Source organism: Aquabacterium sp. (genome assembly GCF_030652515.1).
Lineage (GTDB): Bacteria > Pseudomonadota > Gammaproteobacteria > Burkholderiales > Burkholderiaceae_C > Aquabacterium.
In genome coordinates this window covers 55408-111073 of record NZ_JAUSAR010000100.1, presented here as the reverse complement: position 1 = coordinate 111073, position 55666 = coordinate 55408, and the positions used below count along the sequence as shown (strand labels likewise).

Here is a 55666-nt window from a genome sequence, read left to right as displayed (position 1 = left end):
GGCCACCAGCACGGTGATGCCCAGCCCCAGAGCCACGATGAGCAACTTGGCCACCAGGTTGCCCAGTGCCGCCCGAGGCACGCTCGCCCAGGCATTTTTCAAAGCCCTCAAAACTTGAATCGACATGGGTGACATTGTCGCCCAGCCCACCAACCGGCCAGGGTTTCATACAATCTCCTATTCACCCAAGCCCAGACCCTATGACCACGCCCAACGCCCCCACCACCCCTGATGTCGCCCACGCCCAAGCCACCGAGGCCCCCGTGGACACCAACAAGCTGGTGGCCGAACGCCGCGAAAAACTCGCCGCCATCCGGGCCCAGGGCATCGCATTCCCCAACGATTTCAAGCCCACGCACCACGCCGCGCCCCTGCACGAGCAGCATGGCGCCACCGAAGGCCCGGAGCTGGAAGCGCAAGCGATCACCGTGAAGCTGGCTGGCCGCTTGATGCTCAAGCGCGTCATGGGCAAGGCCTGCTTCGGCACCTTGCAAGATGGCAGCGGCCGCCTGCAGGCCTACATCACGCTCGACGCCGTGGGCGCCGACACGCTGAACGCTTTCAAGCACTGGGACCTGGGCGACATCCTGGGCGTGGAGGGCACGCTGTTCAAGACCAAGACTGGCGAGCTGTCGGTCAAGGCGAGCAGCATCCGTTTGCTGACCAAATCCCTGCGCCCCCTGCCGGACAAGTTCCACGGCATGACCGACCAGGAGATGAAGTACCGCCAGCGCTACGTCGATCTGATCATGGACGAGGCCTCGCGCACGCGCTTCAAGGCGCGCAGCAACGCCATCTCGGCCATCCGGCAGTTCATGGTCGACCAGGGCTTCCTGGAAGTCGAAACGCCCATGCTGCACCCCATCCCCGGTGGTGCCAACGCCAAGCCTTTCACCACCCACCACAACGCGCTCGACCAGGAGATGTTCCTGCGCATCGCGCCTGAGCTTTACCTGAAGCGCCTGGTGGTGGGCGGTTTCGAGCGCGTGTTCGAGATCAACCGCAACTTCCGCAACGAAGGCGTGTCAGTGCGGCACAACCCCGAGTTCACGATGATGGAGTTCTACGCGGCCTACTGGGACCACCGCGACCTGATGGACTTCACCGAGCAGGTGTTGCGCCACGCCGCACGCGCCGCGGCTGGCACCACGCAACTGAGCTACGGCGGCCACCCGGTCGATCTGGAAGCACCCTTCGCCCGCCTGAGCGTGCGCGATTCGCTGGTGGCCCACGCTGGCTTGAGCGCTGCCGAGGCCGATGACGAACAGGTGCTGCGCGCCAAGCTGAAGGCCCACGGCGAGGAAGCCCCGGCCCACCGCAGCCTGGCCGAGTTGCAGTTCGCCATGTTCGAAGCCTTTGTGGAAGAGAAGCTCTGGCAGCCCACTTTCATCATCGACTACCCCGTCGAGGTGTCGCCCCTGGCGCGCGCCTCGGACACCAACCCCGCCATCACCGAACGCTTCGAGCTGTTCATCACCGGCCGCGAGTTCGGCAACGGCTTCAGCGAGCTGAACGACCCCGAAGAGCAGGCCGCCCGCTTCGCCGCGCAAGCCAGCGCCAAGGACGCGGGCGACGAAGAAGCCATGTATTTCGACGCCGACTACATCCGCGCGCTGGAACACGGCCTGCCGCCCACTGGTGGCTGCGGCATCGGCATCGACCGCCTGATCATGCTGCTGACCGACGCGGCCAACATCCGCGACATCATCCTGTTCCCTGCCCTGCGTCGCGAAACCTGACGCACCGCACGGCGTGATCCCCACACGCGCCATGCCCTTCCCGTGGCGCCTGCCCGCGCCACTGCTGAATGGTGCCAGCGTGGGGGTTGGGCTGGCCGTCATCACCGCCGTGGTCGCCAGCATCGGTGGCATGCCCGCCGCCGTCGCGGCCTCCTCGGGTGCCGCGGCGGCCAGCGTGGCCGACACCGTGTCCACCCCGCGAGCCAAGACATCGCAGATGGTGCCCGCCGTCATGGGCAGCGTATTGGTGGCCGCGCTCGTGGCGCTCACCCACGCCAACCTGCTCGCCCTGACGCTGTGCGTGCTGGCCGTCAGTTTCACCTCGGTGATGTGGAACGCCTGGGGCAAGCGCGGCGGCCCGCAAACCTTTGCCATGGTGCTGTCGCTGATCTTCCAGATGGCCGCCTACACCAGCCACCCCATGGACGCGGGCGCCACCTGGCAACACCTGGGCTGGGTCACCACTGGCGCCCTCAGCCTGGCCGTGTGGTCGCACCTCAGTGCCATGATGCTGGCGGGCCGCTACCGCACACTCGCCCTGGTGGACAGCCTGCGCGCCCTGTCGCAACTGATGCGCACGCAAGCCGCGTGGACCACCAGCCTGCTCCCAGAGGCCCAAGCCGCCCAGCCCGCCCCCTCACTGCTGCCGATGGTGCGCCAGCAAGCCGCCATCGCCGACGTCTTCCAAAGCGCGCGTGACCTGCTCTACAGCCAGGCCGCCAAGGCCCCCAAAGGCAGCCGCACCCTGCGCCTGACCTCGGCCCTGTTCCACATCGTCAACCTGCGCGACGTGGTGCTGGCTTGCCAGCTGGATCTGGACAGCCTGCCCTTGGATGCCCACGCGCAACGCGGCCTGCAAACCCTGGCCCAAACGCTCGTTCACCAAGCCGATCAACTGGACGCCATCGCCCTGGCTTTGCGCAACAACACCCGCTTGCCAGAGCCCGTGCCGCTGCCTGCCAGGCCCTGGCCCGAGCACGATGCCCGGCTGATCTCGCTGGGTCGGCGCACCCGGCACATGGTCCAGATTGGCGAGGACATCGCTAACAGCCTCGTCAAGACCAGCCAGCCCTTGCCCATGAACCCCGCCGTGCTGCTGACCCTGGTTTCACCCAACGACTGGACACTGGCGCCTTTGCGTGACCAGCTGAACTGGCAATCACCCGTGCTGCGGCACGCCTTGCGCGCCACCCTCGCCATGGGTTGTGCGGATGCGCTAGCTCACTGGCTGCCCTGGACCAGCCACTCCCACTGGTTGCTGATGACCGTGGCCGTGGTCATGCGCGGCAACCTGGAACAGACCCTGGCCCGCCGCGATGCCCGCATCCTGGGCACCCTGGTGGGCTGCGTGCTGGCCTCGGCGCTGCTGTGGCTGAACCCTGGCGCCGCCTGGCTGTTCGCCGTGCTGGCTTTGTCGCTCAGCCTGGCGCATGGCTATGTGCAGCGCGACTACCGCATCACCGCTGCCTCGGGCGCCCTCCTGGCATTGCTGCAAGCCCACCTGTTCACCCCCAGCCACCACCCCGCACTCTTCGTGGCAGGCGAGCGCCTGGCCGACACCCTGATCGGCGCCGGCCTGGCCTGGGCCTTCAGTTACGTGCTGCCCTCGTGGGAGCAAGGCCGCCTGCCCGCCCTGGTGCGCCGCTTGCTCACTGCCCAGGCGCGCTATGCGCACCATGTGTTGCGCTGGCACCAGACCCACGCTCAATCCACCCAACGCAGCCACGCCCGGCGCGAGGTCTACGACGTGCTGTGGCTGCTGGCCCAGGCCCTGGAGCGCATGAAGAAAGAGCCCAAACGGGTTCGCTCAGGGGGCATCGAGTTGGAAACCGTGCTGATCCGCAGCCACCGTTTGATCAGCCACCTGGCCGGCATCAAGGGGCTGTTGACGATGCGCCAGAGCGATCTGGACCCAGCGTTGATTCAGCCAGCCCTGCAGCATACCGAACAGGCCCTGGTATCCCTGTTGACGCAGCCAGTAGAAGCGGATGCCACCGCATCGCCACCATCGTCCGACACCAACGCGGACATCATCCTCGCATTGCCTGCCGCCAATGCGGCACCCGGCCCGTGGCTGCTCCACCGGCTGGCACAGACAGTGGATGAAGCCCAGGCCCTGGCGCACGCCGCGCAAGCTGTCGCGCAACAACCCAGACCCTGAAGCAGGTCAGAGCCCAGCCTTCAGGACCAGGCAGTTACACCATGGCCCCCTCATTGCGGGGGCCAACTCTAGCGATAATCCTCCATATTCAATGATTGGCAACATGCCGCAGGGAGCCCCATGAAATTCACCCGACAAACCGTCGCCGCAATCGTAGCCACCAGCCTGTGCCTGGGCTTCGTGTCATCTGCCACCGCGCAACGCTACTCGGTTCTGGACCTGGGTTATGTCACTGGCACCTCCTTGAACTCCCTCGGGCAGGTCGCCGGATACCGGTACACCGACTATTCAACGATCGAGGCTTTCTACACAGGCGCCGACGGCACAGGCCTCACTTCCCTCGGCGCGCCTCAAGGCAGCAGCAGCGCCTGGGCCTACGGCATCAACGATCAGGGACAGGTGGTGGGTCAGTACACGACCAGCACGGGCGATGCCCACGGCTTCGTCACTGGCCCTGGTGGTCAGGGCGCGAGTGATGTCAGCTACGGTAGCGCTGGTTCCGTCAGCCTGGTGGCCATCAACGCCAACGGGCAGTACGCTGGCTGGGCCGATCAGGCGGCCATCACTTCCGGGCCCAACGGCACAGGACTGCAGGCCGTGAACCTGCCGGGCAGCCTCGGCAGCGTGGTCACCGCCATCAACGGCAGCGGACAGGTGCTGGGCATCGCCTTTACCAACGACAGCGGCTACACCTTCCGTACCGGCCCCAATGGCCAGGGCATCAGCCAAGTGGGGCCAACCTTCGGCACGGGCCTCGCCCTCAACAACCAGGGCGACGTGGTGGGCCAGGTGTTCACGGACGAGGGCGAGGCACGCGGTTTCCTCACCCTGGCCAATGGCGCCACCACCATGCTGGGCACCCTGGGCGGTAATTTCAGCCGGGGCACGGGCATCAACGACCAGGGTGTGATCGTCGGCACCTCTCTTCAAATCGATGCCTACGACAGCACCCAAACCACAGCCTTCGTCATCCCGGGACAAGGCCAGGACATGGTCAGCCTGGCCAGCCTGGCCAACGTAGCGGCTGACTACGATGGCACCTTCGCCGAAGCCATCGCCGTGAACAATTCGGGTCAGATCCTGGTCACGGGTTATGGCAGAAGCTTCCTGCTCACGCCCACCGCCATCCCCGAGGCACAAACCAGCGCCATGATGCTGCTGGGCCTGGGCGCCATCGCCTGGGGCAGCGTGCGCCAACAGCGCCGCCGCCCAGCGCAGGCCTAAAAGGGATAGCATCATGCCCACCTTGACTTCCAATGGTCGGCATGATGCAAAGCCTTTCGACGCCCGCAGACAGCACCCCTGAAATCCGCCAAGGCGTCTGCAACCTCTGCGAGGCCATTTGCGGCCTGACCTTCCAGGTGCAGGGCGAACGCATCATCTCCATCAAAGGCAACGACGCCGATCCGTTTTCGCGAGGCCACATCTGCCCCAAGGCCGTGGCCCTGAAAGATGTGCAGGAAGACCCTGACCGCCTGCGCCGCCCGGTGCGCCGCGTGGGCACCGAGTGGGTCGAGATCTCGTGGGACCAGGCCTTTGACCTGGTGGCGAGCAAGCTGGTCGAGGTGCGCCAGCAGCATGGCGCCAACGCCGTGGGCATCTACCAGGGCAACCCCACCGTGCACAACTGGGGCAACATCACGCACAGCCCGATGTTCCTGGGGCAGCTCAAAACGCGTAACCGTTTCTCGGCCACCTCGGTCGACCAGTTGCCGCACCACCTCACGTCTTACTGGCTGTATGGGCACCAGTTCCTGCTGCCCATCCCCGACATCGACCGCACGCAGTACATGATCATGCTGGGCGGCAACCCCTTGGCCTCCAACGGCAGCATCATGACCGTTCCCGATGTGCGCAAACGCCTGAAGGCGCTGCAAGCGCGCGGTGGCAAGCTGGTCGTGATCGACCCGCGCCGCACCGAGACCGCCGCCATCGCTGACGAGCACCTGGCGATCAAACCCAGTGGCGATGCGGCCTTCCTGCTGTCCATGGTCCACGTGCTGTTGAACGAATCGCTGGCCAAGCCCGGTCATCTGCAAGGTTTGATCAAGGGCCTGGATGAGTTGAAGCAAGCCGTGGCGGCCTTCACCCCCGAGGCCACGGCCGTCTCGTCGGGCATTGATGCCGACACCACAAGGCGCCTGACGCGCGAACTGGCGCAGGCCGAATCGGGCGTCTGCTATGGCCGCATGGGCGTGTCCACCCAGGTCAATGGCGTGGTCTGCCAATGGGCCATCCAGGTCATCAACATCCTGACCGGCAATCTGGACAAAGAGGGCGGCACCCTGGTCACCCACCCGGCCATTGACCTGGTCAAGACCGGCCTGATCGGCCCAGGCCACGTGGGCGCTTGGCACAGCCGGGTGCGCAAAGCGCCGGAGTTTGGCGGCGAGCTGCCCGTGTCGGTGCTGGCCGAAGAAATCCTCACCCCCGGCCCCGGCCAGATCCGCGCCCTGGTCACCTCGTGCGGCAACCCCGTGCTGTCCACACCCAATGGCCAGCAACTGGACCAAGCCCTGTCGCAGCTCGATTTCATGGTCTCGATCGATTTCTACATCAACGAAACCACGCGCCACGCCGACGTCATCCTGCCGCCCACCTGCTTCGTCGAGCACGACCACTACGATCTGATCTTCATGCACTTCGCCGTGCGCAACGTGGCCCGTTACAGCCCGGCCATCCTGCCCAAACCCGACGGCGCCCTGCACGATTGGGAAATCTACGCCCGCCTGGCGCAGCGCTATGCCCAACACGCCTGGGCCCTGGAGCGTGGCGGCACGGTGCAGCGCCTGAAGGGCATGCTCACGCGCTCAGTCATGAGCCAGTTGCGCCCCGACCAGTTGCTGGCCCTGGGACTGCGCAAAAGCGTCTACCCCCTGCGCATGAAGCAGTTGCGCCAAACGCCGCAAGGCATTGACCTGGGCCCTTTGCGCCCCGGCCTCGCGCAAAGCCTGGCCAAAAAGGGCCGCAACATTGCCTTGCTGCCCAAGGCGATCGCGGACGAATTGCCCCAGCTGGCCAACCGAATGCGCAATGACCGGGCTGACCCGGATGCCCTGACCCTGATCGGTCGGCGCGATGTGCGCAGCAACAACTCCTGGATGCACAACAGCGAGCGCCTGGTGTCCGGCAAAGCCCGTTGCGTGCTGTGGATGCACACCGACGACGCCACCCAGCGCGGTTTGAGCGAAGGCCAGACCGTGCAGATCACCTCCCGCGTGGGCCAGATCGCCGCCCCGGTCTTCATCACGGCAGACATCCGCCCCGGCGTGGTCAGCCTGCCGCACGGCTGGGGCCATGGCCGCCAGGGTGTCAAGCTGGGCGTGGCCTCGCAGCACGCGGGCGTCAGCCTGAACGACCTGACCGACGACCAGTTGACCGACCGCATCAGCGGCAACGCGGCCCTCAACAGCCTGCGCGTGCACGTGAAAGCCGCTTGATGGACCTGGGCCACCACACTCCCGCCGATGCCATCGCCGCCACCGCCGCCCGACTGGTGGTGGAAGAGGGCCTGGACTACGGCCCCGCCAAGCGCCGCGCCGCCAAGCAACTGGGCCTGAGCAACCGCGGCGACCTGCCCGACAACGACCTCCTCGAGGCCGCGGTTTTTGAATACCTGGCCGTGTTCTGCGCCGACACCCAGCCGCAAGAGCTGGCCGCCCTGCGCCGCCTGGCCGCCGTGTGGATGGAGCGCCTGCAAGAGTTTCGACCCCACCTGAGCGGCGCCATCTGGCGCGGCACCGCCACCCGCCTGAACGACGTCCACCTGCAGCTGTACTGCGACGACTCCAAATCCGCCGAGATCGCCTTGCTCAACAAGGGCATGGACTACGATGTCGGCAGCGTGCCCGGCCCCCGGGGCGACCTGGTCGATTGCCTGAGCCTGACCGTGGACTGCCCTGAATTGAACGAACCGATCGGCCTGCACCTGACCATCCTGGATTACGACGACCTGCGCGGCGCCCTCAAAAGCGACGCCAAGGGCAAGACCGAGCGAGGCGACCTGAACGCCCTGCGTGCCCTGCTAGACACCACACCATCACCATGACCGCTGACGCCTCTCGACAAAACACCCGCCGTGCCCTCCTCGTCGGCGCTGGCCTGCTGGCGGCGGCTGGCGGTGGCTGGTGGGCCTTGAAGCGCCAGGCCACCAGCGAGCCAGGTGCCAGCCAGGCGCCCGCTGGCGACCCCCTGCCCGCCGATTTCTGGACCCGTCAGTTCGACACCCTCGACGGCCCCGCCTTGGCCTTGGCCAGCCTGAAAGGCCGCCCCCTGCTGATCAATTTCTGGGCAACGTGGTGCCCCCCTTGTGTCAAGGAGATGCCCGAACTTGATCGTTTTCACCGCGAATTCAGCGGCCAGGGCTGGAACGTGCTGGGCCTGGCGGTGGACAGCCCCACTCCGGTCAAAGGCTTCCTGGCCAAGAAACCGGTGGCCTTCAAAATTGGCCTGGCCGGATTCGGGGGCACGGAGCTGGCCCAGGAACTGGGCAACAGCGCCGGTGGACTGCCCTTTTCCGTGCTCATCGACGCCCAGGGCGGCATCCGCCAGCGCAAGATGGGCGCCACCAGTTTCGAAGAACTCGCCACCTGGGCCAAAGCCTTCGTCGCCTGATGCTTTGGTAGACTCAACCCGCCCCAGCCAAGGGGGATCCGGGGTTTTGACGCCAATTGCGCGTAAAATACGTTTACTTTCATTTTCTTGACTGAAGGCTCACCCCCTAAGTCAACGACGCATGCAGATTCTTGTTCTCCATGGTCCCAATCTGAACCTGCTGGGCACACGTGAGCCGCAGGTCTACGGGGCCACCACACTGGAGCAAATCAACACTGGCCTGACCCAGCACGCCGCCGCTCGCGGCGCGTCGCTGTCGGCCTTTCAAAGCAACCACGAAGGTGCGTTGATCGACCGGGTGCACGCTGCCCGCCTGGACGGCACCCGTTTCATCATCATCAACCCGGGCGCCTACACCCACACCAGCGTGGCCTTGCGCGATGCCTTGGCCGGGGTGAGTCTGCCTTTCATTGAAGTGCACCTGTCGAACGTGCACCGGCGCGAACCCTTTCGCCACCACTCCTATTTTTCCGACATCGCCGAAGGCGTCATTGTCGGATTGGGCGTGCTGGGCTACCAGTTGGCCGTTGACGCGGCCCTGGATCGCCTGAGCACCCCATCACGCGGCTGAGCTGTACCGGCCCTCGCCCACCAACCCATCTTGAGCCTTTGCTCGACCGATCTCCTGGAGAATCCCAGATCATGGACTTGCGCAAACTGAAAACCCTCATCGACCTCGTCTCGGAGTCCAACGTCTCCGAACTGGAAATCACCGAGGCCGATGGCAAAGTGCGCATCGTGAAAGCCGGGGCCGCCCCTGTGGTGATGATGCAGCCCATGCAGGCGCAGCCGCAACAGCAGGCGACCGCAGCACCTGCCGTGGCCGCCGCCCCGGTCGTGGCCGAGATCCCTGAAGAAACCGGGCACGTCGTCAAGTCGCCCATGGTCGGCACCTTCTACCGCTCGTCCAGCCCGGGCGCCAAGGCCTTTGCCGAAGTCGGCGATCAGGTCAAGGAAGGCCAGCCCATCTGCATCATCGAAGCGATGAAGATCATGAACGAGATCGAGACCGACCTGGCCGGGACCGTCACCAAGATTCTGGTCGAGAACGGCCAGCCGGTGGAATACGGCCAACCCTTGTTCGTCATCGAATAAGGCGGCTCCCATGTTCAAGAAAATCCTGATCGCCAACCGAGGCGACAAGGCCGCAGGCCTTGCGGCGAAGCCAAATTGCCCATCGGGCGTAGCCCGATAAGGCAAGGAGCCGAGCACCATGTTCAAAAAAATCCTCATTGCCAATCGAGGCGAAATTGCCTTGCGCATCCAGCGCGCCTGCCGCGAGATGGGCATCAAGTCGGTCGTGGTCTATTCCGAAGCCGACCGTGAAGCCAAGTACGTCAAGCTGGCCGACGAGGCCGTGTGCATCGGCCCGGCCGCTTCGGCGCAAAGCTACCTGCACATGCCCTCGATCATCTCGGCGGCCGAAGTGACCGATGCCGAGGCCATCCACCCCGGCTACGGCTTCCTGTCCGAGAACGCCGACTTCGCCGAACGCGTCGAGCAAAGCGGTTTCGTCTTCATCGGCCCCACGCCTGAATGCATCCGCATCATGGGCGACAAGGTCTCGGCCAAGCAGGCCATGATCAAGTCGGGCGTGCCCTGCGTGCCCGGCTCCGAGGGCGCCCTGCCCGACGACAACAAGGAAATCATCCGCATCGCGCGGGCCATCGGCTACCCCGTCATCATCAAGGCGGCGGGTGGTGGTGGCGGTCGCGGCATGCGCGTGGTCCACACCGAAGCGGCGCTGATCCACGCGGTGCAGACCACCAAGGCCGAAGCAGGGGCTGCCTTTGGCAACCCGGCGGTCTACATGGAAAAATTCCTGGAGCACCCGCGCCACATCGAAATCCAGATCATGGCCGACACCTTCAAGAGTGCGGTCTGGCTGGGTGAGCGCGATTGCTCCATGCAACGCCGCCACCAGAAGATCATCGAAGAAGCACCGGCACCCGGCATCCCCCGCCGCGCCATCGAGCGCATCGGCGACCGCTGCGCCGCCGCCTGCAAGAAGATCGGCTACCGCGGCGCAGGCACCTTCGAGTTCCTGTATGAAAACGGCGAGTTCTATTTCATCGAGATGAACACGCGCGTGCAGGTCGAGCACCCGGTCACCGAATGGGTCACGGGCATCGACATCGTGCAGATGCAGATCCGCGTGGCCGCTGGCGAAAAGCTGCCCTTCACGCAAAAGCAGGTCCAGCTGCGCGGCCACGCCATCGAGTGCCGCATCAACGCGGAAGACCCGGTCAAGTTCGTGCCCTCGCCTGGCCGCATCACCACCTGGCACCCGCCCGGCGGCCCGGGTGTGCGCGTCGATTCGCACATTTATGCGGGCTACTTCGTGCCGCCCAATTACGACTCGATGATCGGCAAGATCATCGTGCACGGCGACACGCGTGATCAGGCTCTGGCCCGCATGCGCACGGCCTTGTCCGAGACCGTGATCGAAGGCATCCAGACCAACATCCCGCTGCACCGCGAACTGATGGTCGATGCCAAGTTCGTTGAAGGCGGCACCGACATCCATTACCTTGAACACTGGATGGCGGCGCGCAAGCAGCGCTGACCTTTTCCGCAGAAGCAAGCAGCACACCATGCATGAACTCACCCTGCTGGCCTTTGAAGCCAAGGTCGACATCCTCAGCGATGCCTTGATGGAGCTCGAAGCCCTGTCGGTGTCGGTGGAAGACGCCGATGCCGACACCGAGCAAGAAGAAGCCTTGTGGGGCGAGCCCGGCATGCCCGTGACCCGCGAAGCCTGGCAGCGTTCCACCATCAAGTCGCTGTTCCCGGATGAAGCGCAAGCGCTGGAAGCCGTGACCCTGATCCTGGCGCAGGACTGGGCCACCGACATCCACGTGCAAGGCATTCAAGTGGTCGAAGACCAGGATTGGGTGCGCCTGACGCAATCGCAGTTCGCGCCCGTACCCGTGACCGACACCTTCTGGATCGTGCCCACCTGGCATGAAGTACCCGCAGCCGCCAAAACGGTGATCCGCCTGGACCCGGGCCTGGCCTTTGGCACCGGCACGCACCCCACCACGCGCATGTGCCTGAAATGGATCGCTCGCAACGAGGCGGCCCTGAAGGGTCAGCGCGTGCTGGACTACGGCTGCGGCTCGGGCATCCTGGCCATTGGCGCGGCCCTGCATGGCGCGGCCACGGTTGATGCGGTGGACATCGACCCCGCCGCCGTGGAGTCGACCCTGGCCAATGCCGAGGTCAACCTCAAGAACGTCGACGTCAAGCTCAACACCGGCCTGCCCGACCTGGTGGGCGAGGCGCAAGCAGCCTATCCCGTGGTGCTGGCCAACATCCTGGCCACGCCGCTCAAGCTGCTGTCGCCTTTGCTGTCGGGCCACGTGGCGCCTGGCGGGCACATCGTCATGGCCGGCATCCTGGCCCGCCAGGAGGACGAATTGAAGGCGGCCTACGGCGCCGTCGGCCTGCAATTGAGCGTGGCCGATGAAGACGATGGCTGGATCCTGATGACGGCCATGCGCGACAAAGACGACCCGGGCCTGCCCCTCAAGGGCTAACCGGGGTCGGAACACCCCTCGGCTCATGGCATCATCCAGCGCCATGAGCCTGGCCACCCGATGCACCCACTGCGGAACGATCTTCAAGGTCGTGCAAGACCAATTGAAGGTCTCCGAGGGCTGGGTGCGTTGCGGCCGCTGCAACGAGGTCTTCAACGCCCTGCCCGGCCTGTTCGACCTGGACCGCGACCCGCCACCCCAACGGCCCGCCTCAGCGCCGCCACGCGCGCCCGAGCCGCCAGTCGCGTTCACGCCGCCGCCCCCGGAACCCGTGGCCGACACCCAGGATTCGACCTGGCCCAGCACCACGCCTGCCCCGCACATCGAGCAGAACGACTTCGCGCTGGACGACCACCGCCCGCACGCCCCCATCGACGACCTGCTGTCGGCCACCGATTTCGAGCTGGACACCTCGGTGGCCATGCCTGGGCAGCCCGAACCACCGCCGCCGTCATTCGAGGCCTACGCACCCACCGCGCCTGAGCCCACCTTCTATGCGCAGCCGCCCGAGGCGCCCAGCCCGCCTGAGTTCCTGCCCAGCAACCTGCCGGTGACCGACGAGTCTGACGCGCTCGACTCGCGTTACCTGATGCCCTCGGAGACCGACCGGCCGCAGCGCCGCCGTCGCCGCCGAGGCCCCGACTTCGCCGACGCGCAATTCCCGACCGACGCGGCAGGCGGGATCCAGGACGAATGGGCCTCTGACTTCGGCCCCTCGTCCACGCCCTACATCGACGAGCCACCGCCTGCCCCCGCGCCAACGCCGGTGGCGGCCAAGCCTTCGGCCATGAGGGCTGCGCTTGAAGCGCCCACCGAGGAAGAGCCGGCACCCTCCCGCCTGAACGAAGACTTCGTGCCCGAGCAAGCGCTCAAGCCGCCCAGCCAACGCAAAGGCCGCCCCGGCACGCGTGGCCGCGACCCTGGTGCCGCCAAGACGCCCGAGTTCCTGCGCCGCGCCCAGCGCCGTGCGTTCTGGCGCCACCCCGCCACCCGCACGGTGCTCTCGCTGATCGCCCTGACCTTGGTGGCCACACTGGCCTTGCAAGCCGCCCACCAGTTCCGCAACACCCTGGCCGCCCACTACCCCGAAACGCGCCCCTACCTGGCGCAATGGTGCGAAGCCATGGACTGCCGGATTGAAGCACCCTTGCGCATCGACAGCCTGCAGGTGGAAAGCGCCACGCTGGTCCGCACCAACTCCGAAGGCGAAGGCACCTACCGCCTGGTCGTGGTCGTGCGCAACCGCGCGCCCATCGGCCTGGCCTGGCCCGATGTCGATCTGACCCTGACCGACACCAATGGCACCATCGTGGCCCGCCGGGCTTTCTCGCCGCGCGATGCCCAATGGCTCGACAGCGCCGACACCAAGGCCGACCCCGATGTGGCCCCCGGCCCCCTGCCCGTGGCCGCCCCGGCCGAGCGCAGCACCACCTTGCAATGGCGCCTGCAGGCGCCTAACCTGAAACTGGCGGGCTACACCGCCGAGCTCTTTTACCCCTGAGGATTTTCAAACATGTCCGTTCTGATTTGCGGCTCGCTGGCCTTTGACACCATCAGCACCTTTGACGGCCGCTTCGCGCAGCAGATCCTGCCCGACCAGCTGCACATCCTGAATGTGTCCTTCCTGGTGCCCACGCTCAAGCGCGAGTTCGGCGGCGTGGCTGGCAACATCGCCTATGGCCTGCATCAGTTGGGTGGCGAACCTTTGGTCATGGCCGCGCTGGGCGTCGATGGCGCCCCCTACCGCGAGCGCATGCAGCAATGGGGCATCAGCCTGGAGCACGTGCTGACCGTGACCGACAGTCACACCGCACAAGCCATCATCATCACCGACAAGGACAACAACCAGATCACGGCCTTCCACCCCGGCGCCATGCAGTACGCCGCGCAGTTGAAGATCACCGCCGACCCCAAGGTGCAACTGGCCATCATCGGCCCCGATGGCCGCGACGCCATGATCCAGCACGCCGAGCAGCTCGCAGCCGCCAAGATCCCCTTCGTGTTCGACCCGGGCCAGGGCCTGCCCATGTTCGATGGCGATGATCTGAAGCGTTTTGTCTCGCAAGCCAGCTGGGTCGCCGTCAACGACTACGAAGGCAAGATGCTGGCCGACCGCACCGGCCAAAGCCTGGCCGAGATCTCCAAATCGCACCTCAAGGGCCTGATCGAGACCTTGGGCGCTGAAGGCTGCAACGTGTACATCCAGGGCGAAAAAACCCACGTGCCGGGCGTCAAGGCCACCGCCGTGGTCGATCCCACCGGCTGTGGCGATGCCTTCCGTGGCGGCCTGCTCTACGGTCTGTCCAACGGCTGGGACCTGGTCAAATCGGTGGCACTGGCCAACCGCATGGGCTCGCTCAAGATCGCCGTGTCGGGCCCACAGAACTACACGGTGGACCGCGCCGCTTTGCTGGCTGGCTGATTCATCCGCCACAACAGCATCGAAGACAGAAAGAGGGCGCTCGTCAGAAGCGCCCCTTCATTCAATTCAGAGGAATCACCATGCCTTGCCTTTCAAGCCGCCACGCGCTCAGCGTGATGGCGGTGCTCGCGTCCGCCTTGAGTTTACTGAGCGCCTGTTCTCAGACCAGCGCCGCCCAAAGCGATGGTCTGCGACTGGCCACCTGGAACCTGGAATGGCTGCTCACCCCCGCCGACCGGGCCGAACTGGGCAGCCGCTGCACCAGCCAACAGCCCCGCAGCTACGAACGTGGCCTGCCCTGTACACCGGGCAAAGCCCAGCCGCCCACGCGCACGTCGGCCGACTTTGATGCCCTGGCCCGCACCGCTCAGCAACTGCACGATGGCGTTCAAGCCGATGCCGTGGCCTTGCAGGAAGTGGATGGCGCGGTGGCCGCTCGGCAGGTGTTCCGCCAAGGCTGGAAGCTGGACTGCTTCGTCAACCGCGCGCATCCGCAAAAGGTCGGTTTCGCCATCCGCGAAGGCACGCCTTACCGCTGCAATGGCGACCTGAATGCTTTGGATGTCGATGGCAGCACCCGTGCTGGCGCCGATGTGACGCTGTACCCCGGCACATCACGCGAAGTGCGCCTGCTGTCCGTGCACTTGAAGAGTGGTTGCTTCAACGGCAAGCTGGACCGCCAGTTCGGCCCCTGCCAACGCCTGCGCCAGCAAGTGCCGGTGCTTGAGCGCTGGGTGGACGAGCGTGTGCGCGAGGGCAAGGCCTTCGCCATCCTGGGTGACTTCAATCGGCACCTGGACAAGGATTCGCGCTTTCCCGCCGGGCCAGACGAATCTCAGCCCTTGAACCTGTTCAATGCCTTGAGCGACAACGAGCCCGCCGGGGCTGTGCTGGTGCGGGCCACCGAGGGTGCCGACAGCATCCCCTGCAGTGCCGATGACCGCCACAAGCTCTACATCGACGACATCCTGGTCAGCGAGAAACTGGCTGCGCGTGCAGCCCAGAAGCAATTCACGCGGGTGCCCTTCGCTGCTGAGGACCAAGGGCGTTTGCTGTCGGATCACTGTCCGGTGGTTTACAGCTTGATCGGCTTGGGTCGATGAACGCTTGAATTTGCGCGCTTTGTCAGAGAGCGCGGGGCGGGGGCTGGGGCGGCATCCGTCGGGGCTTCAGGTGGGTGGTCCCGCTGTTAGCGGGACTGCCTTGCGAAGCGCAGGGTTGCGGTGGGGCCGTGGAACTCTCTTCGCGGCCTGCGGCCGCTGCGTTCAAACATCCACTGCCAGTCAGATGTTGATGCGCGCTGCGCGCGCCCACCTCAACCCTGCACTCCTCAAGCACCCACCCAGGCGCCCCGCCGGACACCGCCCCAGCCCCTTGTCGCCCCGCTGGTGGTGTGGCACGGTTTTCACGCGCGATTCGCGCCACTGATATGAGATGCCACGGCCGCTTGCTATGCGCAATCAGACCGCAACTCAGGGCAGTGCGTATGAAACCTTGCTTTCATTGATGGTGATCACGCCTGTTGACTGCAGCTCAGTCAAGAGCATTGCGAGTTCTTCGCTAGGCAATTGCTTCTGGAAAAGCGAAAGAATCGTGCTGGACAATGTTTTGACCGTGCGAGGCCTGGATGCGCCTCGTTGACGCAGATTGGCAATGACCACGGCCACCTTCTCCTGGAGCGTGTTGGAGTTCGCCGCCTTGAGTAACGGGATATCGCCAATGTCCTTAGATCTGGCGATGCCAACTTTCTGAGCCTTGATGTGCTGAATCAGTGGATCAAACCCAGCGTCCTTGGAGATGATGTGGAAGTAAGCCGTTGGGTCTTGCTGGACCAATTTCCCGATGTAGTACGCAATATGGAAGTCAAGCGCATTGCTTCCGTTGCCAGAGATTTTGATGTAGCTGGCACGAGCACCGAACTTCTGGACAGCGTTAGCCAGCTCGAAAGGGATCTTGGTTTGGCTAGCGCCAACGAAAACTGTGACGTGAAAGAAGTCAGCATCCAACCCCACCAACGAGGCTGGCTGAACATTCTCCAGGTCAATCAATACGTGGTTGATTCGCATAGATCGGCTCCCGCTTCTTACGGCCTGACTCATTTTCCACCGCACACTCTTGCCACACCACCTCGTGCCAAACCACCAGCGAGGCGATCAGGGGATGAGCCGGTGGCTGGCAGGGCGACGTCGGGGGCGTCGAGGAGCGCAGGGTTGAGGTGGGCGCGCGAAGCGCGCTTCGTCAACTGACTTGCTGTGGTTGTTTGAGCGCAGCGGCCATCAGGCCGCGTAGCGAGTTCCACAGCACCACCTCGACCCGAGCACCGCAGAGCAGTCCGCCGCAAAGCGGTGGACCGCCACCATCGGAGCCCTGCCAGCCACCGGCGAGTCCCAGCCTCGCGTTCACTGACAAAGTGCTTGAATCAAGCCTTGCCCTGGCTCGCCACCGCAGCAGCTGCCTTGGCAATCGAATCCGCATCGCCCAGGTAGTAGCTCTTGATCGGCTTCAGATCAGCATCCAGCTCATACACCAGCGGAATGCCATTGGGAATGTTCAGTCCCACGATCTCGGCGTCACCAATGTTGTCCAGGTACTTGACCAAAGCGCGGATGCTGTTGCCGTGCGCCGCCACCACGATGCGCTTGCCCGCCTTGATGGCCGGGGCCATGGACTCGTTCCAGAAAGGCAGCACGCGCTCCACGGTGTCTTTCAGGCATTCCGTCAGCGGGATCTGCTCAGGCTTGAGCTTGCTGTAGCGGATGTCCTGGCGCTGGCCGCGCGGGTCATCGGCAGCCAGCTCGGGCGGGGGCGTGTCATAGCTGCGGCGCCACACCAGCACCTGCTCGTCGCCGTACTGCTTGGCCGTCTCAGCCTTGTTCAGGCCCTGTAGGCCGCCATAGTGGCGCTCGTTCAGGCGCCAGGAGTTGACGACGGGCAGCCAGGGGCGGTCCATCTCGTCCAGCGCGTGCCACAAGGTGTGGATGGCGCGCTTGAGCACCGAGGTGTAGGCCACGTCGAATTCGTAGCCCTCGGCCCTGAGCAAACGCCCGGCCTGTTTGGCCTGTTCGACGCCCGTGGGGGTCAGGTCCACATCGGTCCAGCCGGTGAAACGGTTTTCGAGGTTCCAGGTGGATTCGCCATGGCGAATCAGCACAAGCTTGTACATGGCTTCAAGTCCGGTCGCGTAAAGGGAGTCGGAGATTATAAAATCCCATGTTTGCTACCCACACGAAAGATTTTCCATGAGCTATCTGCTTGAGAACTGGTACTGGCTTGTCGCAGCCTTGGCCTCCGGGGGCCTGCTGATGTGGCCCCAGATCAAGGGCGGCGCCAACGCTGGCTTGACCCCCGCGAATGCGGTGCATCTCATCAACCGCGAAAAAGCCCAGGTGATCGACGTGTGCGACGCGGCCGAATTCGCCGCCGGCCACGTGGTGGGCGCCAAGAACATCCCCCTGGACACCCTGACCGACAAGGTGAAAGGCCTGCCCGGCAACAAAACCACGCCTTTGGTGGTGGTGTGTGCCACTGGCGCGCGCAGCGCCAAGGCCGTGGCCCAGCTCAAAACCATGGGCTACGAGAAAGCCCAGGTGCTGGCCGGTGGCCTGAAAGCCTGGCGCGAAGCCAACCTGCCGGTCGAAAAAACGGCCTGATGCCACAAAACGGGCACCCGGTGGGTGCCCCCACAAGAGAGACGGTCATGCCAGGCGCAGGACAATGTCACCTGGATTGAACTCAAGCCTGAAGCCGAGCCGCCATGCAAGCCGTCAAGATGTACACCACCCAGGTCTGCCCCTACTGCGTTCGGGCCAAGATGCTGCTCAAGCAGCGCGGTGTCGAGAACATCGAAGAAATCCGCGTTGACCAGGACCCGGTGCAGCGCCAGCACATGATGCAGATCACGGGCCAGCGCACGGTGCCGCAGATCTTCATTGGCGACACCCACGTGGGCGGCTGCGACGACTTGATCGCGCTGGACCACCGGGGTGGCTTGATGCCCCTGCTCGGCGCCTGACCCACCCCTCACCTGAGGGGGTGCAGGGAGAAGGGCCGCCGTGCCTAGGGAATCCACGGGATGCCACTGGCCACCCTGGACGTGAACATAGTTCTATTACATAACTATTTCACACCCAGCATGCGCACCTCCTCCAAAACCTTGTCTGCCGTGGCCGTGGCCGCCACCTTGCTCTGCGGTGCCGCCTCCACCGCCCACGCGGGCCTGTTCACCCCCACCAAGCCCACCGAGGCGCAAACGCGCTACCCCATCGTGCTGGTGCACGGCCTGATGGGCTTTGACGACATCCTGGGCCTGGATTACTTCTACCAAATCCCCGCTGACCTGCGCAAGAACGGCGCCACCGTGCTGGTGGCCAAGGTCTCGGCCGTCAACGACAACGATGTGCGCGGTGAGCAATTGCTCAAGCAGCTCAAGGAATGGCAGGCCGCCAAGGGTTACACCAAGTTCAACCTGATCGGCCACAGCCAGGGCGGCCCCACGGCGCGCTATGCCGCCGGCATCGCGCCCGGATTGATCGCCAGCGTGACCACGGTGGGCTCGCCCCACACCATCCCGGTGGGCGGCCGCGTTGATGCCATCGGCACCTTGCTGAACAACTACGTGGGCGTGGTCTCTTTCCTGGGCAATTTGGTGGACTGGGCTTCAGGCCACAAAGACCTGCCGGTCGACGAGGCCGCGTTGAAAGCCTGGTCCGAGAACACGGCCGCCTTCAACGCGCGCTTCCCGGCCGGCATGCCCGCTACACCGTGCGCCAGCGGCCCAGCACTGGCCAGCAATGGCGTGGTCTATTACTCGGCCACCGGCAACGTGGCCAAGACCAATGCCTGGGACCCGGCCGACCTGTTGATGGCCGCCGGTGACGTCCCCAGCGACGGCCTGGTCGGCGTGTGCTCGGCCGCCTGGGGCCAGGTGTTGCGCAACGACTACCCCTGGAACCACTTTGATGAAGTCAACCAGGTCCTGGGTTTGATGGGCAAGGGGGCGCCCGACCCGGTGGCTTTTTACCGCCAGCAGGCGGCCCGCCTGAAAGCTTCGGGGCTTTGAGGCCGATGACGCGGGGCCCACAGGCCCCGCGTTGCGCTTACTTCAAAGCGCTGCGAGGCACCAAAGGCAAGACCAGGCTGGAAGGCCGACTGGGGTCGTTGTAGATGGTGCTGACATTGCCGTTGGCCTTCAACTGCTGCGGCGTGGCCCAGATGCCCTGAGCCTGGTTGCTGGCACTGATGGCAATGCGCAGCTTGTGGCCCTTGCGGATCAGCGCAGCAGCAGGGAAGACTTCCACCGGCACCAGCATCGCCTGGCCAGGCACCACGGCCAGCTTGGCCGCCTCGGTGAAGGGGTGCCAAGGCTGGACCATCACGCCATTGATGTAGCGCGAGCGGCTGGTGTCGACCACGCGGTGGCTGGCAGATTGCAAGCCCGTCGAGATGGGCGTGGCATTGCCCCACACATCCACGTCATCGATGCGAACCGCCACGGCCGCTTCGGTGTTCGTGGCCGACATCCAGATGTCAGCCTGCATGGGGCCGTTGATGTACATGTCTTCGGTCAGCGGGGCGGTCTGGTAGATCAGCGCCTTCTGCGCTTTCTCGACGGTGTTGCTGTTGGTGTAGCAAAGCTTGGGCAGCAAGCCGCCAATGCCCAGCGACCACTGCACATAGCTTGAAGAGCAATCGCTGCCATCGTTCAAGGTCACCTTGGCCTGCACGGTTTTGCCGGTGTCGCTGACGTTGTAGGTGATCGCAGCGCCCTTGGGCTCGGCGATGGTGTGGCTGGCTTCAGGCAGGAACGGTGCCTGGGTGGTCAGCTTCATGTTGCCGCGCAGGTAGTAGCGCTGCGGCTTGGCCTGGGGATGGGGCCAGTCGGTGGTGCTGGCAAAGCGCTTGCCCAGGATGCCGTAGCCTTCCACGTACTGCGTGACATTGGGCAAAGAGGCGGCACCCACCTCCATGCCGCGCAGGTACTGGTCAAACCATTGCAGCATCAGGAACTTGGTGGCCGGCGCGCCATTGGCGGTGCTGTTGTTCTCATCGTTCTGAGCGTTCATCACCGCCTGGAGGTGCGCGCCCGGCACGATCAGCAGCAGCTTGGTGGTGACCTTGTTCTTCAGTTGCTCGTACAGCAAGGGTTCGTCGCGCTGGAAGATGTCGTTGGAGCCACCCACGATGAAGGTGGGCACCTTGATGGCGGCGGCCTTTTCCAGGGGCGAACGGGTCGACCAGAAATCGCCGTCGTCGGTGGCGTAGCCCGTCATGCCTGCCAGGGAGTTGCCCACCGTGGGCAGGTACCAGCTGTCGATGGCGGCGATGTGCTCCTGGTTGGCGGCGTCGATCTGTGTCGCGAAGGTCGGGTGCAGGCTCTTGGCGATGTCGTTCTGGACGCTCAGCGCCTGCGTCAGTGGCAACCACAGGCTGATGAACTGGGCGTTGAGCAAGCCGCCCACACCCACCGTGCCACGGTAAGCGTCGCCCATGGGTACTTGGGCAAACACAGCCTTCACGGCGGGGTTTTGCTGCTCGGCGGTCAACAAGCTGGTGATGCCCAGGTAGGACGTGCCCGCCAGGCCCAGGTTGCCGTTGAACCACGGCTGCCTGGTCACCCACTCCACCGCTTCGCCATAGGCGGCCTGCTCGGCGGCGCCCAGCAAAGCACCTTGGCCATCGGACATGCCGGAGCCCAACACATCCACCGCGACCGAGATGTAGCCACGCTTGATCATGAACTCGTCTTTGCCACCCACCAGCAGGGTGTTGCCGGTCACGGCAAAGCTGCCCAGCAGTTGGCCCAGGTCAATGCGGTAAGCCGTCTGTGTCAGGACCGCAGGGAAAGCGCCCTGCACAGGGTTGCCTTTCGCATCGGCCGGCACGGACACCAGCACGGCCAGCTTCTGGCCATTCTTCATCGTGATGAACTGCAGCGGCAAGGTGACGGCCTTGGGATACTCTTCGGCGCGCGAGTAGTCTTTCCAGGCGGCATTGGCATTGGCCGTGATCGCGGGGTTGGCCTGGTTAAGGCTGCCCCGGGTGCCCAAGGTGGTCGTGGTCGCGGCCAGCGCGCTGGTGATGCCTGCGGTGAGAAGAACGGCAGCCAGACTGCTGAGTGCGAAGGCGCGCACGCCCTGGGTGGATCGTTGCATGGGGGAAGTCTCCTGTTTGGATCCAGCAAGCGTAAGGCGCACCAATGCAGCGGGCATTGACTTGAACGGCCACTTATTAACCCCGAGGGGGGGCTCTAGGGAAAGCCCCGACCATTGCAGTCGCGCTGGCGCATGGAAAACCCCCAGACTGCACCCCCATGCGAATCTCTCCCATCAACCTGAAGATCCTGGCCTACGCCCTCGATGTCGAAGGCTTCAACTCCAGTGCCGCGCTGCGGCGATGCGGCATCGAATCGATCGACGATCTGCAGGAGGAAGGCCCATGGGTACCGGCGGAACTCTTCGACCGCCTGATGGCCGCCGCCATCGAGGAGACCGGCGACTCGGCCTTCGGCCTGGTGGTTGGCAAAAGCATCGCGCTGATGCGCTATGGCGTGCTCACCCCCCTGGTGCTGGTCACCCCCAGCCTGAGACAGATGCTCGCCGACATCCGCCGCTATGCGGTGCTGGCCCTGGAGCGATCCGAAGTGGAACTGGCGGAGGCCGGAGCGACTGCCCGCCTGGTGGTGCAGCCCGCGGTTCAAAACGGCTTGAGTGGCCACTTCCGGATGGAGCAAGTGGCGACCAGTTCCATTCAGATGCTGAGGTTCGCGGGTGCCAGCCAGGCCGACATCCACCAGGTGAGCTTTCCACATGCGCCTCCAGCGGCGCATGAGCAACGCTATGTGGCCACCTTCGGGCAACGCCTGAGCTTTGGGCAAAAGGAATGTGCCATCACCTTCAACCCCGCCTTGCTGGACATGAAGCTGCCCACCCACGACCCGGTCGCTTATGTGGCAGCCAGAACGCGGGCGGACTCGTTGCTGTCCGCGATGAGGGCGGGCTCCGACATGGCGAACACGGTGCGTGCCTGGTTGCTGAGCGCGTTTCCAAGGCAGCCCACGGTGGCGGAAACGGCCGAGCACCTGGGCATGAGCGAGCGCAGTTTTCGCAGGCACCTGGGCCTGCTGGACACGACGCATGCCGAGCTGGCCCAGGAGTGCCAGCGCCTGACGGCGGAGCGCTTGCTGGCCGAGGGCAAGCTGCCGCTCAAGCAGATCGCGGAAGCGCTGGGCTTCTCATCGGTCCACAGCTTTCACCGGGCCTTCAGAAGATGGTCGGGCCTGACGCCGTCGGACTGGCGGGAGAGCCGCGGCGGCAAGGCTCAGCCATAGAAGCAAGTCATGCAGAAGACACCCCCGGCAGGTGCCGCATGCGCTTGATGTCGCGCTGCGGAGGCGCGCCAAACAGGCGGCTGTAATCGCGGCTGAACTGCGAGGCGCTTTCGTAGCCCACGCGGGCCGCCGTGGTGCCCGCGTCCAACGCCTGGTTCAACATCAGGTGCCGCGCCTCTTGCAGGCGCAGCTGCTTCTGATACTGCAAAGGGCTCATGCCTGTGAGGCCACGAAAGTGCTGCCGGAAGGTGGAGGGGCTCATGTGCGCCGTGGCCGCGAGTTCGTCCATCAGCACGTCGCTGCGGAAGTTCTGCTTGAGCCAGGCCATGGCCCGCGCGATCTGATGGCTGGGTGAACCTGCCGCCAACAGGTGCCGCAGGTAGAGGCCATGCGGCCCGGTGAGCAAGCGCACCATGATCTCTTGCTGGATCAAGGGCGCGATGTGGGCCAGGTGCTGCGGCTCGTTCACCAGTTGGACCAGGCGGATCACCGCGTCCAGCAAAGGCGCTTGCAAGGCGCTCAGCGAGATCGCGCGCGGCGCCTGCTCGCGCAACAGGGGTGGCAGGTCCATCTCGGAGGCCAACTGCAGCAGGGCACGCGCATCCAGCGTCAACAACAAGCCCAGGTAGGGCTGGGCCAGGCTGGCATGGGTGACGTGGGCCACCACCGGCAGGTCCACCGTGGTCAACAAGGATTGGCCAGGCCCATAGGCAAACACCTGGTCGCCAAAAGTGACCTGCTTGTGGCCCTGGGCCGGGATGGCCAGCCCCAAGGCATAGAAGCACGCCAGGGGGTCTGTTTTCACGCTGCTTCGGTAGACCGAAAGTTGCGTGATGCCCGTGGGGTGACTACCATCAGTTTGGGCAATCTGTCCCAGCGCTGTGGCCAGGGCTTCGAGGGTCATGGCCAGCCTTTCAAAAACATGAGTCACTGTACAACCGGCACTCCGGAGCAACTCAGCGTTTGATGAAGACTCGTTGAAAAAGGCAATACAAAAACCAAAAACGGCAAGCTCGCCACGGGACTGGCATGCACACTGAACCCCACCCCAAGGAGAGATGACCACCATGAGCACGCTCAACGTCAACGGCCAAAAGCACACGGTCGACACCGATCCCGGCACCCCCATCCTCTGGGCCTTGCGCGACACGCTGGGCATGACCGGTACCAAGTTCGGTTGCGGCGCGGCGCTGTGCGGCGCCTGCACCGTGCACCTGGATGGCCAGGCCATCCGCTCCTGCATCACCCCCATCTCGGCCGCCGAGGGCAAGAAAATCACCACCATCGAAGCCACCACCGATGGCCGCGACCGTGTTGGCACCGCCGTGCACGCGGCCTGGGTCAAGCACGATGTGGCGCAGTGCGGCTACTGCCAGAGCGGGCAGATCATGAGCGCCACCGCCTTCCTGAAATCGCTGCCCAAAGGCAAGCAACCCACCCCCGCCGAGATCGACTCGGCCATGGTCGGCAACATCTGTCGCTGCGGCACCTATGCCCGCATCCGCGCCGCGGTGGCCGATGCCGCCCGCACCCTGGCTTGAAGGAGCTGCCGCCATGTTGAACAACCTCGATCACCGCGACATGCCCCGCGCCCTGCAGCACATGCTGGCCCGCAGCCAAGCCGACACCAACGCCGCCACGATGCCGCGCCGCAGCTTCCTGAAGCTGGCCGGTGCGGGCGGCCTGGTGCTGGGCGCCTTTCCCCACCTGGCCCAAGGCGCCAGCGCGGACACCGCCCTCAAGCCCACGCAACAGCCCTCGGCCTTTGTGCAGATCGCGCCCAATGGCGAGGTCACCGTGGCCATCAACCGGCTGGAGTTTGGCCAAGGTGTGCAAACCGCCTTGCCCATGATCCTGGCCGAAGAACTCGATGCCGACTGGGCCCTGGTGCGCAGTCGCCATGGCAACAGCGACCCGGCCTACGCCGACCCGCTGTGGGGCATCCACCTGACCGGCGGCTCCAACTCGATCAAGCACAGCTTCACGCAGTACCGCGAACTGGGTGCCCGGGCCCGGGCCATGCTGCTCAGCGCCGCCGCCACGCGCTGGAACGTGGACGTGGCCACCTTGCGCACCCAAGCCGGCACGGTGATCGGCCCCGGCGGCCTCAAGCTGGGTTACGGTGAATTGGCCGAAGCCGCGATGGCCCTGCCCGTGCCCGAGAAAGTCGCGCTGAAAGACCCGAAGGATTTCCGCCTCATCGGGCGCCCCACCAACCGCCTGGATGCCAAGGCCAAAAGCAGCGGCCGCCAGGACTTCGGCATCGACACCCGCCTGCCCGGGCAACTGACGGCCGTGGTGGCCCACCCGCCGGTGTTCGGCGCCCGCATCGCCTCGCTGGACGACAGCGCCGCCCGCGCCATCAAGGGCGTGAAGGCCGTGCTGCGAGTGCCGCTGGACCGGGGCGCCGAAGGCGTGGCCGTGGTGGCCGATGGCTACTGGCCTGCCAAGCTGGGGCGCGATGCCCTCAAGGTGGAATGGGACAGCTCCAAAGTCGAAAAGGTGGACAGCGACAAGCTGCTGGCCCGGTACCGCGAGTTGGCCAAGCAGCCCGGCCCGCGCCAGTTCGACGCGGACATGGCGCCCCTGGCCACGGCGCCCAAACACATCGACGCCGAGTTCGTGTTCCCCTACCTGGCCCATGCGCCCATGGAGCCCTTGAACTGCACCGTTCAGCTCTCCGAGAACAAAGCCGACTTGTGGATTGGCACCCAGTTCCCCGGCGTGGATGGTGCGGCCGCCGCGCGCGTGCTGGGTCTCAAGCCCGAGCAGGTGGCCATGCATGTGCAGATGGCTGGCGGTGGCTTTGGCCGCCGCGCCGTGGGCAGCAGCGACTACGTGGTCGAAGCCTGCGAGATCGCCAAGGCCGCCCGCGCCGCTGGCCTGAACGCCCCCGTGCGCATGGTCTGGAGCCGCGAGGACGACATCAAGGGCGGCTATTACCGCCCCATGCACCTGCACCGCGCCCGCATCGGCTTCGACGCGCGCGGCCAGGTGCTGGCCTGGGACCACGTCCTGGTCGGCCAGTCCATCACAGCAGGCACGCCCTTCGAAGGCGGCATGGTCAAGAACGGCATCGACGCCACCGCCGTTGAAGGCATGCGTGATCCCTACGCCCTGCCCATGCGCCTGACGGTTCACCACCCCAAGGTCAACGTGCCGGTGTTGTGGTGGCGCAGCGTGGGCTCCACGCACACGGCCTTCGTGATGGAGACCCTGATCGACGAGATCGCCCGTGCCACCAGGCAAGACCCGGTGGCCTACCGCCTGGCGCTCTTCGGCGACAAACACCCGCGCCACCGCGCCGCCTTGCAACTGGCCGTGGACAAGAGCGGCTATGGCAAGAAGCGCTTGCCCGCGGGCCGCGCCTGGGGCGTGGCGGTGCACGAGTCCTTCGAGTCCGTGGTGGCCTATGTGGTCGAGGCCTCGGCCAAGAAGGGCAGCCCCGTGCTGCACCGCGTGACGGCGGGCGTGCACTGCAATCTGGTCGTGAATCCACGCACCGTGGAGGCGCAAGTGCAAGGCGCCGCGCTGATGGGCCTGTCGATGTGCCTGCCCGGCGCGGCCATCACCTTAAAGGATGGTGAAGTGCAGCAGAGCAACTTCGGTGACTTTGCGGTGCCGCGCATCACCGACATGCCCGAGGTCGCCGTGCACACCGTGCCGAGCGCCGACCCACCCACCGGCATGGGCGAGCCGGGCCTGCCACCACTGGCCCCGGCCTTTGCCAACGCCATCGCCAAGCTGACCGGCAAGCCGGTACGCCAATTGCCCTTCAAGCTGGCTTGAGCCCGCCCAACCTGAAGGAGACCCGCACCATGGAAGACCTCGACACCCTGGTCCTGCGCACCGCGCTGCGCTGGCAGACCGCTGGCCTGCCGGTGGTGCTGGTCACCGTGGCGCGAACCTGGGGCTCTTCACCCCGGCCACCGGGCTCGCTCATGGCCCTCAATGGCCAGGGGGAAGTCGTGGGATCGGTCTCGGGTGGCTGCATTGAAGACGACCTGATCCACCGCATCCGCGAAGGCGGTGTGCCCGCAGCCTGCGCCACCGATGCCCCCACCGTGTTGCGCTATGGCATCTCGGCCGACGAGGCCCACCGCTTCGGCCTGCCCTGCGGCGGCACCGTCGAACTGGTGCTGGAGGTGCTGGCCCCACACAGCCGCTTGGCCGAACTGCTGCAAGCCTGCCAACAACGGCGCAGCACCGAGCGCGTGCTGGACCTGCGCACAGGCCATGTGACCTTGCGCGAAGTTCAACGCGATGGCCGACGCGATGGCGTGCCCTGCCTCACCGACACCCAGCTCACCACTTACCTGGGGCCTCAAAACCGCCTGATCGTGATCGGTGCGGGTGACCTGTCGCGCTTCTTGTGCCAGATGGCGCTGAGCCTGGGCTTCGAGGTGGTGGTGTGCGATCCGCGCGAAGAGCACCGCGCCAGTTGGGGTCTGGACGGCATCGAGATCAGCCACGAGATGCCGGATGACCTGATCCTGCGGCTGCGCCCCGACGCGCGCACCGCCGTGGTCGCGCTCACGCACGATCCCAAGCTGGACGACCTGGCCCTGATCGACGCGCTGCAGTCCGAGGCCTTCTACGTGGGCGCCATTGGCTCGCGGCGCAACAGCACACTGCGCCGCGAGCGCTTGCACGAGCACTTCGACGTGCCCGAGTCCGCGCTGCAAGCCTTGCACGGACCTGCTGGCCTTTACATCGGCAGCAAGACCCCGGCCGAGATCGCGCTGTCGATCATGGCCGAGGTGGTGGCCGTGAAGAACGGCATCCACCGCCCCATGCCCGCACCCGTGGCCCTTGGCAAACAGCTGCATGACCACGAGCAGGATCAACCGGCCAGCACGGCCTTGACAGCCCCAAGTTGCCTGGCCTGACATGAGCCCACCTGCCGTGCCGATGGCGGCCACCATCCTGGCCGCAGGCCTGGGCCGCCGACTGGGCCACCGGCCCAAAGCCGCGCTGCAGATTGGCGGGATCAGTTTGCTGGAACACCTGATCGGCGCATTGCGTGGGGCCGGTCTTCAACACATCAGCGTGGTGATCGGCCCTTATGCCGAGACCTTGCAGCCCATCGCCCATCACTGTGGCGCCCACACGCTGCAACATGACCAGCCCGACACCAGCCTGATCGAATCCCAGCGGCGGGCCTTGCAAGCTCACCTGGCGCGATGCGAGGGCCACGACCTGTTGATCGTGCTGGCCGACCTGCCATGGCTGAACAACACGCACATCCAGCCACTGATCGAGGCCTGGCAACGGCGCCCAGACACCATCCATGCGCAAATGCCCATCGTGGATGGCGTGCGCGGTCACCCGCTGATCCTGACGTGGCAGGCCGTGCAGCACGTACTGGCCACGCCCACCCACCTGGGCATCCGCGACTGGTTGGCCCAGCACCCCGAGCTCGTTCAAACCATCGCCACCGACCAGCAGGCCCATGTCGCCGACCTGGACACTCCCAGCGACGTGGCGGCCCTGCAAGCCCACTGCCATCCCACGCCCGTGTCCTGGCCTGCGCCTTGGGATCACTGAGCGCAAACCTCGCGCACGCAAGCGCGCAGCCACCGGTGAGCAGGATCACCATCCATCCGTGGATGCCACAGCAATGACACCGTGAACTCAGGCAGGGGCACTGGCAGGGCAAAGCTGTGCAGGCCCGCGCGCAAGCTGCCGGTGTGCCGCTCAGGCACCGTGGCCACCAGGTCGCAGGCGCGCGCCAGGGCCAGCGCGGCTGAAAAGCCACCCACCACCGTGGCCACCTTGCGCACCAGCCCCAGCGGTGCCAAGGCTTCGTCGATGGGGCCTTGGCCCAAGCCCCTGCGCGAGAGCCCGATGTGCCCGGCTTGGGCATAGCGGGTGGGCGTGACCTTGCCCTGGCTGAGCGGATGCCCAACACGCACCACGCCCACGAAGCGGTCTCGGAACAAGGCTTGCGCACGCACCTCGGGGCCCGTGGTCTTGCCGATCACGCCGGTTTCCAGGTCGACGAGGCCATCGCGCAGCGGTGCGCTGTCCTTGTCCAGCTTGGGCAGGAAGTGCAGCCGGACACCTGGCGCGTCCTGGCTCACGCGGGCGATCAATGGGGCCCCGAAGTTCTCGACAAAGCCTTCGCGCGTGCGCAGCGTGAAAGTTCGCTCAAGCTGATCGAGTTTCAGCGCATGGGCCGGGCGCAGCGCCGCTTCGGCATCGTGCACAAGCTGGCTGACGCGATCGCGCAACTCCAGCGCCCGGGGCGATGGGACCAGACCGCGCCCCGCCCTCACCAACAAGGGATCACCGGTCACCTCGCGCAAGCGGGCCAGCGAGCGGCTCATCGCAGAGGGGCTGAGCCGCAGCCGCCGGGCGGCCCCCGCCACGCTGCCTTCGGCCAACAGCACATCCAGGGTGAATAAGAGGTTGAGATCAGGTCGAGACATGGCGCCGTGTGCATGAATGAAGTGCAAATCATGCGCCTTCCGCCATGCCAGGCAAAGCACTATCTTTCAGAACACGCCATTTTTGGGTCATCAGACAGACGAGGTTCACATGGAAATTTCAGGCAAAGAAAGCGGCCCATCGGTCGCCTGGGTGCTGGCCAGCCTGGCGCTGTGCATGCTGCTGCCCTCGCTGGGCACCAGCATCGCCAATGTGGCACTGCCCACCTTGGCCGAGGCCTTGGGCGCGTCGTTCCAGCAAGCCCAGTGGATCGTGCTGGCCTACCTGCTGGCCACCACCGCGCTGATGGTCAGCATGGGTCGGCTGGGCGACCTCGTGGGCCGTCGGCGGCTACTGATGGTGGGCATCGGACTCTTCACCGTGGGCTCCGCCCTGTGCGCCACCGCGCCGGGCCTGGGGTGGTTGATCGCCGCACGGGGTGTGCAAGGCGTGGGGGCCGCCATCATGCTGGCGCTCACGATGGCCCTGGTGGGCGAGGCCGTGCCGACATCGCAGACCGGCCGCGCCATGGGCCTGCTGGGGACCATGTCCGCGGTGGGCACGGCACTGGGCCCCTCGCTGGGCGGGGTGCTGGTTCAGCAGTTCGGGTGGCCCTCGATCTTCTGGGTCAACCTGCCACTGGGTGGGTTGGGCCTGGTCCTCGCACAGCGTTGCCTGCCCGCCGACCGCCAGCCTTTGAAGGCTGATCAGGCTCGCTTCGACCACCTGGGCACCGTGCTGTTGGCGTTCACCCTGACCGCCTATGCGCTCGCGATGACGGCGGGGCGGGGCCGCTTCGGGCTGATCAACGTGGCACTCCTCCTCACCACGCTGGGGGGACTAGGCCTGTTCGTGTGGGCCGAGGCGCATGCCAAGTCACCCTTGATCCGATTGGAGAAGTTCCGCGATTGGGCGCTGAGCGCCAGCCTGGCCGTGAGCGCGCTGATCGCCACCGTGATGATGGCCACGCTGGTGGTCGGGCCGTTCTACCTCGCGCACGCTCTGGGCCTGGGCGCGGCGCTGGTCGGCGTTGTCCTGTCGGTGGGGCCGGTGGTTGCCGCGTTCGCCGGCGTGCCTGCCGGGCGCGCGGTGGACCGCTTTGGCCCGCACCGCACCAGCCTGGGTGGGCTCATCGGCATGGTGCTGGGGTGCCTGGCGGTGTGCCTGGCACCAGCGGCGCTGGGCATTGCCGGCTATGTGATCCCCATCGCCCTCATCACCGCCAGCTATGCGCTGTTCCAGGCGGCCAACAACACCGCCGTCATGGCCCAGGTGTTGCCTGATCAGCGCGGTGTCATCTCAGGCCTGCTCAACCTGTCGCGCAACCTGGGCCTCATCACGGGTGCGTCGGTCATGGGCGCCGTCTTCGCCACCGCCTCGGGCACGGCGGATTTCAGAGTGGCGCACCCGGATGCTGTCGCCATGGGGATGCGGGTCACGTTCGCGGTGGCGGCCGCTTTGGTGGCCCTGGCCCTGGCCATCGCGTTCAGCAGATCGACCAGCGCCAGAACTGCCGCGATGGTGGGCTGAACCGATACACTGCCCGCTCAAACCAAGCTCGTCCGCACAGACCGTCACCGTCCCTCCATGAATCCTGACGACTTACAGAAGCTGGTCACCATGGCCATGCCCTTCGGAAAACACCAAGGCGTGCTCCTGGCCGATCTGCCGGGCAACTACCTCCACTGGTTTGCGCGCGAGGGCTTCCCCAAAGGCGAAATCGGCCGCCTGCTGGCCCTGATGCACGAGATTGACCACAACGGCTTGAACGATCTGCTCAAGCCCCTGCGGCGCTGAGCGCGCACGAGAGAAGAACGCACATGAAAACCTACGACATCGAAATACAGCGCCTGAAATCGGCGAAGCACTACAACGGCCTGATTGAAATCGGCGTGGATGTGTTGGTGCAAGCCCGGCCAGCGCGTGATGAGCACACCGGCACCACCTGCCTGTCCTTGCCCGTTGATGACGCGCGCACCTTGCTGATCCTGCTCAAGCAGCAGATCACCGAGCTGGACAAATTGCAGCCGCGCAGTCGGCGATCGGGACGGTGCTGAGGATCCATTGAAAGCACAAGCCCTGCGCGCCGACGTTCTCGCCGGCGTCACGACCTCGTTCGCCCTGGTGCCCGAGTGCATCGCCTTCGCCCTGGTGGCCCACCTCAATCCCTTGATGGGCCTGTACGGGGCCTTCATCATCTGCACCTTGACCGCGCTGTTCGGTGGCCGCCCCGGGATGATCTCTGGCGCCGCAGGCTCCATGGCCGTGGTGATCGTGGCGCTGGTGGTGCAGCACGGCGTGCAGTACCTGCTGGCAACCGTGGTGATGGGCGGGCTGCTGATGATCGCCTTCGGCCTGCTTCGCCTGGGCAAGCTGGTGCGCATGGTGCCGCACCCGGTGATGCTGGGCTTCGTCAACGGCCTGGCGATCGTCATCGCGCTGGCCCAGCTGGAGCACTTCAAGCGCGATGAGGGCTGGCTGAGCGGCACACCGCTCTACGTGATGATCGGCCTGGTGGCCTTGACGATGGCCATCGTCTACCTGATGCCACGCCTGACCCGCGCCGTGCCGCCTGCGCTGGTGGCCATCCTGGGCGTGGGCCTGGCCGTCAACCTGCTCGGCCTGCCCACACGCACCCTGGGCGACATGGCGCACATCGCGGGTGGCTTGCCTGCCCTGGCCCTGCCCCAGGTGCCCTGGAACCTGGACACGCTGGGCATCATCGCGCCCTACGCGGTGCTGATGGCCATGGTGGGCCTGCTGGAAACACTGCTCACGCTGAACCTGACCGATGAAATCACCGAAAGCCGCGGCTACCCCGACCGCGAGTGCGTGGCCCTGGGCGCGGCCAACGTGGTGTCGGGCATGTTCGGCGGCATGGGCGGTTGCGCCATGATCGGGCAGACGGCGATCAACCTCAGTTCCGGCGGGCGCGGGCGGCTGTCGGGCGTGGTGGCCGGGGTGATGATCCTGATGTTCGTGTTGCTGCTCTCGCCGCTGATCGAGCGCATTCCGCTGGCCGCGCTGGTGGGGGTGATGTTCGTGGTGGCGCAGCAAACCTTCGCGTGGGCCTCGCTGCGGGTGCTGAACAAAGTGCCGCTGAACGATGTGCTCATGATCATCGCGGTCACGGTCATCACGGTGTTCACCGACCTGGCCGCCGCCGTCATGTGCGGCATCGTCATCGCCGCGCTCAACTTCGCCTGGCAACACGCCCGCGAGCTGTATGCCGACCAGCACCTTGAACCGGACGGCAGCAAGCTCTACCGGGTGCATGGCACCCTGTTCTTCGCCTCGGTCACGCCCTTCCTGAATCGGTTCGACATCGCCAACGACCCGGTCCACGTGACGCTGGACTGCCGCCACCTGAACTTTGTGGACTACTCGGCGATTGCCGCGCTGAAAACGCTGCGCGAGCGGTACGACAAGGCGGGCAAGCACCTGCGGGTGCTGCACTTGTCGGACCGGTGCAAGCAGTTGCTCAAACGCGCTGGCGTGCACCCAGGCTGAGTTGGCCGCACCCCGTTTGTCGGACTGAGCCTACGCACGGGGTCGGCCCTGGCTGGCTGCACCTGGGCTCTCACATGGCCATCATGGTGTGCCACCCACACCCATCCATGGAAGCGCCAAGCATGTCCACCAGCACCGCCCTTGCCGACGTTGCGCCCGATGACCAGGCCTCGCCCTGGTCCCTGACTGCGCCTTTGTTCGTGGTGCTGAACGGCGGATCGGGCCACGTCGAGACCCAGGAAAGGGTGGCCACGGTGAAGCGCGTGTTCCAGGAGGCCGGTCGGCAACACGAGTTGCTGGAGGTCAGCGACCCCAAGAACTTGCCTCAAGCGATTTCACGCGCCATTGAACTGGCACGCCAGCACCACGGGGCCGTGGTCGCGGCCGGTGGCGACGGCACCATCAACGCGGTGGTGCAACAAGTGCTGCCCACCGGCCTGCCCCTGGGCATCCTGCCGCAAGGCACCTTCAACTACTTTGGCCGCCACCACGGTGTCTCGTCAGACATTGAAGAGGCGGCCCGATCACTGCTGACGGCCCACATCAAGCCGGTGCAAGTGGGCCTGATCAATGAGCAGGCCTTCATCGTCAACGCCAGCATGGGCCTGTACCCCACGCTGCTGCAAGACCGAGAAGTGTTCAAGCAGCGCTTTGGGCGCAGCCGGGTCGTGGCCCTGTTCGCCAGCCTGGCCACCATGCTGCGGGAGCACCGCGACTGGGTCATCAAACTCACGCTGGACGACACCACCCACACCATCGTCACGCCCACCCTGTTCGTGGGCAACAACGCGCTGCAGATGGCGCAGATCGGCATCGCCGAGGCACCCGCCTTGCAAGATGGGCAACTCGTGGCCATCGCCGTCAAGCCGGTGGGCAAACTGGCCATGCTGGGCTTGCTGTTGCGGGGCGCCTTGGGCCAATTGGGCGATGCCGACAAGGTGTCCAGCTTCGCCTTCACCAGCTTGACCGTGTCACCCCGGCGCCCTCACCGGCCCAAGCGTCTGAAGGTGGCCACCGATGGTGAGGTGATCTGGATGAACACCCCCCTGCACTTTCAGCCCTCGCCCAAGCCCTTGCAACTGCTGGTGCCCACGTGAGTGTTTTGCTGCAGATCTCCGACCCGCATTTCGGGACCGAGCAGCCGCCCGTGATGGCGGCCTTGCTGAAGCTCGCCCGAGCCCAGCAGCCCGACATCGTCGTCTGGTCGGGCGACATCACGCAACGGGCGCGGCGTTCGCAATTTGCCGCAGCGCGGCGCTTTGCCGATGAGGTCAAAGCGCCGCACCGCCTGGTCATCCCTGGCAACCACGACATCCCCTTGTTCAACGTGGCCGCCCGCTTGCTGGCGCCTTACGGCAACTTCCGCCGCGCCTTCGGCCACGAACTGGAACCCTGCATCTCAACCCCGCAGTGGCTGGTGATCGGGGTCAACACCACGCGGCCCTGGCGCCACGAGGATGGCGAGGTGTCGGCCGATCAGATCGACCGCGTGACCACCAGGTTGAATGCCGCACAAGCTGGCCAGGTGAAGGTCGTGGTCGTGCACCAACCCGTGTGCGTGACGCTGGACAAGGATCGCAAGAACCTGCTGAAGGGGCACGAAGCCGCCTTGTCGCAGTGGGGCCAGGCGGGGGTCGATCTGATCCTGGGTGGCCACATTCACCTGCCCTTTGTGGTGCCCCAGAAAACCATCCGTGGGGGCGCCCAGCATCCGTTCTGGGTGGTGCAGGCCGGCACGGCTTTGTCATCCAGGGTGCGGGGGGGCATGGCCAACTCGGTCAACCTGATCAGGCGCCCCGCCATGCCGGAACAGCCCTTGTCGATCGAGCGATGGGACTTCAAGGCCGAGCACGCGGCCTTTGAGCATGTGAGCTGAGCGCCCACCAAGGCATCACTGATCCTGTTGCAAGCGCCCCAACAAGTCTGCAGTGGGATGGCCATCTGCTGGCAAACCCACACTGCGTTGAAACGCCCGCAAGGCCTGGCGCGTGGCGGGGCCCACCTGACCATCGGGGGTGCCGCTGTCAAAACCGCGCCGGTTCAACGCCGTTTGCAAGGCCGACACCTCGCCACGCGTCAAGGCGCGCAAATCCAACGGCCAGGCGGCCTGAACACCCGGGCCACCGCCGATGCGCTGGGCCAGCAGGCACACGGTGAGCGCGTAGCTCGTTGAGTTGTTGTAGCGCAGGACAGCGCGGTAGTTGCGCCCCACGATGAAAGTCGGCCCACGCGCCCCCGCTGGCAGCAGGATCGAGGCATCGGCCAACGCGGGCCATGGCGCATCACCCATGGCCCGCACACCTTCCGCAGCCCACTGCGCCGAGCTTTGCTGCACCGCAGGGTCGGCACGGGCTGGGTCGAACCCTGCGGGCAATTGCACTTCCAGGCCCCAAGGCTCATGGGCCCGCCAGCCTGACTTGGCCAGGTAGTTGGCGGTGGAGGCCAACACATCGGCCATGCTGCCCCAGATGTCTCGGCGCCCGTCGCCATCGGCATCCACGGCATAGGCCAGGTAGGACGACGGCATGAACTGCGTCTGGCCCATGGCACCGGCCCATGACCCGATCATGCGGGGCCGTTCGATGTCGCCATGCTGCAGGATCTTCAGGGCCGCCAGCAACTCACCGCGAGCCCAGGCCTCGCGCCGACCTTCGAAGCCCAGCGTGGCCAGCGCGTCGATGACGGGCACATCGCCATAGTTGCCGCCGAAATTGCTTTCAATGCCCCACACCGCCATCAGGATGGGGCCGGGCACGCCATACCGCGTGCTGGCCGCGTCGGCCTCCAGGCGGAGTTCCACCAGCTTTTGCTGGCCCGTGGCCACGCGCTGCGGCGTGATGACGCCGTCCACGTAGTCCCACAAGGTGCGCGTGAACTCGGGCTGGGCGCGGTCCGCCTCCACGGCGCGATGACGCAATTGCACGCCATCCAACGCAGTGTGCAAGGTGGCCTCGTCGATGCCAGCGGCGCGGGCCGATTCACGGAAGTTCGCCACCCACTGCGCGAAGCGCTGTTCGATGGGCGCTTCGACGTCGCTGGGGGCTTTTGGCGGGGCCTGGGTGGCAGGACCAGAAGCACAGCCTGACAGGACCGCCAGCGCCAGCAAGGCAGACCGGATGTGAAGGGAAAGCAATCGCATGAGAACTCCAGAAAACATGCCCAGTCTACTGAACCGATAATGACCCCATGGACTCCCTGATCGCCGCGGCCGCGCGCGCCCTTGCAGCGGGCGATGCGCTCGGCGCCCTCAAGCGCGTTGCCCTGCGCGACGACCCACCCGCGCTGGCCCTGCGCGGCATCGCCATGGCCCAACTGGGCGAACACCCGCGTGCCCGCGAACTGCTGCGGCTCGCTGCCCGGGGCTTTGGGGCCAAAGAGGAGCTGGCGCGTGCGCGTTGCATCGTCGCCGAAGCCGAGGTGGCCCTGGCCATGCGAGACCTCAGCGGCCCCGCAAGCTCACTGCGCGCGCTGACCGCCGCCACCGCCACCTTGGAAGCACGCGCGGACCACGCCAATGCCCTGCAAGCGCGTTTGATCGCCGTGCGCCGACTCTTGCTGCTGGGCCAGCTCGACCAGGCCACTGCCACGCTGGCCTTGATCAACACGCAGGGCTTACCGCCCGCACTGGCCACCGTGGCCGAGTTGTCCACGGCTGAACTGGCACTGCGTTCGCTGGACATGGGCCCCGCGCAAGCGGCGCTGGCCCACGCCCACGAAGCGGCCTTGCGCGCGGGCGTGCCCGCCCTGCTGGCTGAAGTGGCGGAGATGCAAGCCTTGCTCGAACGCCCCGCCGCCCGGCGCCTGTCGCCCCATGGCGAGCAGGCACTGCGGCTGGGTGAGGTGGCGACCCTGGTGGAATCGAACGCCTTGGTGCTGGACGCCTGCCGCCACGGCCTTCGCGCTGGCAAAGCCTGGTTGCCGCTGGCCAGCCGACCCGTGCTGTTCACCCTGTTGCGCATGCTCGCCGAGGCCTGGCCGGGCGATGTCGATCGGCCAGCCTTGATCGCCTTGGCTTTCCGCACCCGCCACCCCGACGAAACCCACCGGGCGCGCCTGCGGGTCGAGATGGGCCGCCTGCGCGCCTTGGTCACAGGGCTCGCGGGCATCGAGGCCACGGCCAAGGGCTTTGCCCTTCGGCCTTGCGATGGGCGTGCGGTCGTGGTCCTGGCACCGCCCATCGATGGCGATCAGGCCTCGCTGGTGGCGCTGCTGTCTGATGGCGCGGCCTGGTCAACCTCGGCCCTGGCACTGGCCCTGGGCGCCAGCCAGCGCACCGTGCAGCGTGCGCTGGCCGAGCTGCAGTCCACCGGCCAAGTCCGCGCCATCGGGCAGGCACGCGCGCGCCGCTGGTTGTCGCCCCCGCTGGCTGGATTCACGACAATCTTGTTACTCCCTGCTGCGCTGTCACTTGACTAAAGTGGCCTCCATCGCGCCGCCTCCAGGCGCATCACCAGGAGCCCAGAGATGACCACCAAGACCCTCCCCCGCACCGCCGAGATCGTGCGCGAATACGGCCCCTTCGCTGGCAGCGACCGCATCCACGGCGTCACGCACGACGGCCACCGCGTTTGGGCCGCCACGGGCGCCAAACTGGTCGCCTTCGATCCAGCCCAAGGCACCACCTTGCGCACGCTGGACGTGGCCTGCGATGCAGGCACGGCCTTTGACGGCACCCACCTCTACCAGATCGCCGAGACCCGCATCGACAAGATCGACCCGAGCACCGGCCAGGTCGTGGCGTCCATCCCTGCACCCGGCAGTGGCAGCGACTCGGGGCTGACCTGGGCCGAAGGCAGCTTATGGGTGGGGCAATACCGCGATCGCAAGATCCACCAGATCGATCCGCAAACCGGCAAGGTCCTGCGCACCATCGAATCCAACCGTTTTGTCACGGGCGTGACCTGGGTGGATGGCGACCTGTGGCATGGCACCTGGGAAGGTGACGAAAGCGAGCTGCGCCGCATCAACCCGCAAAGCGGTGCGGTGCTGGAGCGGCTGGCGATGCCCAGTGGCACGGGGGTCAGTGGGCTGGAGTCGGATGGGGCGGCCTTGTTTTACTGCGGTGGCGGCCCAAGCGGCAAGGTGCGCGCTGTGCGGCGGCCTTCAAAATCGGCAGGGACCAGCGGTGGATTGTGATTGGCGAGGGCGCCAGCCCGCGTTGCGCACCCTATTTTTGTTCAATGTCATCTATTTGAACGCCCAAGCTGCTGGTGCTTAACTGCAGTCGCACTAGGCCGCCTGCCTTGGCTTGTTGCCAGGTTTCTTTGGATACGCAGGGTTGGGCAGGGCCCGCGAGACCAGGGCCGCTGATCTCGATGTGATGGTGGCATCCGCGTCCAGTTCTTTTGGAAAAAACTTTTTGAACGCGGACCTCGACCTGAGAGGAGTCACCCCACATTTGGGTGATGAACGCTGGTGCCCCCCAATAAAACGCCATCCAACTCATGAGGGAAAAAAAGAGGGCGCCAACCAGCACAAATGACAGACGGCGCAGCGGACCGTATTGGTTGTAATGTACGTTGGGGTTTTTGTCCAAGAAGATCGCAAACAGCGCGCAAACACCCATGACGGCGGCAAGTGGCATGGCCAGCGCATCGACCAAGTCCGATGGAATGAAATTACGCCGATTCATGCCACCGTAGATGGCGGCCACCATGACGATCAGGCCTGCCCCGGTGACTTGCTTGGCCCGCTTGGTGACTCCGGTTTGAAAGATCCAACCCATGTCGTGGCTAAAACCAGAGGTAACCCGCGCAAGCGCACGAAGTGCATGAGGGCAGGACTTTACTCTTGCAAGCCGAACTCAAGCTGGCAAACATGCCTGCCCAAACATCATCCGATGACCATCGATGGTTTCGATGCCGAACTCACGCATGCCCCATGCTTCATCTCGCAATGATTTTACAAAGGTGACGCCACGCTGACTGAAAGCCTCATGCAGCTCGTCAATGCCCTCCACTTGTACGTAAGCGAAGTAGGAGTGGTCGCCGATTGCACTCACCGGCAAGGCATCCGGACACTCACCCGCCATGACGATGAGTAGCGAGGCTTCATGAGCATGGCGCCACTTCGCTCCATGGTTTGCTTTGGGTGCCCCAGCTTCATGGCAGTGGGGTGAGAATTCGGTACGTGATGGTTGTATTCCCCGCTTCGATGATCTCGAAACGGGAGCCTTTGAAGCCGACCACCGAGCTTTTGGCGATGTCGTACTTGAGGTCTTGTGAGAATGCGGGCCGCGCCATGTTGTCTTTGAACTCTCTGTACAGCAAGGACAGTGTCGATTGTGATGTTCCTGAGTAGACGAGCTCTCGTTGAAATGGCGCCTCTCGGGGCGGGCGTTGGACGGTGGCTGGTGCCACCTTGAGTTCTGCCGCGGGGCTGAGATTGGGAACCGCATCCTCGGGCCAGAACCAAAAGACGGAGGTCGTTCCATTGGTGGCCACATGAATGCCGCCCTTCAGCACCTCCGGATCTGCGAAGGCTCCTTTGCTTTCATAAGACAGTTCAACGCCAGGCTCTGCAGCGTAATACTTACCACCGTTTTCGTCTGTGCCGGCAAGTTCCAAATCTCCTGCTGGGATGTCCAATGCCATGCGGAGGGTCTCGCGGTAGTTGGTGATGTGGCGAAAGCGAGCGGCGAGCTTCATGGCCGGCAAAGTGGCGACCGAGTATGTCTTGATCATGGACTCGCCAAGCTCCACCGTGACCCGTGATCCAGTTGCAGGCCAAGTCTGGATCCGCTCGTGGTCGGCCTGTTTGACCGGGATGAACTGAAGCTTTGCAAACTTCGTGGTGGTACAAGCTGCCAGAAGAGGAAGTGCGAGCGAGATCAACAAAAGACGACGATCCATTTTTTTACCTTTGAGTTTGTTGGGTGGCGGCACGCGTTACCCATCCGCGAAATTAGCATGTTGTTCAGTCTTCCAGGGCCAGCATGTTCAACTCCCCCTGGTTGTAGGTCACTCTTTTACCTTGAACGATCTTGTACCGCTTTGAACCAGATTTGATCGACATGTTGTGGCGGACGAACTCGTAAGGTTTCGACAGGGGAATGGTGTGCGCGGTGCCGCGGTATCCCTTGACCAAACCGATGTCCATCTTCATCGAATGAGCTTTTTCCACGAACCTCTCCAGGAAGTCCGCTCGGCCGACATCGCAACACTTGAAGATGATGCAACCTGCCTTCGTGAGCCCCCAGCGAGACAAGGCCACCGCCAGATCGTGCACCTCTTTTTCGGCAACCGTCGTCTTGGTCCCGTGGGCCACGATGATCACCGTGTCCTCCAGCGTGACGCCTTCAAGCACCCCTGTCCTCAACGTCGTCCAATTCGAATCCGCCTTGCTTGACGGGTTGGTGTGATCGGGCGACACGAACTTGAACTCTTTGGCAAGGCTGTAGTACTTTCGATAAGTGGTTGCCGACTCGTTGATGGTTGAGTCTGGGCTGAGCTTCAGCAAGTAGGTATTCGGCATGATTTGCTCCGCAGTTATCTAAAGGCGCCGATAGACAGCCGTCAGCGGCGTGCTGGGATCATGGACTTCCAGGCGACCTTCGCTCAAGCAATACTTGTGGGGCTTGGCAGAGGACTGGATCGACAGCAAAGAGCATGCGCCCTCCACGGACGAGACGACATACTCTTTGACTTCATGATCGTTGATGCCCTCAATGGTCAATGTGATGCGTTGGCTGTCGATTTCCAGTCGGCCGCTGCTGAAGGTCTCCTTGATGGATTCGATGTCACGGCTGGACGCGTTCAAGCTCTGGGCTTGCTGGATCATGGGTGCCAAATCGATGGCCCATTTGCCTTCAATGGAAGCGGCCTTCTTCGAACAGCCAAGCGCGGATGCAACGACCAATGAAATGGCCATGGCGATGAGTTTGCGATTCAAGTTTTTCTCCCTTTGCGTTACGTTTGATTCTCGATCCTAAGAACCTGGGTCAGCATCTCCTGCGCAGACTGCAAAGAAGCACTGCTGAATGGCGTTCATCTGCGAGAAGTTCAATGCAGGAAGGCCTGCTGAGTACATCTCAAGCTTCCTCCGCCACGCTCTTTGCGCTTGAGGTAAGCAAGCGGCGCAAGGCGATCGCTCCAATGGTCGCCGCGAAAATCGCGGCCAGCCACACAGATCCTGGAATGGCAGACGGGGCCAGACTTGCTTCAGTTTCCATCGGTGCAACCCATAAAAAGACAGTGCTGTTGATCGCTGCGTGCAGGGCAACGCAGGGAATCAATGAACGAGATCTTTCATAGAGCCATCCCATCAACAGCCCAAGCAGAAACGCCAGGAGAAACTGGTAGATGTTCAGATGAGCGGCCCCAAAGTACAGAGCCGAATAGCCAATGGCCAAGCCACGTGGGTACCGATCAAGGAAAGATCGCAGCAGGATGCCGCGAAACAGCATCTCCTCCACCACTGGCGCAATCACACAAGTGGCAATGAACGCCGGTAACGTGGGCCTGACCATGGCGGCGAATGCTTGCTGCTCCCAGGCAGAAATCGGGAGCACAGATTCAATGGCACTGATCAGTGAAACGTCCAACAGCACTGCGAACGGTATGAGAAGAAGTATTGGGGGAACCAGGAAAATGAAAACTGACCAAGGCGACACTTTGCTCGGGTGCACAAGTTCGCGATAGCCCATTCCCCGAATGTGCATGGCTGCGGTGATCAGAATGCCGTTGGCCAACAACATGGCCAGCGCCAAGAGTTGCTCGTCGGTGAGGCCAAGGGCATCGCGAAAGTCATACAGCGCCGCGCCCAGAATGTATTGAAGAACAAATCCAGCCAACAGCAGGAAAGCCGCTTGTGGGGCAGAAGGGAAGGTTGTTCTCTCAGGCGGCATAGGAGTGCTCAGGCTTCAACCGATGGTCCGCCGCAGCGCGACCATGGTTGACCGAGAGAAGCCATGCTTTGCATAGAAGCGCTGGGCCGACGTGTTCTCGCGATCCGTGAGCAAGGTGATGCGTTTGACGCCGTGAAGGCGAGCGAAATCCATGGCGTGATTCAGCAAGTCCGATCCCACACCCGAGCCACGTGCGCTGGGGGACACGACCATGTCCTCGAGAAGCGCGACACGCTCACCGATTGCCGTGGAAACGGTGAACAGCAGGTTGACCATTGCCAAGATGGTGGAGCCTTCACGAGCAAGCAGGATGACGCCAAGATCAGGGTTGCTGATGATGGCTGACAAGCCTTTGCATTGAGCTGCCTCGTTTGGCTGGAACTCAATTTCTTGGGCGAACAGAACCGATAGCAACTCACTGAGTGCGGGGATGTCTGCTGCTGACGCTCGTTCGAAGATTGGCACGGTGTTCTTCTTGTAATTTGCAAGCTCATGCTTGCTCATGATCATGACGGTCTTGGGGATTAGTGCCCACAAGGCGCTGCGAAACCTGCATCCCAATCCCACACGGGTCTCCCTGCGTTGCCCAACGCTCAGGTTAACCGGCAGCTAGGCTGGTGACCGGTGCGCGGTTGATTGAGCCACTCAATTTCAACATGATCAGTTGAAGCGTAGATGCGAAGTTCATTGCTAGCCCCCCGAGTGAGTTTGTACGACTCGCGCCAGCGACTGGCGACACTTTGATCATCGCGCAGCAGGTCCCAAGTTACCGAAGCAAGCACACTCATTTGACCCAGCGGGACAACTTGCATTTTTTGGAAACGACAAGCGCGACAGCCTTGCTCATGGTACTTGTTCAGGAAACCTTGAAAGTACTGGGCGATCTTCTCTTGCAAAACGCTTCAAAGAACCGCTGTATGTCACCGGTCATTTCAGATTCATTCAGCATCGTGACTGCACTCATCGTGTTGCACTTGCTGCTTGAGGCTGGGCTGCTGGGGCGAGAAGGACCGGCGGGTGAGCCAAAACAAGTTTCGCTCACGCCAGAGCATCCGCCTGAAGGTGGGGCATGAAAGGGATGTCAGTGGCGCCCACATCAAGGCCCAGTTGGGTTAGCAAGGTTGTAACTTGCCCCCGGTGATGCGTTTGGTGATTGAATGTGTGGGTAACAAGCATCCATTTTGGAAACGTACGAACAAGGCCATCAACTTTGCTTTTATATGAGAGCGTCTCGGCCAGCCATGTTGGTGACAGCGTTTCAGACCATTCCAACATCCTTGTATCGAGCTGCGCACGTTCAATACGCAAGCGCTCAAAGCTACCAAAAAGGTCTGCATCGATTTCGGGTACGACGGCAGGATTTCCTGTGAACCGGCTAAGGAAGGCAAGGTCCGCGTACATGATGTGATTTAGCGTGCCGTAGATGGATTTGAAAAATGCGCCTCTGTCTGCGTAAAGATCAGAGGGGGGCACTTTCTCGCAGATTGCATAGAGGCGAGAATTCATCCAAACGTTGTACTGCGCCATCATGCAGCAATAAGCGGTGGTGATCATAGGAAGATGCCTTTCAGGCCAACGCCAAAAGTAAGGGGCACCGAGTTAGGCTGGTAACAGGTGCTTCAGCGATTGAGTTTCGCGTTTCAAAGCTTGTGTTCAACGAACCTTCATCCATTTGAGTTGCCGTCTACTTCTGGTTGATTGCTGCGGTCCTTGAGTCCGTAATCTTTGCCTGCTTGATGTGCGAATTTTTGAGCGAAGAATAGGATGTTCTCGCACAACTTGGCATTGCCGAGAGCTTGTGCTGCGCACGAGAACACCAGGATACCTCTGTAGACATAGTTCCATACGTCCTCGCGGTGTTCTTCCTGCCTGAATGTGCCATGCATGCCGCTCAGGTGAAACCTCGGCGGTGTCCCGAAGTACATGTCCATAACTTGAGGGGAGGCCGCATGGATGAAGCCTGAATATGCTTTGCTGATTTCGCGTGAGACACGTACACCTTGACTTGGGTTCTGATTGGCCCCTTCGACGTTGGCTATGTATGCCCTGATCTTTTTCCTTGGCACCATGGGGCGATCTTGTTCGCCCAGCTTTCCTGTCGTCAGATCAAATTCCTCTTGATAAAACGCATCGAGAAATTTTTGGTGTAGTTCGCTTACCTCCCCGACGATGAGAGCGTAGGACAAGAACGTGACGTCTTCTTGTATCTCGTCGAGAATTCGTTGAAGAGATGCTTGTTCTTGAAGGAATCCGTACTCCAGCAGGATGAAAGTGGCGCGTAGCGTTGTAACGTACCGCGCGAGTTTTTGAACTATCGCTTGTTGGATTGTCTTTTCGACATATCGATAGGCAAAGGAATCCGCAAATGGAATCTTTTGAGGCTGCGGGACAAGAAGCGCCAGTTGATGCACAGTTGCACTCATGTTTTGGATCGCAGATTCGTATAACGACTCAGCCATGTGAAAGCCTAACTATTGTTTAGGCTTCAAAGTTGCATCTATCCGCACCCGATAGAACATCGAATGCGGCGGATAACTCGGGCTTCATCCCCTCACGCCGACAGCCAAGAAGCGCCCTCTTCCCTCGACGGACGGAGCATTTCGCAATAAGACCCATGTACTTCTCCCTGGTGACGCGCAAGCGTTACCCATCATGCCAGAGGCGTCCATGACCCCGAACGGGCACACTGCAAGCTCCACCGAGCACATCCCGCACCATGGACTTCACAGCCCTGCCCCTCTTCCCCCTGCACACCGTCCTCTTCCCCGGTGGCCTGCTCCCCTTGCAGATCTTCGAGGTCCGCTACCTCGACCTCATGAAGCGTTGCGAGCAAAGCGGTGAGCCCTTCGGCGTGGTCTGCCTGCAAAGCGGCCACGAAGTGCGGCGTGCCCCGCGCCCCGGCGAGGGCAGCAGCGCCGAGACCCTGGCCCACGTCGGCACCCTGGCCACGCTGGAGCGCATCGAGCATCCCCAGCCCGGCCTGATGCTGGTACAAGCTCGCGGCACCCAGCGCTTCACGCTCGACAGCGTGCGGGTCTTGCCCCACGGCCTGTGGACAGGTGTCATCCAGCTGCTGCCCGATGACGCCCCTGCGACGGTGCCCGCTGAACTGGCCTCGCTCAGCCAGCGCCTGCAAGACGCGCTCACCGCCATGGCCAACCAGGAAGGCGCCCCACCCCTGCCCGCCCCGCCCGGCGACCCACTCTGGCAAGACGCCGGCTGGCTGTCCAACCGCTGGGCAGAATGCCTGCCTTTGCCCGCCGGTGAACGCCAACGCCTGATGAGCCTGGACAACCCCTTGTGGCGCCTGGAGTTGATCGCCGAGTGGCTGGACCGCCTGGAGCGCCTGAGCCAGAATCCGGGCCCTTGATAGGGGCCCGTTGCCGCCGATGCCTGACTAGGGCTGCACCGCCTTGGCAATCGTGAGCGAAGCCTCGGGCGACCAGCCGCCGCCCAGCGCACGCGCCAGGTTCACCGCCGCCAGCAAACGCTGGGTGCGGATCTGCGCGGCCGCGCGATCAGCGCTCAGGCTGCTGCGCTGCGCATCGGTCACGTCCAGGTAGTTGGAGACGCCGCGCTCATAGCGGGCGCGCGCCACCTCGTAAGCCCGGCCTGCAGCCTGCTGGGCCTGGGCCTGGGCATCGGCCTGCAACTGGCGCTGCTGCAGGTCAGACAAGGCATCTTCCACCTCGCGCAAGGCGGTCAACAACTTGCCCCGGTGCGTGGCCATGGCCTGCGCATAGCGCGCTTGCGATGCGGCCAGGTTGGCCTGGTTGTGGCCGCCATCCAAGATGGGCAATGACAGCGCCAGCGGGCCGACGTTGAACTGTTGCGAGCCGCTGTTGGTCAACTCGCGCAGCTTCTCGGACGCGAAACCATAGTTGCCCGTCAAGCTCACCGAGGGATAGAAGGCGCTTTCGGCCACGCCCACCTGGGCATTGAGCGAGCGCAGCCCGGCCACGCTGGACGACAGGTCGGGCCGCTGCGCCAACAAGCTGGCGGGCAGGCCCACGGGAATCGTGGGGGGCACGGGCAAAGCGGTCTTGGCCGCGCTGCCCAGGCTGGCGATCAGGGGCTCGCTGGGCGAGGCGCCCACCAGCACGGCCAGACCATGCTCCAACGTCTGGCGCTGGCGGCGCGCTTCGTGCAAATCAGCTTCGGCGTTGGCCCTCTCAATGCGCGCGCGTGACAAGTCCAGCTCGTTCGACAGGCCGGTGTCAAAGCGGGCACTCACCAGTTGTTCGGTCTCGCGCCGGGTGTCCAGCGCGCTGTCCAGAATCGCGATCTCGGCATCCAGGCCACGCAACTGGAAGTAGCCCACGGCCACCTGGTGGGTCAGCATCAGCAGCACACCATCGCGGTCGTAACGGGCGGCCAGGGCCTGGGCATCGGCCGACTCGACAGCGCGGCGCACGCGGCCCCACAGGTCCAGCTCGTAAGACAGTGAAGCGCCCAGGGTGAAGTTGCTGCCCTCCACCGTGCGGCGGCCCAGCATGATGGCCTGCGAGGTGTTCTCGGACGAATGCGAGTAGCCGGCCCCCGTGCTGACGCCCAGCTTCACGCCGTCATCGGATTTCGCCACGCCCAGCAGGGCCTGGGCTTCCAGCATGCGTTGGCCTGCGGCCTGCACATTGGGGCTGTCGCGCAAGGCACGTCGCTCCAGCGCATCCAATGTGGCATCGCCGAACAGGGTCCAGCTGTCGAGCGGCATGGTCGCGCTGTCGGGGGCCTTGCCGTCCACATGGCGGTAGCTGGGCACGGACTCGAACTTGGGCGCGGCAAAGTTGGGGCCGACCGTGGTGCAGGCACTCAGCAAGGCCACGGCCAACAAGGTGGTGGCCGCGATCGCGCCACGTCTCAGGGGCTTGATCAACATCATGTGTTCTCCAGCATCTCTCATCGTCATCACCTCAATGGGCACCGGCGCCGCCGCTTGATGGCGACTTCACCTTGTCGGCGAACCACAGCACGGCGATGCAGGCGAACAGCACGCCCGCCATCATCAAGAAGCCATCGTTGTAGGCCATCACATAACTCTCTCGGCGCACGATGCGGTCGATCACCGCGATGGCCTGGTCGGCGGCGCGCGCAGGGTCGATGCCGCTGGCGATGAAGCCCTGCGTCAACTGGTCCAGGCGCGATCGCGTGGCATCGGACATCAGCGACACCGATTCGCCCAACACCGCCGAGTGGAAGTGCTGGCGGTTGGTCAGCATGGTGGCCAGCATGGCAATGCCGATGGAGCCGCCCAGGTTGCGCGTCATGTTGAACAGGCTGGAGGCCGAGGGCATGTCCTTGGGCGAGATGCCCGACATCGCGAAGTTCGACAGCGTCAGCATGATGAAAGGCTGGCCCAACGCACGCACCACCTGCGAGGCCAGCAACTGGTCGTAGCCCACCGAGGCGTCCATGAAGCCGTTCATCAGGCACGAGGTGCCGAACAGGCTCAGGCCGATGGTGCACATCACCCGGTTGTCCACGCGTGAAGACATGATGGCGGCCACGGGCATGATGAACAGCTGCGGCAAGCCCGCCCACATGATCACTTCGCCGATCTGCATGGGCGTGTAGCCCGCGATCTGGCCCAGGTACAAGGGCAGCAAGAACGACGAGCCGTACAAGGCCATGCCCGTGACCGCGGCCAGCAAGGCCGACACGAAGAAGTTGCGGCGCAGGTACAGGCGCAGGTTCACAAAGGGCTCGTCGCGCAGCAGGCTGGTGGCCACCCAGCCCACCAAGCCCACGGCCGCCAGGGTGGCGAAGATGCGGATGAAGTCCGAATCGAACCAATCCTTGGAGTTGCCCTCTTCCAGAAAGATGGTCAGGCTGCCCAGGCCCACGGCCATGAAGGCGATGCCCACCCAGTCTGCCGTGGCCAACAGCGACCAGTTGCGGCCTTCCTTGTCCAGGCCCCACAAGATGCCGAAGATCAACAAAATGCCGGGCACCCAGTTGATGTAGAAGATCGAGGGCCAGCCGTACAGCTCGGACAAGTAGCCACCCAGCGTGGGGCCCAGGGTGGGCGCGAGCGTGGCGGTCAGGCCGAACATGGCCATGCCCACGGCCCGCTTCGATGGCGGCAGCTTGGTCATCACCAGGGTCAGGGCCATGGGGATCAAGGCGCCACCGGTGAAGCCCTGCATCATGCGGAACACGATCATGCTGGGCAGGTTCCAGGCTGCGCCGCACAGGGTCGAGCAGATCAGGAACAAGGCCGTGGTGCCGACCATGTAGGTGCGCAAACCCAGCACACGCGCCATCAGCCCGGTCAGGGGGATGACGACGATCTCGGCGCACAGGTAGGCGGTCGAGATCCACGAGCCTTCCTCCTGCGTGGCCGACAGCGAGCCGAGGATGTCCTTCAGCGAGGAGTTGGTGATCTGGATGTCCAGCACCGCCATGAAGGCGCCCAACAGGCCCGCCGCCACGGCGAACCAGGTGCGCAGGTCAACGCGCTCGCCAGGCGCGGCCATCGCGGGCACGAAGGGGGCAGGAGGTGAGGCGGCGCTCGACATGGTGCGCCGCTCAGCGTTGTTCTTGAGCCGACTGGCGCAGGTCCACTTCGGCCATGGCCGACATGCCCGGCGCCAGGCGGCCAGCCAGGCGCTGCAGATCCGCAGCGGCGAAGGTCAGCTTGACGGGCACGCGCTGCACGATCTTGGTGAAGTTGCCCGTGGCGTTGTCGGCGGGCAGCAAGGCGAACTGGTTGCCCGAGGCGGGCGAGAAGCTGTCGAGCCTGGCCTTCAAATGTTCGCCCGGCAAGGCATCGATCACCACGTCCACGTCCTGGCCGGTCTTGAGGCCCGCCAGTTGGGTTTCCTTGAAATTGGCGGTGACCCAGACCTTGTCTTCCACGATGGCGGCCAGTTGCTGGCCCGGCTGCACGCGCGCGCCGACCTCAACATTGCGTTTGCCCAGGCGGCCGCTGACCGGCGCCACGATTCGGTTGTAGCTCACTTGCAGCTGGGCGTCCTTGGCCTGTGCCTGCAGCACCTTGATCTGCGCCTTGAGCACCTCGCGCGCTGCCTGGGCCGCGCCCACCTGCGCCTGCGCGGCCAAGGCCGCGTCTTTGCGGGCGGCCACGTCGGCCAGCGCGCCGGTGCGGGCCGCGTTGGCGGCGTCCAGCTCGGACTTGGCCACGGCCTTCATCTGCGTGTTGTAGAGCTGGCCATAGCGCTCGGCATCCTGTTGGGCGCGCAGCGATTGGGCTTGCGCTTGCGCCACCTGGGCCTGCGCGGCACTGGCCGACGCACGCGCCTGCGCGGTCTGTGCATCGGCCTGCAGCACCTGCTGCTCCACCGAGGCGATTTGCGCGCGGATCTGCTCGAGCTTCACGCCCTGGTCGGCCGGGTCGAGCTCGGCGATCACCTGGCCTTCTTTCACGAACTGGTTGTCATCGACCAGCACCTTGGTGACCACGCCAGCGATGCGGGCCGAGATGGGGTGCACATGGCCCGCCACGTAAGCATTCTCGGTCTCGACGAAATTCTGGCTGCGCCAGTACATGCGGCCGCCAAAGCCCAGGCCCGCCAGGATCAGCACGCCCAGCACGCCGAAAACGCGCACCTTGGAAGGCGGCTTGTCCGCTGGCTGTGCTGCAGCCGGGGGCGCGACAACGAGGGTGACGGGTTCGGTCTTGGCCTGAGTTTGCATGGCTCGAACTCTTTAGGAAATGAAATGGAGTCAGCGCATTATTTGCCTCCGGTCTGCCAGTGTCAAGAAATGAAACGCTTTCATTTCATTAAATAATTGGGTAAAGTCCGATTCCATGAGCAGAACGATCGTTGCCGCCAAGAAAACGCCCGCCAAGGGCGCGGGCCGCCCGCGAGCCGCCGAGGTCGAAACGCGGCTGGAAGACCTCAAGCGCACCGCAGGCCGCCTGTTCCTGGAAAAGGGCTACGGCAATGTGAGCCTGGAGATGATTGCCCGCGAAGCCCGCGTGGCCGTGCGCACCATCTACATCAAGTTCGGCGGCAAACAGGGCCTGCTGAGCGCCCTGCTCCAGGACAAGCGCGCCCAGTTCTTCTCCGACATGGACCTGGACAAAGACCAGCGCCCCATCCGCGAGGTGCTCGACGATTTCGCGACCCGGCTCTACAGCCTGTTGACCTCACCCGAAGCGGTGGCGCTGCAGCGCATGCTGGCGGCCGAAGCACGCGGCAATCCGCAAATGGTCGAGACCTTCTTCGCCTTGGGGCCGAACGTCACGCGCGAAGCCATCGCGCGCTTCCTGCAACGCCCTGATGTGCGCGCTCAGTTGCTGGACGACCTGCCCGAAGACCAGTTGCCCGTGCACCTGATCAACTGCGTGCTGGGCGACCAGCTCTCACGCGTGCTGCGAGGTCAGCAAGAAGGCACGCCCGAGCAATGCGCCGAGGCCCGGCGCCAGCGCATGGCGCTGTTCTACCGCAGCGTGCTGCGCTGACCCGTCAAGCCCCATGTTCATCATGGGCTTGCCACCATGGGCTGACATGCGCAGTAGCATCCCGCCAGCACCGGCTTTTCAACAAAGCATGGAGAACAAAAGCATGGGATCTCACTTTTCAAGCCATCTGCGGAGCAGAGCGGCCCTGCTCACCCTCAGCCTGGGCACCCTTCTGCCCCAGGCAGTCTTCAGCGAACCCGCCAGCAAGGCCTCCAGTTACGCGCCCGTGGTGATCACGGAAGATTTCAATACCACGGTCTCGCGCATGAGCGCCGCCAAGCCGGGCATCATGAAACGCCAGGCCGATCTGCTGGCCGAGCGTTATGACCTGGCCAACCGTCCTGCACCGGGCATCACCATGACCAAGGGCAAGCCGGTCCAGGACGGGGTTCGCGTCAAGCTGCCCGCCGGCACGACCTGGGAACAACTGGCCGGGATGAGCAGCGACGAGATCAAGGCGCGCAACCTCTTCCCCAAGGGCTTTCTGCCGCTGCCTCACCCCAACCACCCGGAAGGCGGCATGCTCTTCCCTCGGTTCCACATTGATGAGATCAAACGCCAGGAAGGTGACCGCGACCTGACCCGTTTCGACCTTGACTTCGACCTGGCCGACCACTTCCTGCCCGAGTTCCCCGCCCCGATCTTCCTCACGACCCGGCCTGACCTCGGTGACGTGTCCAAGGGCGAGTTGGTGACCTTGAACAACTTCTTCAAGCTCTTCAACGGCGTGCTCAATCCCAAACAGCTTGAAGGCATGCGGCTGCTGCTCACGCCTTTCCCTCAGCAGCAATTCAACGTCACTGACGATCGCCGTTCCGTCAAGCCCAGCCGCGGCGTGGCCTGCCTGGATTGCCATGCCAATGGCCACACCAATGCCTCGACCCACCTGGCGGGCGACGTGCGGCCGCAGGAGTTCCGGCACCGCATCGACACCCCGTCGCTGCGCGGGGTCAACATCCAGCGCCTGTTCGGCTCGCAGCGTGCGCTCAAGTCGGTCGAGGATTTCACTGAGTTCGAGCAGCGCGCGGCCTACTTTGACGGCGATCCCATCATCGCCACCAAGAAAGGCGTGAACGTGCTGGAGCGGGGCAGCCAGGTTCACTTCATGGGCGAGCTTCAGGCCCTGCTGGATTTCCCGCCCGCCCCCAAGCTGGGCATCGACGGCAAGCTGGACCCGGCCAAGGCCACCCCGGCCGAACTGCGGGGCCAGGCCTTGTTTTTTGGCAAGGCCAACTGTGCGAGCTGCCATGCGCCGCCCTACTACACGGACAACTCGATGCACAACCTCAAGACCGAGCGCTTCTTCGCACCGCGCCTGGTCAACGGGCGCCTGGCCAACATGGACGGCCCCATCAAGACTTTCCCATTGCGGGGCATCAAGGATTCACCACCCTATCTGCACGATGGCCGCCTGCTGACGCTGGACGACACGGTGGAGTTCTTCAACCTGGTGCTGGGAACCAAGTTGACGCCACTGGAGAAAAGGGACCTGGTGTCCTTTCTCCGCCAACTTTGAGCGACCAGCGCTGGCTGGTGCGTCACGCGGTCTGACCGCAATCGTTGCAGCCCGCACCATGAGCATGGCTTGAAAGGGCCGGCTTGGTGGTGCCCCCTGTGCGCGGCGCCACGCGCAACCAGGCCTCATCGCCTGGCTCACCCAGCTTCAGGCGCAAGGCCTTGGCCGCCTTCACCATGTTGGACAAGGCCGCCTCGGTCTCGATCCAGCCACGCGTCTTCAAACCACAGTCAGGGTTGACCCACAGGCGTTGCGGCGGAATCACCTCACAAGCGCGCTCCAGCAGCTTGAGCATGGCGTCCACACCCGGCACGCGCGGCGAGTGGATGTCGTACACGCCGGGCCCGATCTCATTGGGGTAGTCAAAAGCCCCAAAGCCGTCCAGCAGCTCCATGGCCGAGCGCGAGGTCTCGATGGTGATCACATCGGCGTCCATGGCCGCGATGGACGGCAGGATGTCGTTGAACTCGGCGTAACACATGTGGGTGTGGATCTGGGTTTCATCCTTCACGCTGGCGGCCGAGATCTTGAAGGCGCGCACGGCCCACTCCAGGTAAGCCGCCCAATCACGCTGCCGCAAAGGCAGGCCTTCGCGAATGGCGGGCTCGTCGATCTGGATCACCTTGATGCCGGCCTTCTCCAGGTCGGACACTTCTTCGCGGATGGCCAGGGCCAGTTGCAAAGCGGTGGTCTCGCGGGGCTGGTCGTCGCGCACGAACGACCATTGCAGCATCGTCACCGGGCCGGTGAGCATGCCCTTCATCAGGCGGTCGGTCAGCGACTGGGCATAGCGGGTGGTTTCCACCGTCATCGGCTCGGGGCGGAACACGTCGCCGTAGATGATGGGCGGCTTGACGCAGCGTGAGCCATAGCTTTGCACCCAGCCGTTCTCGGTGAAGGCGTAGCCCCACAGTTGCTCGCCGAAGTACTCGACCATGTCGTTGCGTTCGGCCTCGCCGTGCACCAGCACGTCCAGACCCAGCTCTTCCTGCTTGCGCACGGCCAGCTCGATCTCGCTGCGGATGCGTTGCAGATAGTCCAGCGCGTTCAGCTCACCGCGCTTGTGGGCGGCACGGGTCTGGCGAATGGCGGCTGTCTGCGGGAAGGAACCGATGGTGGTGGTGGGCAGCGGCGGCAGTTGCAAGGCTTGGCGCTGCTTGTCAATGCGTTGGGCAAAGGGGCTGGCGCGGTGGGCCATGCTGGTGGTCACGGCTGCCAGGCGCTTTTGCACCACCTCGTTGACCACGCGCCTGGATTGGCGACGTGAAACCTGCGCGGCATCGGAGGCGGCCAGCTCGGTGGCCACGGCGGCTTCACCCTGGTTCAGGGCTTGCCCCAGTACCTGCAACTCGCCCAGTTTCTCGGTGGCAAAGGCCAGCCAGGATTTGATCTCGACATCCAGCTTGGGCTCACTGGCCAATGACACCGGCGTGTGCAACAGGGAGCACGATGGTGCCACCCAGAGGCGATCGCCCAGCTCGGCTTGCAGCGGCTGCAACAGGGTGAGCACGCGGCGCAAGTCGGTGCGCCAGATGTTGCGGCCATCGACCACGCCCACCGACAGCACCGCCTCCTTGGGCAGCACCTGGCGCCAGGCATCAAGCTGCTGCGGCGCCCGCACCAGGTCGATGTGAAAGCCTTGCACCGGCAACTGCGCGGCCAGCACGGCGTGGTCTGCGGCCGTGTCGAAGTAAGTGGCCAGCAGCAGCTTGACGCCCGTCCCGGCCAGGTCGGCATACGCCGGGGCAAAGGCCGCGCGCCAGTTGGCGTCCAGGTCCAGGCACAAGGCGGGCTCGTCGATCTGCACCCAGCCAATGCCCAAGTCGGCCAGGCGGGTGAGGATGCGCTGGTAGGCCGCCACGATCTTGGGCAACAAGCTCAAGCGGTCAAAGCCCGCCACGTGCGACTTCGACAAGCACAGGTAGGTGATCGGGCCGATCAGCACGGGCTTGATGGCCAGGCCTTGCGCCAGGGCTTCGCCGATCTCGTCGAACAACCAGTCCACGCCACCGTCAAAGGTGGTTTGCGCGTCCAGCTCGGGGACCAGGTAATGGTAGTTGGTGTCGAACCATTTGGTCATCTCCATGGCAGGCTGGGCCTGGTTGCCGCGCGCCAGCTCGAAGTACTGGCCCAGGCTCAGTTGCCGGGCGTCGAAGCCAAAGCGCCTGGGCAATGCTCCCAACAAGGCGGAGGTCGACAGCATCTGGTCGTACCAGGCGAAATCACCCACGGCCACGGTGCTCAGGCCCGCGTCTTTCTGTGCCTGCCAATGGCGCTGGCGCAGTTGCGCTCCCACCTGGCGCAAGGCGGACTCGTCAGATTCGCCGCGCCAGAAAGACTCTTGCGCGAACTTGAGTTCGCGGTGGGCGCCAACGCGCGGAAAACCAAGGATGTGGGTGCGGGCCATGGAAGCTCTCTGAGGAATGAGTTGGGATGCTTCGCAGTCTGCGCAAACGGTCAATTTGAATCAAGCGACATATTTTCACGATGAGTTGAATTTCATTCATACCAAAAATGCTGATCTGCGATGAGGAAAATTCATGGCGTGAAGGCGTGGTGGGTACGCGCATTGCCACTGCAGAAGGGTCCATCAACTATCTGAGGAAACACCATGAGCAAACTGAACAAAGGCTTGACCATCACCGCCGTGACCGCCGCTTTGGCTGGCAGCATTGGCTTCGCTTACGCGCAATCGTCGACCACGGGCCAAGGTTCTGCGACCAACCCCAGCAGCACCACCAATGGCACGATCAACACGCCAACGAACTCGGGCATGAGCCCCACCATGGACAACCGTGCGAACTCGGTGAACAACCAGAACAACAGCAGCACCAACCTTGAGCAAAACACCGGGGCCACCGCCAATGACGGCCTGAACAACATGCCAGCCACCGCCGCCGGCACCAATGAAACCGCTGCACCTGCCACGGTGATCAGCCCTGATCGCCCACCGCGCGCTGACCGCAACTGAGTGAACTGACACTCGGCATCAGCTGAAGCAACAAGCCGGGTCACGAGCCCGGCTTGTTCGCTTTCAGGGCAGAAAATACCGTCTGCGCTGGGCGGGTTTCAGGCAGCACGTACATCACGCCCTGTCGCCCTTGGAACACCGGCTTCACCACCGTGTTGAAGAAAGCCACCGGCACGTTGATGCAGCCATAGGAGATGCGGTTGTCGGCTGGCGTGGCCGTGGCCAGGCGCGCGAGCCGACGCTCTTTGGGATTGGTGGCCCGCACCCGGTGCATGGAGACCGCCGCGTCGTAGTCAATCCAGAAGATGTCTTCCCCCTGGGCATTACGGCCTGGCTCGATCAAGAAACGACCGGCGGGCGTGGTGCGTTCGGCAGGGCGGATGTCTTCCATCTTGCGCAGGCCGATGCCCGGCACCGAATCATCCCCCCGCGCGCTGCCCAGCAAGATGGGCGAAGAGCCGTGGATTCGCCCATCAGGCTGGAACACGAACAACCTGGCTTGAACCTTGTCAATGACGGCAAAAGGTTGCCCATGGCTGTCATGCGTTTTCACCACCGAATCGGCCAGGTCTTGAACAGACACCGTCGGCTTACCAACCGCCCAGGCGGCCGGGGTCATCAACGCTGCACAGGCCAGGCCAAACGCCACGGCATTGGTTTTGATGTTCATTCCCCGTCATAGCAACTGGCGTTCCCAAGTGATGTTGGTGCGTCGGCACATTGTTCGGAAAAAAATCCCGATCCGAGGGGAGCGCATTGCCTCAGCACCGGGAACGCCAATTGCTCAGACTCAGCAAGTCATCAGAGCAAGAGAACCATGGAGCACACCACAACGTGTTGACCGACCAAGACCTGTACCTGTTTGGCGAAGGCACTCATGCCAGGCTGCATGACAAGATGGGTTGCCACTTGCGGCATGAGCAGGAAGGCGCGAAGTTTCGCGTCTGGGCACCCAATGCCGCCCGTGTTTCGGTCATCGGTGACTGGAACCACTGGGACGAGCAGGCCGACCCCTTGACGGCGCGCCCCGACCGCAGTGGGGTGTGGGAGGGTGCGGCCGCAAACGCTCGCCATGGTCAGGCTTACAAGTACCGAGTCCATGGCCTGGGTGGACGCCATGTCGCGGACAAGGCCGACCCATTCGCGGTGTATGCAGAAGTCTCGCCCGC

56 protein-coding genes (2 of these 56 running past the window's edge) are annotated in these 55666 nt (G+C 64.2%); 35 read left to right on the top strand and 21 right to left on the bottom strand.

Annotated elements, in window-relative coordinates:
- Positions 1–126 carry the start of a polysaccharide biosynthesis C-terminal domain-containing protein gene (locus Q7V20_RS12230; protein ID WP_304791227.1) on the bottom strand. The gene continues 1206 nt to the left of window position 1, outside the view, so only the first 126 of its 1332 coding nucleotides appear in the window; it begins with the start codon at positions 124–126; the stop codon falls past the left edge of the window.
- Between the two features lie 74 nt (positions 127–200).
- Here Q7V20_RS12230 and lysS point away from each other — a divergent pair, with 74 nt between their 5' ends.
- From lysS to Q7V20_RS12165, 13 genes are all read left to right on the top strand, one after another.
- Positions 201–1739, top strand: coding sequence for a lysine--tRNA ligase (gene lysS / locus Q7V20_RS12225; protein WP_304791224.1), 1539 nt, complete (start codon positions 201–203; stop codon positions 1737–1739).
- Positions 1740–1752: 13 nt separating this feature from the next.
- Entirely contained in the window at positions 1753–3900 is a 2148-nt protein-coding gene (locus Q7V20_RS12220; protein ID WP_304791222.1) for an FUSC family protein, read from the top strand.
- 120 nt (positions 3901–4020) lie between these two features.
- On the top strand, positions 4021–5124 hold the full coding sequence (locus Q7V20_RS12215) for a PEP-CTERM sorting domain-containing protein (RefSeq protein WP_304791219.1): 1104 nt from the start codon (positions 4021–4023) through the stop codon (positions 5122–5124).
- 41 nt (positions 5125–5165) lie between these two features.
- On the top strand, positions 5166–7340 hold the full coding sequence (locus tag Q7V20_RS12210) for a molybdopterin-dependent oxidoreductase (RefSeq protein ID WP_304791216.1): 2175 nt from the start codon (positions 5166–5168) through the stop codon (positions 7338–7340).
- Entirely contained in the window at positions 7340–7948 is a 609-nt protein-coding gene (locus tag Q7V20_RS12205) for a hypothetical protein (RefSeq protein ID WP_304791214.1), read from the top strand. The genes Q7V20_RS12210 and Q7V20_RS12205 overlap by 1 nt, the downstream gene beginning before the upstream one ends.
- Positions 7945–8514 (top strand): TlpA disulfide reductase family protein, encoded by a 570-nt coding sequence (locus tag Q7V20_RS12200; RefSeq protein WP_304791211.1) that lies wholly within the window; start codon positions 7945–7947, stop codon positions 8512–8514. The genes Q7V20_RS12205 and Q7V20_RS12200 overlap by 4 nt, the downstream gene beginning before the upstream one ends.
- A 121-nt stretch (positions 8515–8635) precedes the next feature.
- Positions 8636–9085 carry a type II 3-dehydroquinate dehydratase gene (aroQ, locus tag Q7V20_RS12195; protein WP_304791208.1) on the top strand — a complete coding sequence of 150 codons (450 nt, stop codon included), beginning with the start codon at positions 8636–8638 and terminating at the stop codon, positions 9083–9085.
- Positions 9086–9156: 71 nt separating this feature from the next.
- Entirely contained in the window at positions 9157–9609 is a 453-nt protein-coding gene (gene accB / locus Q7V20_RS12190) for an acetyl-CoA carboxylase biotin carboxyl carrier protein (RefSeq protein WP_304791205.1), read from the top strand.
- 118 nt (positions 9610–9727) lie between these two features.
- The gene (gene accC, locus Q7V20_RS12185) at positions 9728–11080 is read left to right on the top strand and encodes an acetyl-CoA carboxylase biotin carboxylase subunit (RefSeq protein WP_304791202.1); all 1353 of its coding nucleotides are present in this window, start codon (positions 9728–9730) and stop codon (positions 11078–11080) included.
- 28 nt (positions 11081–11108) lie between these two features.
- Positions 11109–12053 (top strand): 50S ribosomal protein L11 methyltransferase, encoded by a 945-nt coding sequence (gene prmA / locus Q7V20_RS12180; RefSeq protein ID WP_304791199.1) that lies wholly within the window; start codon positions 11109–11111, stop codon positions 12051–12053.
- 25 nt (positions 12054–12078) lie between these two features.
- The gene (locus Q7V20_RS12175) at positions 12079–13554 is read left to right on the top strand and encodes a zinc-ribbon and DUF3426 domain-containing protein (RefSeq protein ID WP_304791197.1); all 1476 of its coding nucleotides are present in this window, start codon (positions 12079–12081) and stop codon (positions 13552–13554) included.
- 12 nt (positions 13555–13566) lie between these two features.
- On the top strand, positions 13567–14475 hold the full coding sequence (locus Q7V20_RS12170; RefSeq protein ID WP_304791194.1) for a carbohydrate kinase family protein: 909 nt from the start codon (positions 13567–13569) through the stop codon (positions 14473–14475).
- Between the two features lie 80 nt (positions 14476–14555).
- On the top strand, positions 14556–15578 hold the full coding sequence (locus tag Q7V20_RS12165; protein WP_304791191.1) for an endonuclease/exonuclease/phosphatase family protein: 1023 nt from the start codon (positions 14556–14558) through the stop codon (positions 15576–15578).
- A 369-nt stretch (positions 15579–15947) separates the two neighbouring features.
- On the opposite strand, the gene Q7V20_RS12160 is transcribed toward Q7V20_RS12165, so the two are convergent.
- Positions 15948–16541, bottom strand: a complete 594-nt coding sequence (locus Q7V20_RS12160; RefSeq protein ID WP_304791188.1) for a PIN domain-containing protein — start codon at positions 16539–16541, stop codon at positions 15948–15950.
- 353 nt (positions 16542–16894) lie between these two features.
- On the bottom strand, positions 16895–17638 hold the full coding sequence (gene gpmA, locus Q7V20_RS12155; protein WP_304791186.1) for a 2,3-diphosphoglycerate-dependent phosphoglycerate mutase: 744 nt from the start codon (positions 17636–17638) through the stop codon (positions 16895–16897).
- Positions 17639–17714: 76 nt separating this feature from the next.
- Between gpmA and Q7V20_RS12150 the strand changes: the two genes are divergently transcribed.
- The 3 genes from Q7V20_RS12150 to Q7V20_RS12140 all read left to right on the top strand — a co-directional run bounded on the left by Q7V20_RS12150 (position 17715) and on the right by Q7V20_RS12140 (position 19534).
- Positions 17715–18125 (top strand): rhodanese-like domain-containing protein, encoded by a 411-nt coding sequence (locus tag Q7V20_RS12150; RefSeq protein WP_304791183.1) that lies wholly within the window; start codon positions 17715–17717, stop codon positions 18123–18125.
- 104 nt (positions 18126–18229) lie between these two features.
- Positions 18230–18487: a glutaredoxin 3 gene (gene grxC / locus Q7V20_RS12145; protein WP_304791180.1), complete on the top strand. Its 258-nt coding sequence runs from the start codon at positions 18230–18232 to the stop codon at positions 18485–18487.
- Positions 18488–18547: 60 nt separating this feature from the next.
- On the top strand, positions 18548–19534 hold the full coding sequence (locus tag Q7V20_RS12140; protein ID WP_304791177.1) for a triacylglycerol lipase: 987 nt from the start codon (positions 18548–18550) through the stop codon (positions 19532–19534).
- A 37-nt stretch (positions 19535–19571) separates the two neighbouring features.
- On the opposite strand, the gene Q7V20_RS12135 is transcribed toward Q7V20_RS12140, so the two are convergent.
- A complete protein-coding gene (locus Q7V20_RS12135; RefSeq protein WP_304791173.1) occupies positions 19572–21626 on the bottom strand; it encodes a CocE/NonD family hydrolase in 2055 nt (684 codons plus the stop codon).
- A gap of 158 nt (positions 21627–21784) precedes the next feature.
- Between Q7V20_RS12135 and Q7V20_RS12130 the strand changes: the two genes are divergently transcribed.
- The gene (locus Q7V20_RS12130; protein WP_304791170.1) at positions 21785–22801 is read left to right on the top strand and encodes an AraC family transcriptional regulator; all 1017 of its coding nucleotides are present in this window, start codon (positions 21785–21787) and stop codon (positions 22799–22801) included.
- A 7-nt stretch (positions 22802–22808) separates the two neighbouring features.
- Here the strand turns inward: Q7V20_RS12130 and Q7V20_RS12125 are convergent, their stop codons facing one another.
- The gene (locus Q7V20_RS12125; RefSeq protein WP_304791167.1) at positions 22809–23705 is read right to left on the bottom strand and encodes an AraC family transcriptional regulator; all 897 of its coding nucleotides are present in this window, start codon (positions 23703–23705) and stop codon (positions 22809–22811) included.
- 163 nt (positions 23706–23868) lie between these two features.
- On the opposite strand from Q7V20_RS12125, the gene Q7V20_RS12120 reads away from it, so the two are divergent.
- The 4 genes from Q7V20_RS12120 to Q7V20_RS12105 are packed head-to-tail and all read left to right on the top strand — an operon-like array spanning position 23869 to position 28348.
- Positions 23869–24342 (top strand): (2Fe-2S)-binding protein, encoded by a 474-nt coding sequence (locus Q7V20_RS12120; protein WP_304791165.1) that lies wholly within the window; start codon positions 23869–23871, stop codon positions 24340–24342.
- 13 nt (positions 24343–24355) lie between these two features.
- Positions 24356–26590 (top strand): xanthine dehydrogenase family protein molybdopterin-binding subunit, encoded by a 2235-nt coding sequence (locus Q7V20_RS12115; RefSeq protein WP_304791162.1) that lies wholly within the window; start codon positions 24356–24358, stop codon positions 26588–26590.
- 29 nt (positions 26591–26619) lie between these two features.
- Positions 26620–27690 carry an XdhC family protein gene (locus Q7V20_RS12110; protein ID WP_304791159.1) on the top strand — a complete coding sequence of 357 codons (1071 nt, stop codon included), beginning with the start codon at positions 26620–26622 and terminating at the stop codon, positions 27688–27690.
- 1 nt (position 27691) lies between these two features.
- Positions 27692–28348 (top strand): NTP transferase domain-containing protein, encoded by a 657-nt coding sequence (locus Q7V20_RS12105; RefSeq protein ID WP_304791156.1) that lies wholly within the window; start codon positions 27692–27694, stop codon positions 28346–28348.
- Here the strand turns inward: Q7V20_RS12105 and Q7V20_RS12100 are convergent.
- Complete coding sequence (locus tag Q7V20_RS12100; RefSeq protein WP_304791153.1) at positions 28342–29232, bottom strand: LysR family transcriptional regulator; 891 nt, start codon at positions 29230–29232, stop codon at positions 28342–28344. The genes Q7V20_RS12105 and Q7V20_RS12100 overlap by 7 nt on opposite strands.
- A 109-nt stretch (positions 29233–29341) precedes the next feature.
- Here Q7V20_RS12100 and Q7V20_RS12095 point away from each other — a divergent pair, with 109 nt between their 5' ends.
- The 6 genes from Q7V20_RS12095 (at position 29342) to Q7V20_RS12070 (ending at position 34616) form a co-directional block, all read left to right on the top strand.
- Complete coding sequence (locus Q7V20_RS12095) at positions 29342–30760, top strand: MFS transporter (protein WP_304791150.1); 1419 nt, start codon at positions 29342–29344, stop codon at positions 30758–30760.
- Between the two features lie 57 nt (positions 30761–30817).
- Positions 30818–31027, top strand: a complete 210-nt coding sequence (locus Q7V20_RS12090) for a DUF3820 family protein (RefSeq protein ID WP_304791148.1) — start codon at positions 30818–30820, stop codon at positions 31025–31027.
- 23 nt (positions 31028–31050) lie between these two features.
- On the top strand, positions 31051–31287 hold the full coding sequence (locus tag Q7V20_RS12085; protein ID WP_304791145.1) for a hypothetical protein: 237 nt from the start codon (positions 31051–31053) through the stop codon (positions 31285–31287).
- A 7-nt stretch (positions 31288–31294) separates the two neighbouring features.
- A complete protein-coding gene (locus Q7V20_RS12080; protein WP_304791143.1) occupies positions 31295–32740 on the top strand; it encodes a SulP family inorganic anion transporter in 1446 nt (481 codons plus the stop codon).
- 122 nt (positions 32741–32862) lie between these two features.
- Entirely contained in the window at positions 32863–33837 is a 975-nt protein-coding gene (locus tag Q7V20_RS12075; RefSeq protein WP_304791141.1) for a diacylglycerol kinase family protein, read from the top strand.
- Entirely contained in the window at positions 33834–34616 is a 783-nt protein-coding gene (locus Q7V20_RS12070) for a metallophosphoesterase (protein ID WP_304791137.1), read from the top strand. The genes Q7V20_RS12075 and Q7V20_RS12070 overlap by 4 nt, the downstream gene beginning before the upstream one ends.
- A gap of 15 nt (positions 34617–34631) precedes the next feature.
- Here Q7V20_RS12070 and Q7V20_RS12065 read toward each other — a convergent pair whose 3' ends face one another.
- The gene (locus Q7V20_RS12065) at positions 34632–35879 is read right to left on the bottom strand and encodes a lytic murein transglycosylase (protein WP_304791134.1); all 1248 of its coding nucleotides are present in this window, start codon (positions 35877–35879) and stop codon (positions 34632–34634) included.
- Positions 35880–35926: 47 nt separating this feature from the next.
- Between Q7V20_RS12065 and Q7V20_RS12060 the strand changes: the two genes are divergently transcribed.
- A complete protein-coding gene (locus Q7V20_RS12060) occupies positions 35927–37156 on the top strand; it encodes a helix-turn-helix domain-containing protein (RefSeq protein ID WP_304791131.1) in 1230 nt (409 codons plus the stop codon).
- A 48-nt stretch (positions 37157–37204) separates the two neighbouring features.
- On the top strand, positions 37205–37876 hold the full coding sequence (locus Q7V20_RS12055) for a hypothetical protein (protein WP_304791128.1): 672 nt from the start codon (positions 37205–37207) through the stop codon (positions 37874–37876).
- Between the two features lie 31 nt (positions 37877–37907).
- Here Q7V20_RS12055 and Q7V20_RS12050 read toward each other — a convergent pair whose 3' ends face one another.
- The 7 genes from Q7V20_RS12050 to Q7V20_RS12020 form a co-directional block, all read right to left on the bottom strand.
- A complete protein-coding gene (locus Q7V20_RS12050) occupies positions 37908–38465 on the bottom strand; it encodes a hypothetical protein (RefSeq protein ID WP_304791125.1) in 558 nt (185 codons plus the stop codon).
- A 78-nt stretch (positions 38466–38543) separates the two neighbouring features.
- Entirely contained in the window at positions 38544–38777 is a 234-nt protein-coding gene (locus Q7V20_RS12045) for a VOC family protein (protein WP_370652458.1), read from the bottom strand.
- Between the two features lie 64 nt (positions 38778–38841).
- A complete protein-coding gene (locus tag Q7V20_RS12040; protein WP_304791118.1) occupies positions 38842–39624 on the bottom strand; it encodes a hypothetical protein in 783 nt (260 codons plus the stop codon).
- 31 nt (positions 39625–39655) lie between these two features.
- The gene (locus tag Q7V20_RS12035) at positions 39656–40213 is read right to left on the bottom strand and encodes a hypothetical protein (protein WP_304791116.1); all 558 of its coding nucleotides are present in this window, start codon (positions 40211–40213) and stop codon (positions 39656–39658) included.
- 18 nt (positions 40214–40231) lie between these two features.
- The gene (locus tag Q7V20_RS12030; protein WP_304791113.1) at positions 40232–40630 is read right to left on the bottom strand and encodes a hypothetical protein; all 399 of its coding nucleotides are present in this window, start codon (positions 40628–40630) and stop codon (positions 40232–40234) included.
- A 139-nt stretch (positions 40631–40769) separates the two neighbouring features.
- Positions 40770–41585 (bottom strand): CPBP family intramembrane glutamic endopeptidase, encoded by an 816-nt coding sequence (locus Q7V20_RS12025; protein ID WP_304791111.1) that lies wholly within the window; start codon positions 41583–41585, stop codon positions 40770–40772.
- Positions 41586–41600: 15 nt separating this feature from the next.
- Complete coding sequence (locus Q7V20_RS12020; RefSeq protein WP_304791108.1) at positions 41601–42089, bottom strand: GNAT family N-acetyltransferase; 489 nt, start codon at positions 42087–42089, stop codon at positions 41601–41603.
- 236 nt (positions 42090–42325) lie between these two features.
- Here Q7V20_RS12020 and Q7V20_RS12015 point away from each other — a divergent pair, with 236 nt between their 5' ends.
- Positions 42326–42658 (top strand): hypothetical protein, encoded by a 333-nt coding sequence (locus Q7V20_RS12015; protein WP_304791105.1) that lies wholly within the window; start codon positions 42326–42328, stop codon positions 42656–42658.
- On the opposite strand, the gene Q7V20_RS12010 is transcribed toward Q7V20_RS12015, so the two are convergent.
- The gene (locus tag Q7V20_RS12010) at positions 42624–43139 is read right to left on the bottom strand and encodes a DinB family protein (protein WP_304791102.1); all 516 of its coding nucleotides are present in this window, start codon (positions 43137–43139) and stop codon (positions 42624–42626) included. The two genes, Q7V20_RS12015 and Q7V20_RS12010, sit on opposite strands and share 35 nt — an antisense overlap.
- Positions 43140–43249: 110 nt before the next feature.
- Positions 43250–44044 (bottom strand): hypothetical protein, encoded by a 795-nt coding sequence (locus tag Q7V20_RS12005; RefSeq protein WP_304791099.1) that lies wholly within the window; start codon positions 44042–44044, stop codon positions 43250–43252.
- Between the two features lie 257 nt (positions 44045–44301).
- On the opposite strand from Q7V20_RS12005, the gene Q7V20_RS12000 reads away from it, so the two are divergent.
- Positions 44302–44955 carry an LON peptidase substrate-binding domain-containing protein gene (locus Q7V20_RS12000; protein WP_304791096.1) on the top strand — a complete coding sequence of 218 codons (654 nt, stop codon included), beginning with the start codon at positions 44302–44304 and terminating at the stop codon, positions 44953–44955.
- Positions 44956–44982: 27 nt separating this feature from the next.
- Here Q7V20_RS12000 and Q7V20_RS11995 read toward each other — a convergent pair whose 3' ends face one another.
- Genes Q7V20_RS11995 through Q7V20_RS11985 form a run of 3 tightly spaced genes read right to left on the bottom strand, consistent with a single transcriptional unit; the run spans position 44983 to position 49238 of the window.
- Entirely contained in the window at positions 44983–46464 is a 1482-nt protein-coding gene (locus Q7V20_RS11995) for an efflux transporter outer membrane subunit (RefSeq protein ID WP_370652456.1), read from the bottom strand.
- A 31-nt stretch (positions 46465–46495) separates the two neighbouring features.
- Entirely contained in the window at positions 46496–48100 is a 1605-nt protein-coding gene (locus Q7V20_RS11990) for a DHA2 family efflux MFS transporter permease subunit (protein ID WP_304791093.1), read from the bottom strand.
- A 10-nt stretch (positions 48101–48110) separates the two neighbouring features.
- Positions 48111–49238, bottom strand: a complete 1128-nt coding sequence (locus Q7V20_RS11985; RefSeq protein WP_304791090.1) for an HlyD family secretion protein — start codon at positions 49236–49238, stop codon at positions 48111–48113.
- Between the two features lie 115 nt (positions 49239–49353).
- Here Q7V20_RS11985 and Q7V20_RS11980 point away from each other — a divergent pair, with 115 nt between their 5' ends.
- Both Q7V20_RS11980 and Q7V20_RS11975 read left to right on the top strand, forming a co-directional pair.
- On the top strand, positions 49354–50010 hold the full coding sequence (locus Q7V20_RS11980) for a TetR/AcrR family transcriptional regulator (protein WP_304791087.1): 657 nt from the start codon (positions 49354–49356) through the stop codon (positions 50008–50010).
- Between the two features lie 103 nt (positions 50011–50113).
- Complete coding sequence (locus Q7V20_RS11975) at positions 50114–51526, top strand: hypothetical protein (protein WP_304791084.1); 1413 nt, start codon at positions 50114–50116, stop codon at positions 51524–51526.
- A gap of 22 nt (positions 51527–51548) precedes the next feature.
- On the opposite strand, the gene metE is transcribed toward Q7V20_RS11975, so the two are convergent.
- On the bottom strand, positions 51549–53933 hold the full coding sequence (gene metE / locus Q7V20_RS11970) for a 5-methyltetrahydropteroyltriglutamate--homocysteine S-methyltransferase (protein ID WP_304791081.1): 2385 nt from the start codon (positions 53931–53933) through the stop codon (positions 51549–51551).
- Between the two features lie 204 nt (positions 53934–54137).
- Between metE and Q7V20_RS11965 the strand changes: the two genes are divergently transcribed.
- A complete protein-coding gene (locus tag Q7V20_RS11965; RefSeq protein WP_304791079.1) occupies positions 54138–54497 on the top strand; it encodes a hypothetical protein in 360 nt (119 codons plus the stop codon).
- Between the two features lie 40 nt (positions 54498–54537).
- Here Q7V20_RS11965 and Q7V20_RS11960 read toward each other — a convergent pair whose 3' ends face one another.
- On the bottom strand, positions 54538–55167 hold the full coding sequence (locus Q7V20_RS11960) for a L,D-transpeptidase (protein ID WP_304791076.1): 630 nt from the start codon (positions 55165–55167) through the stop codon (positions 54538–54540).
- A 164-nt stretch (positions 55168–55331) separates the two neighbouring features.
- On the opposite strand from Q7V20_RS11960, the gene glgB reads away from it, so the two are divergent.
- On the top strand, positions 55332–55666 hold the 5' portion of the coding sequence (gene glgB / locus Q7V20_RS11955) for a 1,4-alpha-glucan branching protein GlgB (RefSeq protein WP_304791073.1). Its footprint extends 1558 nt past the window's final position; 335 of the gene's 1893 nt are visible here — the first part of the coding sequence; the start codon lies at positions 55332–55334; the stop codon falls past the right edge of the window.

Bases quoted from the DNA above. Each gene is read 5' to 3' on its own strand.
- Q7V20_RS12035 (WP_304791116.1), bottom strand. From the start codon at position 40,213: ATGCCGAATACCTACTTGCTGAAGCTCAGCCCAGACTCAACCATCAAC.
- Q7V20_RS11985 (WP_304791090.1), bottom strand. From the start codon at position 49,238: ATGCAAACTCAGGCCAAGACCGAACCCGTCACCCTCGTTGTCGCGCCC.
- Q7V20_RS12065 (WP_304791134.1), bottom strand. From the start codon at position 35,879: ATGCGATTGCTTTCCCTTCACATCCGGTCTGCCTTGCTGGCGCTGGCG.
- Q7V20_RS12125 (WP_304791167.1), bottom strand. From the start codon at position 23,705: ATGACCCTCGAAGCCCTGGCCACAGCGCTGGGACAGATTGCCCAAACT.
- Q7V20_RS12100 (WP_304791153.1), bottom strand. From the start codon at position 29,232: ATGTCTCGACCTGATCTCAACCTCTTATTCACCCTGGATGTGCTGTTG.
- Q7V20_RS12135 (WP_304791173.1), bottom strand. From the start codon at position 21,626: ATGCAACGATCCACCCAGGGCGTGCGCGCCTTCGCACTCAGCAGTCTG.
- Q7V20_RS12105 (WP_304791156.1), top strand. From the start codon at position 27,692: ATGAGCCCACCTGCCGTGCCGATGGCGGCCACCATCCTGGCCGCAGGC.
- Q7V20_RS12175 (WP_304791197.1), top strand. From the start codon at position 12,079: ATGGCATCATCCAGCGCCATGAGCCTGGCCACCCGATGCACCCACTGC.
- Q7V20_RS12160 (WP_304791188.1), bottom strand. From the start codon at position 16,541: ATGCGAATCAACCACGTATTGATTGACCTGGAGAATGTTCAGCCAGCC.
- Q7V20_RS11965 (WP_304791079.1), top strand. From the start codon at position 54,138: ATGAGCAAACTGAACAAAGGCTTGACCATCACCGCCGTGACCGCCGCT.
- Q7V20_RS12215 (WP_304791219.1), top strand. From the start codon at position 4,021: ATGAAATTCACCCGACAAACCGTCGCCGCAATCGTAGCCACCAGCCTG.
- Q7V20_RS12205 (WP_304791214.1), top strand. From the start codon at position 7,340: ATGGACCTGGGCCACCACACTCCCGCCGATGCCATCGCCGCCACCGCC.
- Q7V20_RS12060 (WP_304791131.1), top strand. From the start codon at position 35,927: ATGGACTCCCTGATCGCCGCGGCCGCGCGCGCCCTTGCAGCGGGCGAT.
- metE (WP_304791081.1), bottom strand. From the start codon at position 53,933: ATGGCCCGCACCCACATCCTTGGTTTTCCGCGCGTTGGCGCCCACCGC.
- Q7V20_RS12010 (WP_304791102.1), bottom strand. From the start codon at position 43,139: ATGATCACCACCGCTTATTGCTGCATGATGGCGCAGTACAACGTTTGG.
- Q7V20_RS12055 (WP_304791128.1), top strand. From the start codon at position 37,205: ATGACCACCAAGACCCTCCCCCGCACCGCCGAGATCGTGCGCGAATAC.
- Q7V20_RS12110 (WP_304791159.1), top strand. From the start codon at position 26,620: ATGGAAGACCTCGACACCCTGGTCCTGCGCACCGCGCTGCGCTGGCAG.
- lysS (WP_304791224.1), top strand. From the start codon at position 201: ATGACCACGCCCAACGCCCCCACCACCCCTGATGTCGCCCACGCCCAA.
- Q7V20_RS12000 (WP_304791096.1), top strand. From the start codon at position 44,302: ATGGACTTCACAGCCCTGCCCCTCTTCCCCCTGCACACCGTCCTCTTC.
- Q7V20_RS11960 (WP_304791076.1), bottom strand. From the start codon at position 55,167: ATGAACATCAAAACCAATGCCGTGGCGTTTGGCCTGGCCTGTGCAGCG.
- Q7V20_RS12200 (WP_304791211.1), top strand. From the start codon at position 7,945: ATGACCGCTGACGCCTCTCGACAAAACACCCGCCGTGCCCTCCTCGTC.
- Q7V20_RS11990 (WP_304791093.1), bottom strand. From the start codon at position 48,100: ATGTCGAGCGCCGCCTCACCTCCTGCCCCCTTCGTGCCCGCGATGGCC.
- Q7V20_RS12210 (WP_304791216.1), top strand. From the start codon at position 5,166: ATGATGCAAAGCCTTTCGACGCCCGCAGACAGCACCCCTGAAATCCGC.
- Q7V20_RS12005 (WP_304791099.1), bottom strand. From the start codon at position 44,044: ATGGCTGAGTCGTTATACGAATCTGCGATCCAAAACATGAGTGCAACT.
- grxC (WP_304791180.1), top strand. From the start codon at position 18,230: ATGCAAGCCGTCAAGATGTACACCACCCAGGTCTGCCCCTACTGCGTT.
- Q7V20_RS12120 (WP_304791165.1), top strand. From the start codon at position 23,869: ATGAGCACGCTCAACGTCAACGGCCAAAAGCACACGGTCGACACCGAT.
- Q7V20_RS12050 (WP_304791125.1), bottom strand. From the start codon at position 38,465: ATGGGTTGGATCTTTCAAACCGGAGTCACCAAGCGGGCCAAGCAAGTC.
- Q7V20_RS12020 (WP_304791108.1), bottom strand. From the start codon at position 42,089: ATGAGCAAGCATGAGCTTGCAAATTACAAGAAGAACACCGTGCCAATC.
- gpmA (WP_304791186.1), bottom strand. From the start codon at position 17,638: ATGTACAAGCTTGTGCTGATTCGCCATGGCGAATCCACCTGGAACCTC.
- prmA (WP_304791199.1), top strand. From the start codon at position 11,109: ATGCATGAACTCACCCTGCTGGCCTTTGAAGCCAAGGTCGACATCCTC.
- Q7V20_RS12165 (WP_304791191.1), top strand. From the start codon at position 14,556: ATGCCTTGCCTTTCAAGCCGCCACGCGCTCAGCGTGATGGCGGTGCTC.
- aroQ (WP_304791208.1), top strand. From the start codon at position 8,636: ATGCAGATTCTTGTTCTCCATGGTCCCAATCTGAACCTGCTGGGCACA.
- Q7V20_RS12130 (WP_304791170.1), top strand. From the start codon at position 21,785: ATGCGAATCTCTCCCATCAACCTGAAGATCCTGGCCTACGCCCTCGAT.
- accC (WP_304791202.1), top strand. From the start codon at position 9,728: ATGTTCAAAAAAATCCTCATTGCCAATCGAGGCGAAATTGCCTTGCGC.
- Q7V20_RS12085 (WP_304791145.1), top strand. From the start codon at position 31,051: ATGAAAACCTACGACATCGAAATACAGCGCCTGAAATCGGCGAAGCAC.
- Q7V20_RS12140 (WP_304791177.1), top strand. From the start codon at position 18,548: ATGCCACTGGCCACCCTGGACGTGAACATAGTTCTATTACATAACTAT.
- Q7V20_RS12090 (WP_304791148.1), top strand. From the start codon at position 30,818: ATGAATCCTGACGACTTACAGAAGCTGGTCACCATGGCCATGCCCTTC.
- Q7V20_RS11980 (WP_304791087.1), top strand. From the start codon at position 49,354: ATGAGCAGAACGATCGTTGCCGCCAAGAAAACGCCCGCCAAGGGCGCG.
- Q7V20_RS12115 (WP_304791162.1), top strand. From the start codon at position 24,356: ATGTTGAACAACCTCGATCACCGCGACATGCCCCGCGCCCTGCAGCAC.
- Q7V20_RS11975 (WP_304791084.1), top strand. From the start codon at position 50,114: ATGGGATCTCACTTTTCAAGCCATCTGCGGAGCAGAGCGGCCCTGCTC.
- Q7V20_RS12150 (WP_304791183.1), top strand. From the start codon at position 17,715: ATGAGCTATCTGCTTGAGAACTGGTACTGGCTTGTCGCAGCCTTGGCC.
- accB (WP_304791205.1), top strand. From the start codon at position 9,157: ATGGACTTGCGCAAACTGAAAACCCTCATCGACCTCGTCTCGGAGTCC.
- Q7V20_RS11995 (WP_370652456.1), bottom strand. From the start codon at position 46,464: ATGATGTTGATCAAGCCCCTGAGACGTGGCGCGATCGCGGCCACCACC.
- Q7V20_RS12170 (WP_304791194.1), top strand. From the start codon at position 13,567: ATGTCCGTTCTGATTTGCGGCTCGCTGGCCTTTGACACCATCAGCACC.
- Q7V20_RS12095 (WP_304791150.1), top strand. From the start codon at position 29,342: ATGGAAATTTCAGGCAAAGAAAGCGGCCCATCGGTCGCCTGGGTGCTG.
- Q7V20_RS12025 (WP_304791111.1), bottom strand. From the start codon at position 41,585: ATGCCGCCTGAGAGAACAACCTTCCCTTCTGCCCCACAAGCGGCTTTC.
- Q7V20_RS12075 (WP_304791141.1), top strand. From the start codon at position 32,863: ATGTCCACCAGCACCGCCCTTGCCGACGTTGCGCCCGATGACCAGGCC.